49 protein-coding genes (1 of these 49 running past the window's edge) are annotated in these 57,671 nt (G+C 72.6%); 16 read left to right on the top strand and 33 right to left on the bottom strand.

Going from position 1 to position 57,671, the window contains the following annotated elements; all coding sequences use genetic code 11:
• Positions 1-357 precede the first annotated feature (357 nt).
• A complete protein-coding gene (locus tag ADL22_RS08650) occupies positions 358-1,638 on the top strand; it encodes an amino acid deaminase/aldolase (protein ID WP_234430603.1) in 1,281 nt (426 codons plus the stop codon).
• Between the two features lie 40 nt (positions 1,639-1,678).
• On the opposite strand, the gene ADL22_RS08655 is transcribed toward ADL22_RS08650, so the two are convergent.
• The 4 genes from ADL22_RS08655 to ADL22_RS08670 form a co-directional block, all read right to left on the bottom strand.
• Positions 1,679-2,962 carry a haloacid dehalogenase-like hydrolase gene (locus tag ADL22_RS08655; protein WP_066975424.1) on the bottom strand — a complete coding sequence of 428 codons (1,284 nt, stop codon included), beginning with the start codon at positions 2,960-2,962 and terminating at the stop codon, positions 1,679-1,681.
• A 98-nt stretch (positions 2,963-3,060) separates the two neighbouring features.
• Positions 3,061-3,861 (bottom strand): 3-oxoacyl-ACP reductase, encoded by an 801-nt coding sequence (locus ADL22_RS08660; protein WP_066975425.1) that lies wholly within the window; start codon positions 3,859-3,861, stop codon positions 3,061-3,063.
• Between the two features lie 32 nt (positions 3,862-3,893).
• On the bottom strand, positions 3,894-5,267 hold the full coding sequence (locus ADL22_RS08665; protein WP_066975427.1) for an aldehyde dehydrogenase family protein: 1,374 nt from the start codon (positions 5,265-5,267) through the stop codon (positions 3,894-3,896).
• A gap of 8 nt (positions 5,268-5,275) precedes the next feature.
• Positions 5,276-6,643 carry a glutamine synthetase family protein gene (locus ADL22_RS08670; protein WP_066975429.1) on the bottom strand — a complete coding sequence of 456 codons (1,368 nt, stop codon included), beginning with the start codon at positions 6,641-6,643 and terminating at the stop codon, positions 5,276-5,278.
• Positions 6,644-6,716: 73 nt separating this feature from the next.
• On the opposite strand from ADL22_RS08670, the gene ADL22_RS08675 reads away from it, so the two are divergent.
• From ADL22_RS08675 to ADL22_RS08685, 3 genes are all read left to right on the top strand, one after another.
• Positions 6,717-7,478, top strand: a complete 762-nt coding sequence (locus tag ADL22_RS08675; protein WP_066975431.1) for a FadR/GntR family transcriptional regulator — start codon at positions 6,717-6,719, stop codon at positions 7,476-7,478.
• A gap of 132 nt (positions 7,479-7,610) precedes the next feature.
• Positions 7,611-9,089 (top strand): ethanolamine permease, encoded by a 1,479-nt coding sequence (gene eat, locus ADL22_RS08680; protein ID WP_066975433.1) that lies wholly within the window; start codon positions 7,611-7,613, stop codon positions 9,087-9,089.
• Between the two features lie 101 nt (positions 9,090-9,190).
• The gene (locus ADL22_RS08685) at positions 9,191-9,889 is read left to right on the top strand and encodes a gamma-glutamyl-gamma-aminobutyrate hydrolase family protein (RefSeq protein WP_066975435.1); all 699 of its coding nucleotides are present in this window, start codon (positions 9,191-9,193) and stop codon (positions 9,887-9,889) included.
• A 450-nt stretch (positions 9,890-10,339) separates the two neighbouring features.
• Here ADL22_RS08685 and ADL22_RS08690 read toward each other — a convergent pair whose 3' ends face one another.
• The gene (locus tag ADL22_RS08690; protein ID WP_066975437.1) at positions 10,340-10,897 is read right to left on the bottom strand and encodes a helix-turn-helix domain-containing protein; all 558 of its coding nucleotides are present in this window, start codon (positions 10,895-10,897) and stop codon (positions 10,340-10,342) included.
• Between the two features lie 128 nt (positions 10,898-11,025).
• On the opposite strand from ADL22_RS08690, the gene ADL22_RS08695 reads away from it, so the two are divergent.
• Together ADL22_RS08695 and ADL22_RS08700 are read left to right on the top strand one after the other, a co-directional pair.
• Positions 11,026-12,159 (top strand): arylsulfotransferase family protein, encoded by a 1,134-nt coding sequence (locus ADL22_RS08695; RefSeq protein ID WP_066975439.1) that lies wholly within the window; start codon positions 11,026-11,028, stop codon positions 12,157-12,159.
• Positions 12,160-12,162: 3 nt separating this feature from the next.
• Complete coding sequence (locus ADL22_RS08700) at positions 12,163-13,467, top strand: uracil-xanthine permease family protein (RefSeq protein ID WP_066975441.1); 1,305 nt, start codon at positions 12,163-12,165, stop codon at positions 13,465-13,467.
• Positions 13,468-13,482: 15 nt separating this feature from the next.
• Here ADL22_RS08700 and ADL22_RS08705 read toward each other — a convergent pair whose 3' ends face one another.
• The gene (locus ADL22_RS08705; RefSeq protein ID WP_079063956.1) at positions 13,483-14,427 is read right to left on the bottom strand and encodes a LysR family transcriptional regulator; all 945 of its coding nucleotides are present in this window, start codon (positions 14,425-14,427) and stop codon (positions 13,483-13,485) included.
• 100 nt (positions 14,428-14,527) lie between these two features.
• Here ADL22_RS08705 and ADL22_RS08710 point away from each other — a divergent pair, with 100 nt between their 5' ends.
• Positions 14,528-15,634: a TDT family transporter gene (locus tag ADL22_RS08710; RefSeq protein WP_066975443.1), complete on the top strand. Its 1,107-nt coding sequence runs from the start codon at positions 14,528-14,530 to the stop codon at positions 15,632-15,634.
• A 552-nt stretch (positions 15,635-16,186) separates the two neighbouring features.
• Here ADL22_RS08710 and ADL22_RS08715 read toward each other — a convergent pair.
• The 3 genes from ADL22_RS08715 to ADL22_RS08725 all read right to left on the bottom strand — a co-directional run bounded on the left by ADL22_RS08715 (position 16,187) and on the right by ADL22_RS08725 (position 20,687).
• Positions 16,187-16,681, bottom strand: coding sequence for a hypothetical protein (locus tag ADL22_RS08715; protein WP_234430604.1), 495 nt, complete (start codon positions 16,679-16,681; stop codon positions 16,187-16,189).
• A gap of 216 nt (positions 16,682-16,897) precedes the next feature.
• A complete protein-coding gene (locus tag ADL22_RS08720; RefSeq protein ID WP_066975445.1) occupies positions 16,898-19,501 on the bottom strand; it encodes an ABC transporter permease/substrate binding protein in 2,604 nt (867 codons plus the stop codon).
• Positions 19,494-20,687 (bottom strand): quaternary amine ABC transporter ATP-binding protein, encoded by a 1,194-nt coding sequence (locus ADL22_RS08725; RefSeq protein ID WP_066975446.1) that lies wholly within the window; start codon positions 20,685-20,687, stop codon positions 19,494-19,496. The genes ADL22_RS08720 and ADL22_RS08725 overlap by 8 nt, the downstream gene beginning before the upstream one ends.
• A gap of 246 nt (positions 20,688-20,933) precedes the next feature.
• On the opposite strand from ADL22_RS08725, the gene ADL22_RS08730 reads away from it, so the two are divergent.
• Together ADL22_RS08730 and ADL22_RS08735 are read left to right on the top strand one after the other, a co-directional pair.
• Positions 20,934-21,848, top strand: coding sequence for a 5'-3' exonuclease (locus ADL22_RS08730; RefSeq protein ID WP_066975448.1), 915 nt, complete (start codon positions 20,934-20,936; stop codon positions 21,846-21,848).
• 81 nt (positions 21,849-21,929) lie between these two features.
• A complete protein-coding gene (locus ADL22_RS08735) occupies positions 21,930-22,781 on the top strand; it encodes a siderophore-interacting protein (RefSeq protein WP_066975450.1) in 852 nt (283 codons plus the stop codon).
• 28 nt (positions 22,782-22,809) lie between these two features.
• Here ADL22_RS08735 and ADL22_RS08740 read toward each other — a convergent pair whose 3' ends face one another.
• Positions 22,810-23,505: a MerR family transcriptional regulator gene (locus tag ADL22_RS08740; protein ID WP_066975451.1), complete on the bottom strand. Its 696-nt coding sequence runs from the start codon at positions 23,503-23,505 to the stop codon at positions 22,810-22,812.
• 159 nt (positions 23,506-23,664) lie between these two features.
• Between ADL22_RS08740 and ADL22_RS08745 the strand changes: the two genes are divergently transcribed.
• From ADL22_RS08745 to ADL22_RS08755, 3 genes are all read left to right on the top strand, one after another.
• Positions 23,665-24,579 (top strand): hypothetical protein, encoded by a 915-nt coding sequence (locus ADL22_RS08745; RefSeq protein ID WP_107116256.1) that lies wholly within the window; start codon positions 23,665-23,667, stop codon positions 24,577-24,579.
• Positions 24,576-25,037, top strand: a complete 462-nt coding sequence (locus tag ADL22_RS08750; protein WP_066975455.1) for an ABA4-like family protein — start codon at positions 24,576-24,578, stop codon at positions 25,035-25,037. The genes ADL22_RS08745 and ADL22_RS08750 overlap by 4 nt, the downstream gene beginning before the upstream one ends.
• 329 nt (positions 25,038-25,366) lie before the next feature.
• A complete protein-coding gene (locus ADL22_RS08755) occupies positions 25,367-26,485 on the top strand; it encodes an LLM class flavin-dependent oxidoreductase (RefSeq protein ID WP_066975457.1) in 1,119 nt (372 codons plus the stop codon).
• Between the two features lie 46 nt (positions 26,486-26,531).
• On the opposite strand, the gene ADL22_RS08760 is transcribed toward ADL22_RS08755, so the two are convergent.
• The 11 genes from ADL22_RS08760 to ADL22_RS08810 form a co-directional block, all read right to left on the bottom strand.
• Positions 26,532-29,348: a DEAD/DEAH box helicase gene (locus tag ADL22_RS08760; protein WP_066975459.1), complete on the bottom strand. Its 2,817-nt coding sequence runs from the start codon at positions 29,346-29,348 to the stop codon at positions 26,532-26,534.
• Positions 29,349-29,564: 216 nt separating this feature from the next.
• Positions 29,565-30,521 (bottom strand): twin-arginine translocase subunit TatC, encoded by a 957-nt coding sequence (tatC, locus tag ADL22_RS08765; RefSeq protein WP_066975461.1) that lies wholly within the window; start codon positions 30,519-30,521, stop codon positions 29,565-29,567.
• Between the two features lie 63 nt (positions 30,522-30,584).
• Positions 30,585-30,884 carry a Sec-independent protein translocase subunit TatA gene (gene tatA / locus ADL22_RS08770; RefSeq protein WP_066975462.1) on the bottom strand — a complete coding sequence of 100 codons (300 nt, stop codon included), beginning with the start codon at positions 30,882-30,884 and terminating at the stop codon, positions 30,585-30,587.
• 208 nt (positions 30,885-31,092) lie between these two features.
• Complete coding sequence (locus ADL22_RS08775; protein ID WP_066975464.1) at positions 31,093-31,302, bottom strand: hypothetical protein; 210 nt, start codon at positions 31,300-31,302, stop codon at positions 31,093-31,095.
• Between the two features lie 35 nt (positions 31,303-31,337).
• A complete protein-coding gene (locus ADL22_RS08780; RefSeq protein WP_066975467.1) occupies positions 31,338-31,598 on the bottom strand; it encodes a hypothetical protein in 261 nt (86 codons plus the stop codon).
• Between the two features lie 33 nt (positions 31,599-31,631).
• A complete protein-coding gene (locus tag ADL22_RS08785; RefSeq protein ID WP_066975469.1) occupies positions 31,632-32,582 on the bottom strand; it encodes a helix-turn-helix transcriptional regulator in 951 nt (316 codons plus the stop codon).
• Between the two features lie 14 nt (positions 32,583-32,596).
• Positions 32,597-33,586 (bottom strand): helix-turn-helix transcriptional regulator, encoded by a 990-nt coding sequence (locus ADL22_RS08790; protein WP_066975471.1) that lies wholly within the window; start codon positions 33,584-33,586, stop codon positions 32,597-32,599.
• A gap of 116 nt (positions 33,587-33,702) precedes the next feature.
• Positions 33,703-34,077: an FKBP-type peptidyl-prolyl cis-trans isomerase gene (locus ADL22_RS08795; protein WP_066975473.1), complete on the bottom strand. Its 375-nt coding sequence runs from the start codon at positions 34,075-34,077 to the stop codon at positions 33,703-33,705.
• Between the two features lie 68 nt (positions 34,078-34,145).
• Positions 34,146-35,162, bottom strand: coding sequence for an FKBP-type peptidyl-prolyl cis-trans isomerase (locus ADL22_RS08800; protein WP_079063957.1), 1,017 nt, complete (start codon positions 35,160-35,162; stop codon positions 34,146-34,148).
• A 180-nt stretch (positions 35,163-35,342) separates the two neighbouring features.
• Positions 35,343-36,704, bottom strand: coding sequence for a Pup--protein ligase (pafA, locus tag ADL22_RS08805; RefSeq protein WP_066975475.1), 1,362 nt, complete (start codon positions 36,702-36,704; stop codon positions 35,343-35,345).
• 9 nt (positions 36,705-36,713) lie between these two features.
• Complete coding sequence (locus tag ADL22_RS08810; protein ID WP_066975477.1) at positions 36,714-37,985, bottom strand: MFS transporter; 1,272 nt, start codon at positions 37,983-37,985, stop codon at positions 36,714-36,716.
• Positions 37,986-38,106: 121 nt separating this feature from the next.
• On the opposite strand from ADL22_RS08810, the gene ADL22_RS08815 reads away from it, so the two are divergent.
• Complete coding sequence (locus ADL22_RS08815) at positions 38,107-39,159, top strand: LacI family DNA-binding transcriptional regulator (RefSeq protein WP_066975479.1); 1,053 nt, start codon at positions 38,107-38,109, stop codon at positions 39,157-39,159.
• A gap of 61 nt (positions 39,160-39,220) precedes the next feature.
• Here the strand turns inward: ADL22_RS08815 and prcA are convergent, their stop codons facing one another.
• The 5 genes from prcA to arc all read right to left on the bottom strand — a co-directional run bounded on the left by prcA (position 39,221) and on the right by arc (position 45,252).
• Positions 39,221-40,087 carry a proteasome subunit alpha gene (prcA, locus tag ADL22_RS08820; RefSeq protein ID WP_066975481.1) on the bottom strand — a complete coding sequence of 289 codons (867 nt, stop codon included), beginning with the start codon at positions 40,085-40,087 and terminating at the stop codon, positions 39,221-39,223.
• Between the two features lie 69 nt (positions 40,088-40,156).
• Positions 40,157-41,002 (bottom strand): proteasome subunit beta, encoded by an 846-nt coding sequence (gene prcB / locus ADL22_RS08825; protein WP_066975483.1) that lies wholly within the window; start codon positions 41,000-41,002, stop codon positions 40,157-40,159.
• 274 nt (positions 41,003-41,276) lie between these two features.
• The gene (locus ADL22_RS08830; RefSeq protein WP_066975554.1) at positions 41,277-41,495 is read right to left on the bottom strand and encodes a ubiquitin-like protein Pup; all 219 of its coding nucleotides are present in this window, start codon (positions 41,493-41,495) and stop codon (positions 41,277-41,279) included.
• 203 nt (positions 41,496-41,698) lie between these two features.
• Positions 41,699-43,210 carry a depupylase/deamidase Dop gene (gene dop, locus ADL22_RS08835; protein ID WP_079063958.1) on the bottom strand — a complete coding sequence of 504 codons (1,512 nt, stop codon included), beginning with the start codon at positions 43,208-43,210 and terminating at the stop codon, positions 41,699-41,701.
• A gap of 275 nt (positions 43,211-43,485) precedes the next feature.
• Positions 43,486-45,252 carry a proteasome ATPase gene (gene arc / locus ADL22_RS08840; protein WP_066975487.1) on the bottom strand — a complete coding sequence of 589 codons (1,767 nt, stop codon included), beginning with the start codon at positions 45,250-45,252 and terminating at the stop codon, positions 43,486-43,488.
• A gap of 249 nt (positions 45,253-45,501) precedes the next feature.
• On the opposite strand from arc, the gene ADL22_RS08845 reads away from it, so the two are divergent.
• Positions 45,502-45,795, top strand: a complete 294-nt coding sequence (locus ADL22_RS08845) for a ferredoxin (protein ID WP_066975489.1) — start codon at positions 45,502-45,504, stop codon at positions 45,793-45,795.
• 90 nt (positions 45,796-45,885) lie between these two features.
• On the opposite strand, the gene ADL22_RS08850 is transcribed toward ADL22_RS08845, so the two are convergent.
• From ADL22_RS08850 to ADL22_RS08860, 3 genes are all read right to left on the bottom strand, one after another.
• Entirely contained in the window at positions 45,886-46,479 is a 594-nt protein-coding gene (locus ADL22_RS08850) for a hypothetical protein (RefSeq protein ID WP_066975491.1), read from the bottom strand.
• A 205-nt stretch (positions 46,480-46,684) separates the two neighbouring features.
• Entirely contained in the window at positions 46,685-47,635 is a 951-nt protein-coding gene (locus tag ADL22_RS08855) for a tRNA (adenine-N1)-methyltransferase (RefSeq protein ID WP_066975492.1), read from the bottom strand.
• A 55-nt stretch (positions 47,636-47,690) separates the two neighbouring features.
• The gene (locus ADL22_RS08860; RefSeq protein ID WP_066975494.1) at positions 47,691-49,061 is read right to left on the bottom strand and encodes a site-2 protease family protein; all 1,371 of its coding nucleotides are present in this window, start codon (positions 49,059-49,061) and stop codon (positions 47,691-47,693) included.
• Positions 49,062-49,277: 216 nt separating this feature from the next.
• Here ADL22_RS08860 and ADL22_RS08865 point away from each other — a divergent pair, with 216 nt between their 5' ends.
• On the top strand, positions 49,278-50,249 hold the full coding sequence (locus tag ADL22_RS08865; protein ID WP_066975496.1) for a RecB family exonuclease: 972 nt from the start codon (positions 49,278-49,280) through the stop codon (positions 50,247-50,249).
• Positions 50,250-50,453: 204 nt separating this feature from the next.
• On the top strand, positions 50,454-51,125 hold the full coding sequence (locus ADL22_RS08870) for a response regulator (RefSeq protein WP_066975498.1): 672 nt from the start codon (positions 50,454-50,456) through the stop codon (positions 51,123-51,125).
• 117 nt (positions 51,126-51,242) lie between these two features.
• On the opposite strand, the gene ADL22_RS08875 is transcribed toward ADL22_RS08870, so the two are convergent.
• From ADL22_RS08875 to metH, 4 genes are all read right to left on the bottom strand, one after another.
• Positions 51,243-52,838, bottom strand: coding sequence for an ABC transporter substrate-binding protein (locus tag ADL22_RS08875; RefSeq protein ID WP_066975500.1), 1,596 nt, complete (start codon positions 52,836-52,838; stop codon positions 51,243-51,245).
• Between the two features lie 86 nt (positions 52,839-52,924).
• Entirely contained in the window at positions 52,925-54,532 is a 1,608-nt protein-coding gene (locus tag ADL22_RS08880) for an ABC transporter substrate-binding protein (protein WP_066975502.1), read from the bottom strand.
• Between the two features lie 361 nt (positions 54,533-54,893).
• Positions 54,894-55,607 (bottom strand): HAD family hydrolase, encoded by a 714-nt coding sequence (locus ADL22_RS08885; protein ID WP_066975504.1) that lies wholly within the window; start codon positions 55,605-55,607, stop codon positions 54,894-54,896.
• Between the two features lie 183 nt (positions 55,608-55,790).
• A protein-coding gene (gene metH, locus ADL22_RS08890; protein WP_066975506.1) for a methionine synthase crosses the window boundary here: on the bottom strand, positions 55,791-57,671 show its 3' portion. 1,629 nt of this gene lie beyond the right edge of the window; 1,881 of the gene's 3,510 nt are visible here — the last part of the coding sequence; its start codon lies beyond the right edge, outside the window; the stop codon is at positions 55,791-55,793.

Raw genomic sequence — 57,671 nt, forward strand, 5'->3', positions numbered from 1 at the left:
CGGTCGGCGGGGTCGGCGGGGACCGGGCGGAGGACGGTGGTGTTGGGGTCCTCGTCGGTCGGGGGGTCGGCGGGGCGGTGCGGTGGCCGCGGGGGTATCGGTGGGATGCGCGGAGCATCGGCGTAATCGGCGTCGGCGCTCACCAGCGCTCCCCCTCGCACGGTGTGCCCCGGACCCGACGACAATCGGGGCAGGGTGGCTCGTATCCGGACATCACGCCGCTGACCTGCTGGTTGCGGTGTCGAGCCACTGTAAGGGCTGGCCCGGCCGGCGCTCCAACCCCGGGCGGGTGGCCGCCGGTTCCGGTGCGGTTCGTCCCCCTACCCAGCGGTAGAGGTGTCTGGCAGGCTGCGGGCCATGTCCCTGAAACCCCCCATGGCGGTGTCCGCGAGTGCCGAGCGTCCCCGGGTCCTCGGACCGGATGCCGCGGCCCCGGTCCCCCCGGGCCGTACCGCGCTCGACCGGGCCACCGCGCACCTCGACGCGCCGCTGGCGGTCGTCGACCTGGCCGCGTTCGACGCCAACGCCGACGACCTGGTGCGCCGGGCGAAGGGCAAGCCGATCCGGGTGGCGAGCAAGTCGGTGCGCTGCCGGGCGCTGCTGGAGCGGGTGCTGGCGCGGGACGGCTTCGCGGGGATCATGAGCTTCACGCTGGCCGAGTCGCTGTGGCTGGCCCGGTCGGGCTTCGAGGACGTGCTGCTGGCGTATCCGTCGGCGGACCGGGCCGGGTTCGCGGAGCTGGCGGGCGATCCGGGGCTCGCGGCGGCGGTGACGGTGATGGCCGACGACCCGGCGCAGCTGGACCTGATCGACGCCGCGCGCCCCGGCGGACCGGGCAGCGGCGCGGAGATACGGATCTGCCTGGAGCTGGACACCTCGCTGCGGGCGGGCGGCGGCCGGGTGCGGATCGGGGCCCGGCGGTCGCCGCTGCGGGACCCGGAGGCGCTGGCCGCGCTGGCCCGGACGGTGGTGCGGCGCCGCGGGTTCCGGCTGGTGGGGCTGATGGCGTACGAGGGGCATGTGGCGGGGGTGGGCGACGAGGTCGCCGGGCGGCCGGTGCGGTCGCGGGCGATCCGGATGATGCAGGCGGCGGCGCGGAAGGAGCTGGCGCGGCGGCGCTGGGAGGCGGTGCGGGCGGTGCGCGCGGTCGCGCCGCGGCTGGCGTTCGTCAACGGCGGCGGCACGGGCAGTGTGCAGCACACCGCGGCGGAGGCGGCGGTCACCGAGGTCGCGGCCGGTTCGGGGCTGTACGTACCGCGGCTGTTCGACAACTTCCGGTCGTTCAGCGGGCGGCCGGCGGCGCTGTTCGCGCAGCCGGTGGTGCGGCGGCCGGGGCCCGGGGTGGTGACGGTCCTGGGCGGCGGCTATCCGGCGTCGGGGGTGGCGGGCGCGGACCGGCTGCCGGAGCCGTATCTGCCGGCCGGGCTGCGCTACGACCCGCAGGAGGGGCCGGGCGAGGTGCAGACGCCGCTGCTGGGGGCGGCGGCGGACGGGCTGGCGATCGGCGACAAGGTGTGGTTCCGGCACGCCAAGGCCGGGGAGCTGTGCGAGCGGTTCGCACGGCTGCATCTGGTCGAGGGGGAACGGGTGGTGGCGACGGTGCCGACGTACCGGGGCGAGGGCCGCACCTTCCTGTAAGGAGTGCGCGACCCCCACCCCGGGACCGGCCGAGGACGCCTCAGCCGTGGACGCGGTCCCGCTGGTCGGGGACGACGGTGCCGTCCGGGCGGCGGACCGGGCCGAGGGTGCCGTCGGTGTTGGTGTAGCCCTTGGTGGCGCAGGGGTAGGCGCCGGACTTGCGGGGCAGCGGGTCGATGAACATCGGGTTGACCACCCAGCGGCCGTCGGCGTTGTCGTAGCCGCGGCACATCAGCTCGTCCTTGTTGCGGTTGATGGCCAGGTGGGCGCCGGTGGCGTCGCCGACGAAGGTGACGTCGGTGGTGGCGTCGCCGCCGCCGAGCGCGATGCGGTGCGCGGGGTCCTGCTTGCGCCACGCCTCGGCGCCCTTGATGCCGTAGATCTCCTGGTTGATCCAGCAGCGCTTGCCGTCGATGTACGGGATCACCGCGCCCTGGCCGTCCTTGACGTCGCCGCAGCCGGCGATGGTGGTGGTGAGCCGGCCGTGCCGGACGCGGTTGCGGATGCCGAGGGTGTGCGCGGCGTCCAGGCCGACGCCGCCGGACCACGCCTCGGCGACGGTCTCGGAGGACGCGGAGACGATGTAGACGTCGAAGCCGGCCGCCTTCAGGGTGCGGATCAGGTCCTTCTGCTGGGGGTAGTAGCGGATGTAGCCGGCCAGCTTGTGGGTGCCGACGGTCTGCACGGCGCCGACCGGCGCGGCGAGGTTCTCGGCACGGGCGGCCTTGGCGTACGCGGTGAGGGTGGCGGGCTTCAGACCGGCGAACAGCTGGGGCACCCAGGCGTATTCGGGGACGGTGCGGCGGTGGTTCCAGTCGCCGGCGAAGGCTTCGGCGCCGCTCATCGTCCGGGCGTTGCCGCGGATCTCCATGAGTTCGTCGGCGCAGGCGGTGTTGGTGGACGTGGGCAGCGGGCGGCCGGCCGGGCCGGTGCCGCAGGCGCGGGTCAGCGCGCGGTCGGCGGCGGGGGTCAGCCAGGGGCTGGTGTCGCGCCAGCTCGCGGGCCGGGGCAGCTTGTCGTTCCGGAGCATCCAGGCCAGCGTGGCGTCGGAGATGTCGTTCTTGACGACGGTGTTGTCCCAGTCGAAGGCGGCGACCGGGCGGGGGCCGCCGTGTCGTCCGGAACAGCTGCCGCGCTCGTCGATCATCTTCTGGAGTCTGGCGCGGTTGTCGCCGTACCAGGGCAGGTCCTTGGAGAGCTGCGGGCAGTGGGCGCGGGCCGGGGCCGGGGTGGCGGCAGTGGCGGGCGCGGTGGCCGTGAGGGCGGCGAGGGCGGCGGCGCCGGCGAGGCCGAGGGCGAGCAGCCGCCGGGTGGGTGCGGTCATGGATTCCTCCGTGGTCAGGGGGGAAGCACGCCGGGACCGGCACGCGGTGGTGCCGGTCCCGATGTTGATCTTGGAGCCTACAGGGGGCCCGCCGGGGCTTACACGGGGGTGACGTAGGCTCCGGCGATGCCGCCGTCGACCAGGAATTCGGCGGCGTTGACGAACGAGGAGTCGTCGCTGGCGAGGAAGGCGACCGCGGCGGCGATCTCCTCCGGCTCGGCGAACCGCCCGGCCGGGACGTGCACCAGGCGGCGCGCGGCCCGCTCGGGGTCCTTGGCGAACAGCTCCTTCAGCAGCGGGGTGTTGACCGGGCCGGGGCACAGCGCGTTGACCCGGATGCCCTCGCGGGCGAACTGCACGCCCAGTTCGCGGGACATCGCCAGTACGCCGCCCTTGGAGGCGGTGTAGCTGATCTGCGAGGTGGCGGCGCCCATCACGGCGACGAAGGAGGCGGTGTTGATGATCGAGCCGCCGCGCCCGGTCTGCTCGAACTGCCGCCGCATGTAGGGCAGCGCGTGCTTGCAGCAGAGGTAGACCGAGGTGAGGTTGACCTCCTGGACGCGCTTCCAGGCGTCCAGGCCGGTGGTGAGGATGGAGTCGTCGTCGGGCGGGGAGATCCCGGCGTTGTTGAACGCGATGTCCACCGAGCCGTAGGTCTCGAAGGCGGTGCGGTACAGCGCCTCGACCTGCTCGGCGTCGGTGACGTCGACCTGGACGAAGGTGCCGCCGACCTCTTCCGCGGCGGCCTTGCCGGCGCTCTCGTCGATATCGGCGCAGACGACGTTGGCGCCTTCGGAGGCCAGCCGGCGGGCGGTGGCCAGGCCGATGCCGCTGCCGGCACCGGTGATCACGGCGGTACGGCCGGCGAGGCGGCGGCAGACGGCGGTCTGGTCGGTCACGTGCTCTCCTCGGTGCGGGGTGCGGTGCGGGTTCACGAGCCGGACGGCTCGGTGGCGATGAAGATGTTCTTGGTCTCGGTGAAGGCCCTCAGCGCGTCCGGGCCCAGTTCGCGGCCCAGTCCGGACTGCTTGAAGCCGCCGAACGGGGTCCAGTAGCGGACGCTGCTGTGGGAGTTGACCGAGAGGTTGCCGGCCGCGACGGCCCGCGAGACGCGCAGCGCGCGGCCCACGTCGCGGGTCCACAGCGAGCCGGACAGGCCGTAGTCGGTGGCGTTGGCGAGCCGGACGGCGTCGGCCTCGTCCTCGAAGGGGAGGACGACGGCGACCGGGCCGAAGATCTCCTCGACGGCGGTGCGGTCGCCGGGGCGGCCCTCCAGGACGGTGGCCGGGTACCAGAAGCCCTTGCCGGCCGGGGCGTCGCCGCGGATGGCGGCCGGGGCGTCCTCGGTGACGTAGGAGCGGACCCGGTCGCGCTGGGCGGCGGAGATCAGCGGGCCCATCCGCGTGGCGGGGTCGGCGGGGTCGCCGGCGGTGAACGCCTTGACCGCGGGCTCCAGCAGCTCCAGGAAGCGGTCGTAGACGGTGCGCTGGACGAGGATGCGGCTGCGGGCGCAGCAGTCCTGGCCGGTGTTGTCGAGGAACGAGCCGGGGGCGGCGGCCGCGGCGGCCTCGAGGTCGGCGTCGGCGAAGACGATGTTCGGGCTCTTGCCGCCGAGTTCGAGGGTGAGCCGCTTCGTTTGCGCCGCGCACTGGGCGGCGATCCGGCGGCCGGTGGCGGTGGAGCCGGTGAAGACGACCTTGGCGACGCCGGGGTGGTCGACCAGGGCGCTGCCGGTGACCGGGCCCTCGCCGGGCAGCACCTGGAACAGGCCCTCGGGCAGCCCGGCCTCCAGGGCGAGTTCGGCCAGGCGCAGGGCGGTGAGCGGGGTGGTCTCGGCGGGTTTGAGCAGGACGGCGTTGCCGGCCGCGAGGGCGGGGGCGGTGCCCCAGGCGGCGATCGGCATCGGGAAGTTCCAGGGGGCGATGACGGCGACCACGCCGAGCGGTTCCTGGACGGTGAGGTTCAGACCGCCCGCGACCGGGATCTGGGTGCCGGTCAGGCGCTCCACTCCCCCGGCGGCGTAGTGCAGCAGATCGCGGACGTTGCCGGCCTCCCAGCGGGCGTTGCCGATCGGGTGCCCGGCCTCCCGCAGCTCCAGCTGGGCGAGCGGTTCGATCCGCTCGTCCACGGCGTCGGCGAAGCGACGCAGCAGCCGGGCCCGGTCGCCGGGCGCCACCGCGGCCCACGCCTGCTGGGCGGCGGCGGCCCGGCGGACGGCCGCGTCGACCGCGTCGGGCGGGGTGGTGGGGACGGTGGCCACCACCTCCTCGGTCGCCGGGTTGAGGATGGTCAGCTCTTGCAGCACGGCGTTCCTCACATGCGCTCGAAGGAGCGGAAGCGCTCCCAGTCCGTGACGGCCGCGTCGTAGGCGTCCTGTTCGACGCGGGCCATGTGGCGGTAGTGGTCGACGACCTCGTCGCCGAAGGCGGCGCGGGCGATCTCGCTGCGCTCCCACAGCTCGGCGGCCTCGCGGAGGGTGGTGGGGACGTGCGCGGCGCCGGCGGTGTAGGCGTTGCCGGTGGTGGCGTCCGGGAGCTCCAGCTCGTGTTCTATGCCGTACAGCCCGGCCGCGACCATCCCGGCGACCGCGAGGTAGGGGTTCACATCGCCGCCGGGGAGGCGGTTCTCCAGGCGGTGGGCGGGTCCGCGGCCGACCACCCGCAGGGCGCAGGTGCGGTTGTCCGGGCCCCAGGCGACCGCGGTGGGCGCGAACGAGCCGGGGCGGAACCGCTTGTAGGAGTTGATGTTGGGCGCGTAGAGCAGGGTGAACTCGCGCAGCGCGGCGAGCTGCCCGGCGAGGAAGTGCCGCATGGTCCGGGACATGCCGTACGGGTCGTCGTCGCCGGCCAGGACCGGGCGGCCCTGCTCATCGCGGAGCGAGAGGTGGATATGACAGGAATTGCCCTCGCGCTCGTCGTACTTGGCCATGAAGGTGAGCGCCATGCCCTCCTGGGCGGCGATCTCCTTGGCGCCGGTCTTGTAGACGCTGTGCTGGTCGCAGGTGGTGAGCGCCTCGTCGTAGACGAACACGATCTCGTGCTGGCCGAGGTTGCACTCGCCCTTGGCGGACTCCACGGTCATCCCGGCCGCGCCCATCTCGTTGCGGATCCGGCGCAGCAGCGGTTCGACGCGGCCGGTGCCCAGGACGGAGTAGTCGCCGTTCCACTGGTTGGCCGGCGTCATCTGCCGGTAGCCGCGGGACCAGGCGTCCTCGTAGCTGTCCTTGAAGACCATGAACTCCAGCTCGGTGCCGGCGTACGCGGTCCAGCCGTGCTCGGCGAGCCGGTCGAGCTGGCGGCGCAGGATCTGCCGGGGGGAGGCGGCGACCGGGGTGCCGTCGTGCCAGGCGAGATCGGCGGTGATCAGCGCGGTGCCGGGGTTCCAGGGGGTGCGGCGGAGGGTGGCGGGATCGCCGTGCAGGGCGAAGTCGCCGTAGCCGCGCTCCCAGGAGGCCATCGCGTAGCCGTCGACGGTGTTGAGGTCCACATCGACGGCGAGGAGGTAGTTGCAGCCCTCCGTGCCGTGGTCGAGGACGGTGTCGAGGAAGTAGCGGGCGGCGAACCGCTTGCCCTGGAGCCTGCCTTGCATATCGGTGAAGGCGAGGACGACAGTGTCGATCTCCCCGCGGTCGACGAGGGCGGTGAGCTCCTCGACGGCGAGCGGGGGCGTGCGGTCTGCCACGGTGGTGCCTCCTGTCGCTGCATCCGGAGGCCATAAGGTAGCCACACGGACCATTGATTGGGAAGGGGTTCCGATGGACGGTGCGGCCGACCGGCTGGCTCCGGTGCTGCGGCCGGTCCGCGCGGGCAACGGCTTCGAGGAGGCGCTGGAGCAGATACTCCAGGTCGTCCGGCTCGGACTCGTACCGCAGGGCGAACGGCTGCCCGCCGAGCGGGAGTTGGCGGAACGGCTCCAGATCAGCCGGGTCACGCTGCGCGAGGTGCTCAAGGTCCTCCAGGACGAGGGCCTGGTGGAGAGCCGGCGCGGCCGCTACGGCGGCACGTTCGTCCGGGTGCGCACCGACAGCCCGGACGAGGCGGAGCTGCGGCGCCGGGTCGGGCGGACCGACGTGGAGGACATCCTGCGCTTCCGGGAGGTGCTGGAGGTCGGTGCGGCCGGACTGTGCGCGGCGCACGGGCTCACCGATGACCAGGCGGAACGGCTGCGGGCCGCGCTGGCCGCGACCCAGGACGCGCCGCTGGCCGACTACCGGCGGCGCGACACGCTGCTGCACCTGACGCTGGCCGAGCTGTCCGGGTCGCCGTCGCTGGCCGCCCAGTACGCCGCGGTCCGGGCGCGCGTCAACGACCTGCTGGACTGCATCCCGCTGCTGGTGCGCAATCTGGAGCACTCGCAGACCCAGCACGGCGCGCTGGTGGAGGCGGTACTGGAGGGCGACGCGGACGGGGCGCGCGAGGTGATGCGGGAGCACTGCTGCGGCACCGCGGCGCTGCTGCGCGGCTTCCTGTCCGGACCGGCGGAGCCGGCCGCCCGGCGCGGCGACGGCGCCCGGTAGGCGGGACCCGTCCCGCGCCGCCCGCCCCCGTAACGAGTGTTTTACGCACGGGTCTTGCGCTGAGCGCCCCGGCCAGCAAAGGTGTGCGGCTAAACCTTTACTCCGGTTGTCCCCGCGAGGCAGGAGCGGCTCATGGCCGACAGCACCCGTGCGCAGACCGCATCGACCGCCGCGTCCCCGGACGGCGGCCCGCCGGACGGCACCGGCGACGCCTACCTGGAGCGGCGGACGCTGCGCCGCGGCAGCGCCGGCCCGCTGCTGCTGACCGGCCTGGGTGTCGCCTACGTCGTCTCCGGCGACTTCTCCGGCTGGAACAACGGCCTGGCGCACGGCGGCTTCGGCGGCCTGGCCATCGCCGCGGTCCTCATGGGACTCATGTACACCTGCCTGGTCTTCGCACTGGCCGAACTGGCCTCGATCCTGCCCACCGCGGGCGGCGGCTACGGCTTCGCCCGGCGCGCGCTGGGCACCTGGGGCGGCTTCCTGACCGGCACCGCGATCCTGATCGAGTACGTCCTGGCGCCGGCCGCGATCTCCATCTTCATCGGCGATTACGTGCAGTCGCTCGGGCTGTTCGGTCTGCACTCCGGCTGGCCCGTCTACCTCGCCTGCTTCGTGATCTTCATCGGGATCCACCTGTGGGGCGTGGGCGAGGCGCTGCGGTTCAGCCTGGCCGTCACCGCCGTGGCGGTCGCCGCACTGCTGGTCTTCGCCGCCGCCGCGCTCACCGACTTCCACGTGGACGCCCTCAACGACATCCCGGTCAAGTCCGGTGCCTTCGGGGCGAATTCCTGGCTGCCGTTCGGCGTGCTGGGCATCTGGGCGGCGTTCCCCTTCGGCATGTGGTTCTTCCTGGGCGTCGAGGGCGTCCCGCTGGCGGCCGAGGAGACCAAGGACCCGGCCCGCTCGCTGCCCCGCGCGATGGCCGCCGCGATGGGCGTCCTGCTGCTGCTCGCGCTGGTCACCTTCATCACCGCCACCGGGGCGCGCGGCTCGGCCGCGATCCAGTCCGCCGGCGACCCGCTCGTCCAGGCGCTCCAGCCGCACGGCACCCCGACCACCGTCAGCCGGATCGTCAACTACGCCGGCCTGGCCGGTCTCGTCGCCTCCTTCTTCTCCCTCATCTTCGCCGGCTCCCGGCAGCTCTTCGCGCTCTCCCGGGCCGGCTACCTCCCCCGCTTCCTCTCCCTGACCAGCCGCCGCAAGGCGCCCTACCTGGGGCTGCTGGTCCCCGGCGCGCTCGGCTTCGGACTCGCCGCGGCCACCGGCGACGGCGCCCGCATGCTCAACACCGCCGTCTTCGGCGCCACCATCTCCTACGCCCTGATGGCCCTCTCCCACCTGGTCCTGCGCCGCCGCGAACCCGCCCTCCACCGCCCGTACCGCACCCCCGGCGGCATGCTGACCTCGGCCACCGCCTTCGTCCTGGCCTGCTCGGCGCTGGTGGCGACGTTCCTGGTGGACGTCACCGCCGCGTGCATCGCGCTCGGCGTCTACGCGCTGGCCCTGGCCTACTTCGCCTGCTACTCCCGCCACCGGCTGGTGGCCGCCGCACCGGAGGAGGAGTTCGCGGCGCTGGCCGCCGCGGAGGCCGAGCTCGAACGCGGCTGAGCCGGGGCGGCGTGCCGCCGCGTCTTTGCGCCGCACCGCCCGTACGCCCCGGCCCGTAAGGCCGCACCCCTCACCCACCGCACCTCAGGAGGTCCCCCGCCATGTCCCGCTCCACCCCGCCGCCGCTGATCGGCATCAGCACCTACCAGGAGGAGGCCCGGTGGGGCGTGTGGACGCTGCCCGCCGCGCTGGTGCCGGCCGGCTACCCGCGGCTGGTGCGCCGGGCGGGCGGCCTGCCCGCGCTGCTGCCGCCCGGCGACCCGGACACCGCCGCGGCGACCGTCGCCCGGCTGGACGGCCTGGTGATCGCCGGCGGCGCGGACATCGCCCCCGAGCGCTACGGCGCCGAGCCGGACCCCCGCACCGGGCCGCCCGCCCCGGACCGGGACGCCTGGGAACTCGCCCTGATCGAGGCCGCGTTGACGGCCCGGGTCCCGCTGCTGGGCATCTGCCGCGGCCTCCAGCTGCTGAACGTCGCCCTCGGCGGCACGCTCGTCCAGCACGTGGAGGGCCATTCCGGCCCGCCCGGCGCCTTCGCCCGCCACGAGATCACGCCCGTGCCGGGCACGCTGCTGGCCTCGGCGCTGCCGGGGCCGGTGTCGGTGCCGACGTACCACCATCAGGCGGTGGATCGCCTCGGGCGGGGGCTGGTCGCCTCGGCGCATGCGGCGGACGGCACGGTCGAGGCCGTCGAGTTGCCGGGGGCCCCGGCGTTTGCCGTGCAGTGGCATCCCGAGGCGGGGGAGGACACCAGGGTCATGGACGCGCTCGTGTCGGCGGCCCGTACGACGCCGGCGTAGCGCCGTCCCCTCCCACGTTGGCGGGTGCCCCGCCGCGGGGTGCGTTTCGTGTGCGCCTTGCGGCGCATCGCTTGATTCCGCTGCGCGGGGCGTTTCGGCCGCGGTGCCGGGCCTGCGGGGTGGGGGTATGCCGGACTGCTTCGCTTTACGTCCGGCATACCCCCACCCCGCAGACCCGTCCCCTCCCGAGGGGGGTCAATTAAACGGTCAGTTGGGCCTGGTCCCGGTGGGCCCCTGCGGGCCGTGGTCGGTCGGCGGGCGCTCACCCGCAACACACGACTCGCACCGACCCACCCACGCCAGCCCCCACCGGCCTGGAAACTCACCCACCCCCGGAGACCCGGCACCGCACCCCGAAAAGCCCCGCGCAGCGGAATACAAGCAATGCGCCGCAGGCGCACACGAAACGACCCCCGCGGCGGGAAAGCCAACAACGTGGGAGGCCAGGCGTCAGCCATCGGCAACGCCGACCAACAAAACCCGGCTCCCCGGCGCCACCGCGCGCCAGCGATGCGTGACCCCGCCGGCGCAATACAACGTATCGCCGGGCCCGAGCTCATAGCGGCAGCCATCCGCTTCCGCCTCCACCGCACCCGCGACGACGTACATCAACTCGTCGTGCGGATGGCGGAATTGCCGCTGCCAGTCATGGCGGCCGGTGAACTCCAGGGCGTGCAACTGCCGCTGCCCGCGGACCAGCGGGCGGACCCGGCCGCCGGCGTCGTCCTCGGGGACCGCCGCGGAGTCGGCCCGCACCACATCGACCGCGCGGCGCGAGCCATCGGCGGCGGCGAGCAGCCGCACGGCGGTGGTCTCCAGGGCGTCCGCGATCAGCTGGAGCGACCGCATGCTGGGCCGCGCGCGGTCGTTCTCGATCTGGCTGAGGAACGGCGCGGACAGCCCGGTGGCGCGGGCCAGTTCGGCCAGTGTCAGTTCCCGGGCGCGGCGCCGCCGCCGGACCGCCGCCCCCACCCGCGGCGCCTCCGCCGCGCCCTCGGACCCGCTCATCCCGTCTCCTCCCCGCGCTGGTTTATCGCGCCGTTCACAGCCCCGCAACACACCGGCCCTAGCGTCTACGCTGTTTGATCCCATCAAACAAAGTTTGACAACACCCGTTTGACGAGGGGAAATCCGGTATGGCCTCCGGCACGTACGCAGTCGATCAAAACACACGCCGCCGCCGCGGCACCGGGCTGATCGCGCTCGATCCCGCCGCCGCCTTCGACGGCTACACGCTCTACGCCCCGCTGACCGGCGGCGGCCGGGTCCTGCTGGTGGATCTGCACGGCACCGTCGTCCACCGCTGGGACCTGCCGCACCGCCCCGGGCGGCACGCCCGGATCCTGCCCAACGGGAACCTCGCCTACAACGCCACCCTGCCGGACCAGGACGCGCTCTTCCCGATGTGGCACAAGTACCGCGGCGGGCTGATGCAGGAGATCGCCCCGGACGGCACGGTGCTGCGCTCGTTCACCGATCCGCTCCAGCACCACGACGCCCATCACTACGGCGACGGGCGGATCCTGTACACCGCGCTGGAGCCGCTGACCGGCGCCCGGGCGGCGGCGGTGCGCGGCGGCGTCCCCGGGTCCGAGCCGGACGGCACGGTCTACGCGGACACCATCCGCGAGGTCGGCCCGGACGGCGAGGTGCTGTGGTCCTGGAACGCCGCCGACCACCTCGACCCGGACGCCTACGCGCTGCACCCCGCGTACTCCCGCGAGCACTGGCCGCTGATCAACTCCGTGCTGCCGCTGGCCGACGGCAACGTCCTGGCCAGTCTGCGCAGCGCCTCCGCGGTGCTCGTCATCAGCCGGGCGACCGGCGAGGTGCTCTGGCGCACCGAGCCGGGCCTGGTCTCCCAGCAGCACCACCCCACCGAGCTGGCCAACGGCAACTTCCTGATCTTCGACAACGGCGTCTTCCGGCCCGGCTGCGACGTCCCCTACTCCCGCGTCATCGAGGTGGACCGGGCCACCGGCGCGGTGGTCTGGGAGTACCACGACCCGGCGCGGGAGGCGTTCTTCGCGCCGTTCATGGGCAGCGCCCAGCGGCTGCCGAACGGCAACACCCTGGTCACCGACTCCCCCGCCGGCCGGATCTTCGAGGTGACCGCCGAGGGCCTGCTGTGCTGGGAGTACGTCGTGCCGGAGTTCGGCGGCTACCGCGAGGCGGAGGTCGGCGAGCTGTTCCCGAGTCAGAACAACGCGGTGTTCCGGGCGTACCGCTACAGCGCCGGGGAACTGCCCTGGCTGAAGCGGCAGGGGTGACCGGTGGCCGCCCCCGGGCCCGTACCCGCCGTGGCGCCGGTGGACGAACGGCTGCCGCTGCCCCGCCTGCTGCCGTTCGCCGCCCAGCACGTTCTGGCCATGATCGCCGCGCCGGTCTCGACCGTCTTCCTGCTGGCCGGCGGGCTGCACCTGCCGCCCGGCCGCACCGCCGCCCTGCTCAGCGCCACCCTCGTCCTGTGCGGGGCCGGGGCGCTGCTGCAGTCCTTCGGCGTGCTGCGGATCGGCGCCCGGCTGCCGTTCATGATGCTGCCCGGCGGTGCGGCCGCCGCCCTCTTCCTCCAGATCGCCCGGGAGCACGGCCCGGCCACCGCCTCCGGCGCGGTGCTGCTCGCCGGCGCCCTGCTGCTCGCGGTGGTGCCGCTGTACGGGCGGATCGTGCGCTTCTTCCCGCCGCTGGTGATGGGCGCGACGGTGCTGGTGATCGGCGTGAACATGATCGCGGTGGCGGCCCCGATGGCGGCCGCCGGCACCGGCCCGGCGCTGGCCACCATCGCGGCCACAGCCCTGGGACTGGTACTGCTGCGCGGCGTCTGGCGCCAGCTCTCCGTCCTGCTGGGCATGGCCGTGGGCACCGCCGCAGCGGCGCTGCTCGGCACCCCGTTCCGCGCCGTACCGGGTGACGCGGTGCTCGCCCTGCCGCACCTCCTGCCGTACGGCGCCCCGCACTTCGACCTGGTGGCCTCGCTGCCGCTGCTGGTCTTCGCGCTCGCCTCGCTCGCCGAGGCCACCGGTCAGACGGTGCTCAACAGCGAGGCGGTGGGCCGTACGCCGGACCCGGCCCGGGACGTGCCGCGGACCGCGCGGGCGGACGCGGTGGCCTCGCTCGCGGCCGGGCTGTTCGGCGGCGCGACGATGGTGACCAGCGCCGAGAACATCGGCATCGTCCGGCTCACCGGCGTCCGCAGCCGGTACGTGACCGCGGCCGCCGGGGCGCTGCTGGTGCTGTGCGGCCTGCTGGCGCCGGTCACCCGGCTGCTGGCCGCGCTGCCCGTCCCGGTCGTCGGCGGCGCCGCGCTGGTGATCTACGCGGTGATCGCCTCGATGGGCATCGACATGCTGCGCCGCACCGACCTCGCCGACCGCGCCGCCTCCACCGTCATCGCCCTCACCCTCCTCGCCGGCCTGCTGCCCATCCTGGCGCCGCGGCTCTACGCGCCGCTGCCCGGCTGGGCGCACACCCTCTTCGGCAGCGGTGTGCCGGCCGCCGCGCTGACCGCCGCGGTACTGTCCGCGCTGGTCAGCCGCCTGGACCCGGCCCGCCGTACGGCCCCCGCCGGCGCGGGCTGACGCCCCGGCGCCCGCTCACTCCGCGCGGCGGGTCAGCCCCAGCAGATCGCGCGCCGGACCGGCCGGGCGCTGGCCGGCCGGCCACACCGCGCGCAGTTCGCGGCCCAGCCGCAGCCCGCGCAGCGGGACCTCCACCAGCCGGCGGGCGGCCAGCTCCTCGCGGACCGCCAGTTCGCTCAGGACGGACGGGGCGGCCTCGCTGACCACCGCGGACTTCACCGCCGTGGTCGAGGACAGCTCCAGCAGCGGCGCGGCGAGCCCGCCGGCCCCGGCCAGCGCCGCGTCCAGCACCTGGCGCGTTCCCGACCCCCGCTCCCGCAGGATCAGCGGTGTCCCCGCCAGCTCGTCGGCGGTCACCCCGCTGCGCCGCCGGGCCCACGGGTGGGCGGGGGCGGCCACCACGACCAGCCGGTCATGGCCGATCACCGCGGTGTCCAGCCCGGCCGGGATGTCCAGCCCCTCCACGAAGCCGAGGTCCGCCTCGCCCGCCAGCAGCCGTTCGGCGACCGCCCGGGAATTCCCGGCCAGCAGCGACACCGCCGTCCCCGGGCGCTGGGCGCGCAGCGCCACCAGCCAGCCCGGCAGCAGATACTCGGCGATCGTCATACTGGCCGCCACCCGCAGCCGGGAGTCGCGCCGGCCGCGCAGCGCCTGGGTGCCCGCGTCGAACGCCTCGGCGGCCTCCACCACCTGCCGCGCCCAGTCCGTCACCAGCGCCCCGGCGCCGGTCAGCCGCGAACCGCGCGGCGACCGCTCCACCAGCGCCACCCCCAACTGCCGCTCCATGGCCCGGATCCGGCTGCTGGCGGCGGGCTGGCTGATGCCCTGCGCGCGGGCGGCCCGGCCCAGGCTGCCGAGCCGGGCCACCGCGAGCAGCAGCTCCAGCGCGCCGAGGTCCGGCACCCGGTGGTGCAACGGCGTCCCGCCCGCGCCCTCGGCGTCCGCCTGGGGCGTTCCCATCGGGCCGCCCTTCCCCTCACCCTGACTCATAACCCCACCTTATGCCCCCATAGACATAACGTCCCTGGTGAGAGCGGCTGGGCCCGGCGACGCTGGGGCCATGTCCACCCTCACGCACGCACCTTCCCGGCCCCCCGCCGCCCCCGGCGGCACCGCCCCCGGCCTCCGCCTCACGCTCCGCGACCTCGGCCCGAACTGGTACGCCACCGTCATGGGCACCGCGATCGTCGCCAACGCCGGCGCCGCGCTGCCGCTCACCGCCCCCGGCCTCCGGGTGGCCTGCCGGGTGGTCTGGGCCCTGTCCGCGGTCCTCCTGCTGACCCTGCTCACCGCCCGCGCCCTGCACTGGGCCCGCCACCGCGACCAGGCCCGCCGCCACCTCCTCGACCCGGCCGTCGCCCCGTTCTACGGCTGCCTGGCCATGGCCCTGCTCGCGGTCGGCGGCGGCACCCTCGCGGTCGGCCGGGACGTCATCGGCGCACCCGCCGCGGTGGCCGCCGACGCCGTGCTGTGGACCGCCGGCACCCTGACCGGCCTGGCCGCCGCGGCCGGCATCCCGTACCTGATGGTCACCCGGCACCGGATCCCCGAGGGCAGCGCCTCCCCCGTCTGGCTGCTGCCCCTCGTCCCGCCGATGGTCTCCGCGGCCCTCGGCCCCGCGCTCATCCCGCACCTGCCGGCCGGCCAGCCGCGCGAGGCCATGCTGCTGGGCTGCTACGCCCTGTTCGGCATCTCGCTCCTTCTGACCCTCGCGGTCCTCCCGCTGGTCCTCCACCGCCTCTTCCACCACGGCCCGCTGCCGCTCGCCCTCACCCCGACGCTCTTCCTCGTCCTCGGCCCGCTGGGCCAGTCCACCACCGCCGTCCAGAACCTCGCCGACGCGGCGCCGGGCGTCGTCACGCCCGTCTACGCCCACGCGATGTCCGCCTTCGCGGTCCTGTACGGCGTGCCGGTGCTCGGCTTCGCGCTGCTGTGGCTCGTGCTGGCCTCGGCCATGGTCGTCCGCGCCGCCCGCCGCGGGATGGGCTTCGCCATGACCTGGTGGGGCTTCACGTTCCCCCTCGGTACGTGCGTCACCGGCGCGGCCGGGCTCGCCCACCACACGGGGCTGACGGCCCTGAGCGTGTTGGCCGTTGGCCTGTATGTGGGCCTGGTCGGGGCCGTCGCTACAACGGCCTCCCGCACGGTTGGCGCTTTGCGCGCCTAGGTTCACCCCACGTTGCTGTCTTTCCCGCCGTGCGGGTGGCTGTTGCTTGCGCCTTCGGCGCCTTTTGGGTCCGCTGCGCGGGGCTGTTCGGCAGCGGTGCCGGGCCTGCGGGGCGGGGAGTGTCCGGACTGCTGTCGCTTTACGTCCGGACACTCCCCGCCCCGCAGACCCGTCCCCTCCCGACGGGGGTCAATTCTCCTGTCCGTTGGGGCCGTTCACGGTGGGCCGGTGCGGCCAGTGGTCATTCACGGGCGCTCGCCCTCAACGAGACAAGCCGCACCGACCCACTCACGCCAGCCCCCGCCGGCCTGGAAACTCACCCCCCACGGGAGGGGACGGGTCTGCGGGGTGGGGGTATGCCGGACGTAAAGCGACAGCAGTCCGGCATACCCCCACCCCGCAGACCCGGCACCGCACCCGAAAAGCCCCGCGCAGCGGAATACAAGCGATGCGCCGCAAGGCGCACACGAAACGCCCCCCGCGGCGGGAAAGCCAACAACGTGGGAAGCCAGCCAAGCGCAGCGGACCGGCGGGAAACCCAACAACGTGGGGTTACCCCACAGACGTGGACCCCCTCCGGAGGAGATACGCCAAGGCGGCCAACGCCAACAGGGCCGCGCCCCCGGCCGCCTGCGCCATGCCGACGCCTTCGGCTCGGCCCTCGGCGACCGTGACGACGTCCTGGTGGCGCGTACCGCCACGTCCGCACTCGATCGTGACGCGATACCGCCCCGGCTCGACCGCCTCGCCGAGCGGGACCTCGGCGGCCATCCCCCGCGCGCCGGGCCGCAACGCAACGGTGCCGAACAGTTCCGAGACCGCGGTGGCCCCGGGCACGGCCCCGCAGCGCCCGCCATCGGTGATGCTGACCCGCTCACCGGGCACGACCGGATCGGGCGAGGCGCCGCCCCGGGCGGCAGGCGCGGCCACGGCGGGCGCGGCCCCCACGGCCGCGGCAGGCGCGGCCACGGCGGGGGCGCCCCCCAGGACCGCGACGGGCGCGAGGAGGCCGAACAGCGCGGCGGCACCCGCACGCACACGTTTCACGGTCAGCTCCCGGGCCGGCCGCGGCCACCGCTGGCCGCCGGGGACGGACGCCGGCCCAAGGGCGAGCGAACCACCGGGCGCCGCGCGCGGCCAGCCAGGCGCGCCCGGTCAGGTGGCCGCAGGGGGCGCGGGCCACGGCGGGGGGACGAAACGGCGGCGCCCCGCCGCCGGCCGAAACCGGGGCGGGGCGCGGAGCGCAGACGCAGGGAGGGGCGCCTACTTGACGGGGGCCATCTTGTCGACGATCCCCGGGTGGTCGTCGATCCACTTCTCGACGCCCTTGTCCTCGTTCCCCTTGCCCGCGTCCTGGATGGCCTTCTCCAGGCTGCCCAGTTCGTCGGGCGTCATCTTCCAGTTCTTCAGCCAGCCGTGGAACTCGGGGAACTTCTTCGGGAAGTCCTTGTTGCCGAGTGTCTTGATCTGGTTGTTGGCGCCCCAGGTGCCCTTGGGGTCGGCGAGCTTGGTGAGCTGGTACTTGCTGTACGCCCAGTGCGGGGACCACAGGACGACCGCGATCGGCTCGTGATTGTGGTACGCGCGGTCCAGTTCGGCGAGCATCGCGCTGGTGCCGGCCGAGGTGACCTCGAAGTCCGACAGGCCGTAGGCGGGCAGCACGGTGCTCTTCAGGCGCTGCATCTCACCGGTGCCCGGCTCGATGCCGATGATCTTGCCCTTGAACTCGTCCTTGTGCGTCCGCAGGTCGTCCATGGTCTTGACGTCCTTGACATAGGACGGGACGGCGATTTCGAGGGAGGTTTTGTCGTACCAGGCGCCGACGTCGGTCAGATCGTTTTTGTATTTGTCCCAGTACTGCTTCTGGGCCACCGGGAGCCAGCCGTCGGTTTCGACGTCGATCTGGCCGGTGGACAGGCCGGTCCACATCGGGCCGACGTCGAGGTTGCGCAGGTTGGGGTGGTAGCCGCGCTTCTCCAGAACGTTCTTCCAGAGGTAGGCGGTGGCGATGCCCTCGTCCCAGGCCGGGTAGCCGATGTTGGGGGCCTTGCCGGCGTCCTGGCCCTTGGCGTAGGTGGCGTGCGCGGAGGGGGCGATCTTCTCGACGAGGCCGGGGTTCTTCTTCAGCCAGGTGCGGACACCGTCCTGCTCATGGCCCTCACCGGCCGACTTGAGGGCATTCTCCAGGCTGGTGAGCTGCTTCTCGTCGAGGTGGAAGTTCTTCATCCACTTAGCCACCTCGGGCATGTCCTTGCCGAAGCCCTTGCGGCCGAGCATGTGCAGCCCGTCGCCGGAGCCGAACGCGCCCTTGGGGTCGGCGAGCTTGGTGAGCTGGTACTTGTCGTACGCCCAGTGCGGCGACCACAGGGTGACGGCGATCGGCTTCTTGTTGTGGATGGCGCGGTCCAGCTCGCTCAGCATGGAGGCGGTGCTGGACTCCTGGACCTTGTACTCGCCGGAGAGGCCGTACGCCGGGAGGACGTTCTCCTTGAGGCGCTTCATCTCGCCGGCGCCGGGCTCGATACCGGTGATCTTCCCGCCGAACTCGGCGCTCTTCCCCTTGAGGTCGTCGAGGGTCTTGACGTCCTTGACGTAGGACGGGACGGCGATCTCCAGGGAGGTCTTGTCGTACCAGGTGCCGAGGTCCTCCAGCTTGTCCTTGTACTTGTTCCAGTACTCGGCGTGGGTGGTCGGCAGCCAGGCGTTGGTCTGCACGTCGATATCGCCGCGGGCCTGGCCGGCGAAGAGCGGGCCGGCCTCCAGCGCCTGGACCTTGGGCTTGTAGCCGCGCTCCTCCAGGATCTCCTTCCAGAGGTACGTGGTGGCCTTGCCCTCGTCCCAGTTGACGTAGCCGAGGGTGATCGGCTTGCCGTTGCCGCCGCCGGCGTCGGCGCCGCCGTTGCGGTCCAGGTAGCTCATCCCGCCGGCCAGCAGCGCCAGGACGACGACACCGACCATGGCGACCGAGGTCGCGGGCCGCCACTGGAGGAACTTCCAGTGGCCGAGCGCCGCCTGGGCCTTGGCCAGCGCCCGCCGGCCGAGCGGCGAGACGCGCTGGTTGAGCGCGCCGGTCATCCGGTCCAGGTACATGGCGAGGATGACGACGGCGAGGCCGGCCTCGGCGCCGAGCGCGACGTTGACCGAGCTGATGGCGTTGTAGACGGACGCGCCGAGGCCGCCGCCGCCGACCATGCCGGCGATCACGACCATGGACAGCGCGAGCATGATGACCTGGTTGATACCGGCCATGATCGTCGGCAGCGCCAGCGGCAGCTGCACCCGGAAGAGGGTGCGCCGCGGCGGCGTACCGAACGCCTCGGCCGCCTCGACCAGTTCCTGGTCGACCTGGCGGATGCCCAGTTCGGTCATCCGGACCGCGGGCGGCATGGAGAAGACGATGGTGGCGACGATGCCGGGGACGACACCGAGGCCGAAGAAGAGGATGCCGGGGATGAGGTAGACCATCGCCGGCATGGTCTGCATCAGGTCCAGGACCGGGCGCAGCACACCGCCGACGACCCGGCTGCGGGCCGCCCAGATGCCCAGCGGCACCGCGACCACCACGGTGATCAGGCAGGCCACCAGGACGAGGGAGAGCGACTCGATGGTCGGTCCCCACTGCTGGATGGAGTCGATCAGCGCGAAGCCGAGGAAGGTGAGCACCGCGGCCGGCAGTCCGCGCAGCCACCAGGCGAGCACCGCGAGGATGCCGGCCAGGACCAGCGGCTCGGGGGCCGCGAGGACGGTGTGGATGGCGTTGTAGAGGCCGTTGAGGACGGTGGTGATGAGGCTGAACAGCCAGTCGAGGTTGTCGCGCAGCCAGTTGACGGCGTCGTTCGCCCAGCTGCCTATCTGGATCCTAGGCACCGGCGGCCACCGTCCCCTCGGTCCCGGAGGCGGGCGCGGACGCGTCGGACGGGCGGGTCGCGTCGGCCGGGTCGGCAGGTCCCGGCTGGGCCGGCACCCCGGCGGCGGGCTGCGGACGGCCGGGCTCGCCGAGGACGGCCAGCAGCCGCTCGGCGGTGACCGCGCCGGCCAGTTCGCCGTGCTCGTCGATGACCGCGACCGGTACGCCGCCGGCCGCCGAGCAGGCGGTGAACAGGTCGGCGAGCGGGGTGCCGGTGCCGACGGTGGCGGGCGCGGCGGCCCGGAAGTCGGCGGCGGTGGCCAGCGTGGTGCCGTCCGGGGCCGTCATGCCCAGGACGGTGCCGACCTCGGCCATCACCGCGCCGGCGGTCAGCACCCGGCTGCGGTCGACGTCCTGGATGAAGGAGGCGACGTAGTCGTTGGCGGGCCGGACGAGGATGTCCTCGGCGCTGCCGGTCTGCACGATCCGGCCGTCGCGCATCACCGCGATCCGGTCGCCGAGCCGCATCGCCTCGTTGAGGTCATGGGTGATGAAGACGATGGTCTTCTTCAGCGTCTTCTGGAGTTCGAGGAGCTGGTCCTGCATATCGCGCCGGATCAGCGGGTCCAGCGCGCTGAAGGACTCGTCCATCAGCAGCAGGTCGGCGTCGGTGGCCAGCGCGCGGGCCAGGCCGACCCGCTGCTGCATCCCGCCGGACAGCTCGTCCGGCCAGGACTTCTCCCAGCCCTTGAGGCCGGCGAGCTCCAGGGCCTCGGTCGCGCGCCGCTCCCGCTCGGCGCGCGCGACGCCCTGGACCTCCAGACCGTAGGCGGCGTTCTCCAGCACGCTGCGGTGCGGGAAGAGCGCGAAGTGCTGGAAGACCATGGAGATCTTCCGGGAGCGGACGGCGCGCAGCTCCTTGGCGCTGAGCGAGGTGAGGTCCTGGCCGTCGAAGCGGACGGCGCCCGAGGTCGGCTCCAGCAGCCCGTTGAGCATGCGCAGCAGCGTGGACTTGCCGGATCCGGACAGCCCCATGACGACGAAGATCTGGCCTTCGTCCACCTCGATGGAGGCGTCGATCACGGCGGCGGTGGTGCCTTCGGACCGCAGCTCGTCGCGGCCGGCGCCGGCCTGGAGTCTGCGGACCGCGTCCTCGGGTCGTCTGCCGAACACCTTGTAGAGGTGCTCGGCTTGCAGCCTGGACACATATACCTCTCTTGTCGCACGAGAAACGACCTGCCGCCCCCGCGGGGCCTGACCGGCGGGGGCGGCAGGTCGTGGTGCGGGACGAGTTCCGCTCGTCTTCACCGGTGAAAAGTTGAAAAGTCATCGGAGTCCGCTCCGGCTGCGCGCCTGCCCGGCTTCACCGGACTCAAACGGAACGGTGAGTTACCTCACACCGGCGGCGCGTTTGGGGCATACGGCATCATGCGGGGTGTGACTCGACGCCTGATGCTCCTCGACACCGCCTCCCTCTACTTCCGCGCCTATTTCGGCGTACCGGAATCGGTCAGGGCGCCGGACGGCACGCCGGTGAACGCGGTGCGCGGCCTGCTGGACTTCATCGCCCGGCTCGTCCAGGACCACCACCCCGACGACCTGGCCGCGTGCATGGACTTCGACTGGCGCCCCCAGTGGCGGGTCGATCTGATCCCGTCCTACAAGGCGCACCGGGTCGCCGAGGAGGCCCCCGCCGGCTCGGCCGAGCCGGACGCGGAGGAGATCCCGGACACCCTCTCCCCGCAGGTCCCGGTGATCGAGGAGGTGCTGGACGCGCTGGGCATCGCCCGGATCGGCGCCCCCGGCTACGAGGCCGACGACGTCATCGGCACCCTGACCGCGCGGGCGGCGGGCCCGGTCGACATCGTCACCGGCGACCGCGACCTCTTCCAGCTCGTCGACGACGCCCGCGCCATCCGCGTCCTGTATCCGCTCAAGGGCGTCGGCACCCTCCAGCTCACCGACGGGGCGCTGCTGCGCGAGAAGTACGGGGTGGACGGCCCCGGTTACGCGGATCTGGCGCTGCTGCGCGGCGACCCCAGCGACGGGCTGCCGGGCGTCCCGGGCATCGGCGAGAAGACCGCCGCGAAGCTGCTGGACGCCTACGGCAGCCTGGCCGGCGTCATCGCCGCGGCCGAGGACCCGGCGTCCAGGCTCACCCCGGCGCAGCGCCGGCGGATCACCGAGGCGCTGCCCTACCTGGCGGTCGCCCCCAAGGTGGTCCGGGTGGCGGACGACGTCCCGCTCCCGGAGACCGCCCTCGCCCTGCCCGCCGAGCCGGCCGATCCGGAGCGGCTGGCGGCGCTGGCCGAGCGGTGGGGCCTGGGTGGCGCGTTGCAGCGCTTGCTGGGCGCGCTCCAGCGGTGAACTGTTAGGTTAGGTAAACCTAACAGGCGGGGTCCGCCCCCAGGGGCGCCCCGCTCCCGCCCGCGTCAGGGGAGAGAAGCCGTGGCAGCAGAGCGACCGGCCCGCAGAACGCAGACACCGCACCGCGCCCAGGTGCGGCGCACCGAGCGGCTCTCACCGCACATGGTCCGCGTCGTCCTCGGCGGCGACGGACTGGCGGCGTTCGAGGCGGGCCAGTACACCGACCACTACGTCAAACTGGTCTTCCCGCTGCCGGACGTCCGCTATCCCGAACCGTTCGACATGGGCCGGATCCGGGCCGAGATGCCCCGCGACCAGTGGCCGCGCACCCGTACGTACACCGTCCGCGCCTGGGACGCCGAGGCCCGCGAGCTGACCGTGGACTTCGTCGTGCACGGCGACGAGGGGCTGGCCGGGCCGTGGGCGGCGGCCGCCCGGCCGGGCGACGAGATCATGTTCCTCGGCCCCGGCGGCGCCTACGCCCCGGACCCGGCGGCCGACTGGCATCTGCTCGCCGGCGACGAGAGCGCGCTGCCGGCCATCGCCGCCGCCCTGGAGCGGCTGCCGGAGGATGCCGTGGCGCACGCCTTCATCGAGGTCGCCGGCCCCGAGGAGCGCCAGGAGCTGACCGCGCCGCCCGGCGCCCGGATCACCTGGCTGCACCGCGGCACCGCCCCGGTCGGCCGCGAACTGGTCGCCGCCGTACGGGCGCTCACGTTCCCGGCGGGCCGGGTCCAGGCGTTCGTGCACGGCGAGGCCGGCAGCGTGAAGGAGCTGCGCCGGCTGCTCCGCGTCGAGCACGCCGTCCCGCGCGAGGCGCTGTCGATCTCCGGCTACTGGCGCGCCGGCCACGACGAGGACGGCTGGCAGGCCGGCAAGCGCGCCTGGAACGAGCAGGTCGAGGCGGAGCAGGAGCCCGCCGCGGCCGCCTGACCCACCACCGCACCCGGGGCGGCGCGGCTCATGGCGAGCCGGCGCCGCCCCGCGCCGTCTCCGGCCCGGCGCCGTCCGCCGCGCCCTCGTCCCCGTCACCGTCCCGCTCGTAGCGCCGCGCCGAGCGGTCGACGTGCGCCAGCCGCCGCATCGCGGTGAGCACCGCGTCCCCGAGCACGGTCCCCACCACCACGCTCTCCACCAGCGCGTCCACCTCCGCATGGCGCCCCACGTACGCCAGATCGGCACCGGCGATCCGCTCGCACGCCGCCGCGTAGTCGTCGAAGACCTCCACGAACGCGCCCTGCCCGAGGTCCCGGAAGGCGGCCAGCGCCACCGCCATCGCCTCCGCCGCCGGATGGTCCGGGCCGACCCGCCAGCCGCGCCGGGCGATCAGCTCGGCGACCGCCTGCCGGGCCTCCGGCAGCCCCTCGGGGCGGGTGGCGGGCACCGGCGTGATCGCGTCATGCGCCGCGCCGAGCACCTTGTGCACCGGCACCCCGGGGGCGTCCACGGCGGACAGCACCTCGCGGACGGCCGCCACCGACAGCCCGCCGACGTCGATCAGCCCGCGGATCAGCCGCAGCCGGCGGACATGGTCCTGGTCGTAACTGGCCTGGTTGGGGCTGGTGAGCCGGCCGGGCGGCAGCAGCCCCTCGCGGACGTAGAACTTGATCGTGGGCACCGCCACGCCGGTTTCGCGGCTCAGCTCGCCGATGCGCATCTGACGCCCTTCCCTCCTCGCCCGCCCCGTCTTGCCAATCCGCTCCCCATCATAGATAGTCCCGCTATCAGATAGCGGCAAGCGCCACTATCCATTCTGCCCATGGGGGGTTCCTTCCGCATGTCCCGATACCGTTCCCTGCTCGCCTTCTCCTGGGCGATGGCCGCGCTGGCCGCCGTCTCGGCGGCCGGGATGCTCCTCGACGACCGGGTGCTGGTCGGCGCGCCGATCTGGTTCAAGCCGTTCAAGTTCTCGGTCTCGTTCGCGGCCTACGGGCTGACGCTGGCCTGGATGCTGTCGCGACGCCCCGCCCGCAGCCGGGCCGGCGAGTGGGCGGCCCACACCATCGTGGTCGCCGGGCTCATCGAGATGGCGATCATCGTGGGGCAGACGCTGCGCGGCCGACGCAGCCACTTCAACATCGAAACCCCGCTGGACCGCGCCCTGTTCATGGCCATGGGTGCCACCATCGCGATCCTCTGGACCGCCACCCTGGTGATCGCGGTGGTGCTGTTCCGGGCCCGGCTCGGCGACCGCGCCACGGCCTGGGCGATCCGACTCGGCGCGCTGATCGCCCTGGCCGGACTGCTGCTCGGCGGGCTGATGCTGATGCCGACACCGGAGCAGCAGGCCCAGCAGGCCGCCGGAATCGTCCCCACCGTGCTCGGCGCCCACAGCGTCGGCGTCCCCGACGGCGGCCCCGCCCTGCCCCTGACCGGCTGGAACGCCACCGGCGGCGACCTGCGCATCCCGCACTTCGTCGGGATGCACGCCCTCCAGGCGCTCCCGCTCTTCCTCTACGGGATCGAGGCGCTGGCCCGCCGCCGGAGCCGGCTGCGCGACGAGCGCGTACGGCTGCGGCTGGTCGCCACCGCGGCCGGCTTCCTCGCCGGGCTGCTCGCCCTGGTCACCTGGCAGGCGCTGCGCGGCCAGGCCCTGCTCCGCCCCGACGCGGCCACCCTCACCGCGCTGGCCGTCCTCGTCACCGCCACCGCGGCCGGCACCCTCGCCGCGCTGCGCGCACCCCGCGCCGACCGCACCCGCCCCACCCCCACCCCGGAGCCCGTCGCATGACCGACCGCACCCTCTTCAGCCTGGCGTTCGCCCTCGCCGCCCCCTTCTGGGCGCTGCTGATCCTCGCCCCCGGCCGGCGCTGGACCGACCGGATCGCCGCCTCCCCCCTGCCGATGGTCCCCGTCATCGGCGTCTACCTCGCGCTCGCGATACCGGTCTTCCCGCAGCTGTGGGCGGCGGTGAGCCGTCCGGACCTGGCCGGATTCCAGCGGCTGCTGGCGCTCGGCGGCGGGGCCGGCGCGATCTGGGCGCAGCTGATCGCCTGGGACCTCTTCCTCGGCCAGTGGATGTACCGCGAGGCGCGGACCCTGGGCATCCACCCGCTGGTGATGGCCCCGCTGCTGGTCCTGACCATCCTGCTCTCCCCGATCGGCGTCCTGCTCTTCCTCCTCCTGCGCGCCGCGGTACGCCTCCGGGCCCGGCGGAACGGAACGGCAACACCGGCCCGGCACCCGTAACCGCATCCCACGACAGGGACGGGCCAGTACGGGTAGCAACTCCCGGGCGCTCCAACTGATTTGACGGTCAGTCAGCACACGCGCTCCGGCCCCCGGCCCGCCCCTCCCCCACCCCCTCCTCCCCAAATTCCTTGACTCCGCATGGACTTCCCTGTTCCACTGGCTCCATGCGACCTCGGCAACGGCTGGTCACCCGCGACCACATCGACTTCGGTCGAGTGTGGTCCGCGTCCTGTTGCCGCTGACTTCTCGTCCGCGCCCCTCCACCCCCATCGGGACATCCCTGGGGACACCCCTGAGCACCTTCACGAGAAGACGAGGCCGCACCCATGCCTGTCGAGTTCCTCGGCATAGCCGCCACCCACGACGGCTCCGAAGTAAGCCCGCGCTCCGGCGCCTCCTTCGACAAGGACTACACCCTCAAGCTGGCCCGCGCCCACGAGGAGTACGGCTGGGACCGGGTCCTGTTCGCCTACGGCTCCGGCTCCCCCGACCCCTCCCCCGCCGCCGCCTACGTCGCGGCCCGCACCGAGAAGCTCCAGCTCCTGGTGGCCCACCGGCCCAACGTCTCGTACCCGACGTTCGCCGCCAAGACCTTCGCCACCCTGGACCGGATCAGCGACGGCCGGCTCGCGGTGCACTTCATCACCGGCGGCAACGACCACGAGCAGCGCCGCGAGGGCGACACCCTCACCAAGGACGAGCGCTACGACCGCACCCGCGAGTACATCCGGATCGTCAAGAAGGTCTGGACCCGCCACGAGCCCTTCGACCACGAGGGCACCCACTACCGCTTCCACGACTTCGTCTCCGACACCTTCCCCGTCCAGCAGCCGCATCCCCAGGTGTCGTTCGGCGGCTCCTCCCCGGCGGCGTACGCGGCGGGCGGCGCCGAGGCGGACATCTACTGCCTGTGGGGCGAGCCGCTGGCGCAGACCGCCGAGCAGATCGCCTCGGTCAAGGCGGCCGCCGCCGCGGCCGGCCGCACCGACGTGCCCCGGATCCAGGTGGCGTTCCGCCCGATCATCGCGCCCACCGAGGAGCTGGCCTGGGAGAAGGCGCACCGCACCCTGGAGCGGATCCGGGCCCGCAAGGCGGGCGGTGTGCTCAGCCGCCGCCATCCGCTGACGAACCCTCAGAACGCGGGCTCCCAGCGGCTGTTGGCGGTGGCCGCGCAGGGTGAGCGGCACGACCGGGCGCTGTGGACGCCGACCGCCGCGGAGACCGGCGGGGCGGGCAACTCCACGGCTCTGGTCGGCACGCCGGAGACCGTCGCCCAGGCGCTGCTGGACTACTACGACCTGGGCGTGGACATCCTCTCCGCGCGCGGCTACGACCTGCTGGACGACGCCATCGACTTCGGGCGGTACGTCATCCCGCTGGTCCGCGAGGAGGTCGCCAAGCGCGACGCGGAACGGGCCGGCGCCTCGGCGCGCGCCGCGTCGTAGCGGCGGGGCCGGCCGCCGGGCGGGCACCCGGCGGCCGGACTCCCGGTCAGCCCACCGAGGAGTACGCCACGACCCCGCGCAGCACCCCGTCCATCGCCTTGCGCGCCGCTCGGGCCACCGTGCCCTCGGGCGGGGCCGCCGCGGCGATCTGGCCGAGGACGTCCACCAGCTGCTTGCACCAGCGGACGAAGTCGCCGGCCGGCATGTCCGCCTCGCCCAGCACCTCGTCCAGGCCGAAGCCGGAGGCCCAGCGGTAGGCGGCCCAGGCGAAGCCCAGATCCGGCTCGCGCTGGCCGACGCCCTCGGCCTGATTGATCCGGTGCTGCTCCTCCAGGGCGTCCAGCCGGCCCCAGATGTGCACCATCTCGGCGAGCGCGTCCCGGGCCTTGCCGGCCGGCAGCTTGGGCGCCACCGCGTCGTCGGCCTGGCGCGCCTCGTAGACCAGCGCCGAGGCGCAGGCCGCCAGCTCGGCGGGGCTCAAACCCTCCCAGACGCCCTCCCGCAGGCACTCGCTGGCCAGCAGGTCCAGCTCGCCGTAGAGGCGGGCCAGCCGGCGGCCCTCGTCGGTGACGGTGTCGCCTTCGAGGTAGTCCAGCTCGGTCAGCAGCGCGCAGATCCGGTCGAAGGTGCGGGCGATGGTGTTCGTCCGGCCCTCGATGCGGCGCTCCAGCTGGCGGGTGTCCCGCATCAGCCGCTGGTAGCGCTCCGCCCAGCGGGCGTGGTCCTCCCGCTCGTCGCAGCCGTGGCAGGGATGGGCGCGGATGGCCTTGCGCAGCCGGGCGATCTCGCGGTCGTCGGCCGCCTCCGCCCGGGGCCGGCGGTGCCGGTCGGGCACCAGATGGCCGGCCTTGGTGCGCAGCGCGGACGCCAGATCGCGGCGGGACTGCGGGCTGCGGGCGTTGAAGCTGCGCGGGATCCGCATCCGGTCCAGGGCCTCCACCGGCACCGGGAAGTCCATCGACGCCAGCCGCTTGACCTGCCGCTCGGCGGTGAGCACCAGCGGGCGGGGGCCGTCGTGGGCGTCCAGACCGCGGTGGCCGTTGGTCCGGCCCGACGGCATGCCCGGGTCGAGCACCAGCGCCAGCCCGGCGTACTTGCCGGTCGGCACGTGGATGACGTCGCCGGGGCGGAGCTTCTCCAGCGCCGCGGCGGCCGCCACCCGGCGCTGGGCCGCGCCCTGCCGGGCCAGCTCGGTCTCCCGGTCCTTCAGCTCACGCCGCAGCCGGGCGTACTCCTCGAAGTCGCCGAGGTGGCAGACCATCGCCTCGCGGTAGCCGGCCAGGCCCTCTTCGTTGCGCTGCACCTGGCGGGTGATGCCGACCACCGACTTGTCGGCCTGGAACTGCGCGAACGACATCTCCAGCAGCTCGCGCGAGCGGTGCCGCCCGAACTGCGAGACCAGATTGACCGCCATGTTGTACGACGGCTTGAAGGAGGACCGCAGCGGATACGTCCGCGTCCCGGCGAGGCCGGCCAGCGCGGCGGGGTTCATCCCGCGCTGCCACAGCACCACCGCGTGGCCCTCGATGTCGATCCCGCGCCGCCCGGCCCGGCCGGTCAGCTGGGTGTACTCGCCGGGGGTGATGTCGGCGTGCTGCTCGCCGTTCCACTTGACGAGCTTCTCCAGGACGACCGAGCGGGCGGGCATGTTGATGCCCAGCGCCAGCGTCTCGGTGGCGAAGACCGCCTTGACCAGGCCCTTGACGAACAGCTCCTCGACGACCTCCTTGAACGTCGGCAGCATCCCGGCGTGGTGTGCCGCGATGCCCCGCTCCAGGCCCTCCAGCCACTCGAAGTAGCCGAGGACGTGCAGATCGTCGTCGGGGATGCCGGCCGTGCGGGCCTCGACTATCCGGCGGACCTGCTCGCGGGCCTCGGTGTCGTTGAGCCGCAGGCCGGAGTGGAGGCACTGCTGGACGGCGGCCTCGCAGCCGGCCCGGCTGAAGATGAAGGTGATGGCCGGCAGCAGCCCCTCGCTGTCCAGCCGGTCGATCACCTCGGGGCGGCTCGGCGTCCAGATCCGGGCGCGCTGCCGCCGCTCGCGCTCGCGGTCCGCCTCCCGCAGATTGCGGCCGCGGCGCTTGTCCCGGCCGAAGGTGGGGCGGCTGTTCTCCATCCGGGCCAGCCGCTCGAGATCGGGGTTGACCTCGCGGCGGGTGCCGGCGGCGCCGTCCCGCTCCTCGAAGAGGTCGTAGATCCGGCGGCCGGCGAGCACGTGCTGCCACAGCGGGACCGGGCGGTGCTCGGAGACGATCACCTCGGTGTCGCCGCGGACGGTGTCGAGCCAGTCGCCGAACTCCTCGGCGTTGGAGACCGTCGCGGAGAGCGAGACCAGCGTCACCGACTCGGGGAGGTGGATGATCACCTCTTCCCAGACCGCGCCGCGGAAGCGGTCGGAGAGGTAGTGCACCTCGTCCATGACCACATAGCCCAGGCCGGCCAGCGACTGCGAGCCGGCGTAGAGCATGTTGCGCAGCACCTCGGTGGTCATCACGATCACCGGGGCGTCGCCGTTGACGCTGTTGTCGCCGGTCAGCAGGCCGACCTTCTCGGGGCCGTAGCGCGCGACGAGATCCTGGAACTTCTGGTTGGAGAGCGCCTTGATCGGCGTGGTGTAGAAGCATTTGCGGCCCTGCGCCAGGGCCAGGTGGACGGCGAATTCGCCGACGATCGTCTTGCCGGATCCGGTGGGAGCGGCGACCAGCACACCCTTTCCGGCCTCCAGGGCCTGGCACGCCTCGATCTGGTACGGATCCAGCTCGAAGTCGTACAGCTCCCGGAACGGCGCGAGTGCGGTGGCCTGCTCGGCCGCGCGGAGCTTGGCGGCGGCATAGCGCTCAGCAGGGGACATGTCCTCGGTCATCGTGCTTACGAGCCTACCGGCCGCCTCTGACATCGACCGGATCTTTATGGCGGCCCTTTACCCGGCCCGGCGCCGGGGCCGACCGCCCGGGACCCGGCCCAGAGCGCCGGCACCGGCCCCGGACACGGCGGCGGCCCCCGGCGCGTCAGCGCGCGGGGGCCGCGAAGTCCGGTGCGTGGCGGGTCACTTCCCGTGACGCCGCCGCCACTCGCCCCGTCAGGTCACGTCGTCGTACCCGCGGCGCTCGCCGTCCGTCCGCTCCCCGCCGGCCTGCTCCGGCAGCATCCGGCCGGACGCGACCGGCTCGATCTCGCCGATCTCGGCCGGGGTCAGATCGAGTTCGGACGCCTCGTCGTCGGCCAGGTCCCGGTCGGGGTTGGCGAGCCGGCGCCGGCGGTCGTTGAAGAGGCAGATGCCCACCGCGCCGAAGTACAGCAGCACGATCGGGGCGGCCAGCAGGGACATGGTCAGCGGGTCGCCGGTCGGGGTGGCGACCGCCGAGAAGATCGTGATGCCCAGCACCATGAACCGCCACCAGCTCAGCACCCGCTTGCCGGTGAGCACCCCGCCGAGGTTGAGCAGCACCAGCAGCAGCGGCAGCTCGAAGGAGAAGCCGAAGACCAGCACCATGCGCGTGACGACGTCGAGGAAGTCGTCGGCCGGGAAGAGGTTGGCCCAGTTCTCCGGGGTCAGGCCCACCAGCGCCCCGGCGGTGGTGGGCAGGACCGCGTACGCGAGGTAGGCGCCGCCGAGGAAGAGCGGGACGCCGGCGCCCACGAACGTCAGCGCGTACTTCTTCTCGTGCTTGTGGAGACCGGGCGCGAGGAAGGCCCAGAGCTGGTAGAGCCACAGCGGGCTGGCCGCGACCAGGCCGACCGTCAGCGACAGCTTCAGCATGATCGTGAACGGACCCAGCAGGCCGTTCACGGTGATCTCCGCACACGGGTGGGGGTGCCCGCCGGCCGGCGCGCCGTTCTTCGGGCAGCCGACGGCGTCGATGACCGGCCCGGTGATGAAGTGCGCGACGTGGTCGTACTGCCACATCGCGATCGCGGTGACCACGAGGATGGCCAGCACCGATTTCAGCAGCCGGTTGCGCAGCTCACGCAGATGTGCCGCGAGGGGCATCCGCCCCTCGGGGTCCTTCTGCTGCTTGCGGGCAGACTTGAGCAACCCACTTCCTCGTCTCATGCGTCAGCCGCACCGGCGTGGGCCGGTACGGCCGGATCGGCTCGGTCAGCTCTGGTTGGTGCGGTTCGGCTCGGCCACGGGGCGCGAGCTGGCCACGTCACCGGGGGCGGCCTGAATCGTACGGGGCGCCTGCTGGGCCGCGTCGGCGGGCGTCTGCGCCGCGGTGCCGCCCTCGGCCGCCTTCTCCGCCTCGCTCTCCTTCTTCATCGCCTTGGCCTCGCTCTTGAGGATGCGGGCCGACTTGCCGAGCGAACGCGCCATGTCCGGGAGCTTCTTCGCGCCGAACAGCAGAAAGATCACGGCGATGATCAGCAGAATCTCGGGGAGCCTCAGGTTGGCTAGCATGTGCGACTACCTTCTCGCCGGGGCGGCGTCTCCTGTGGTGCCTGCCGATGGGGTCGGACTGGCGTCCTGGTGGTGCCTCGATCGTAACGTTCGGCGGTGAACGTCCGGCAATCCCCGTGCATACCGCGGATTGCCCGCACCGCCGCACCGTCTGAACCGCTTCGCAGCCTACCCGCCGGACGTGCGCGGGAGCAGGCCGCCCGGCGCGTCAGCCGCGCTCGCGGCCGAGGTCGTGCATCCGCGAGGCCAGCGGCACCGCGGCCCGCTCCAGGTCGCTCGCGGCCCGCTGGATCCGCTCGCTGGCCGTGCCGACCTCCCGGGCCAGCCGCCGCACCTGGGCGAAGACGCGGACGGCGAGGACGCCGAGCACGGCGATCCCCAGGAAACCGAGGGCGACAGCGATCATGGGCCACAGCATGCACCGAGCCTATCGGGCCGTCCGGCGGCGGGCGGTCAGCCGGTGTGCAGCCGCAGCGTGCGCACCCCGCCGCCGGTGAGCAGCGCCACGATCCGCTCCCCGGCCGGTTTGCGCACCGCGCGGCCGCAGCCGGGGCAGGTGAAGGCGTAGAAGGTGGTGCGCCGGCTGGCGCCGATGGCCAGCCGGAAGGCGTCCGAGGCCAGCTCGAACCGGCCCCGGCACTCCGGGCAGGCCGCCTTGAAGCGCACCGGCGCGGCTCTGCCCGCCGGCGCGGCCGCCGCGCTCGTCGTCGTCATCCCGTCCGCCTCTCCTCCGGTCCGCGGGTCCGTTCAGCCGCCGTACGCCGCGAGCGCCTGCCGGGCCGCCTCGCGGGCGCTGTCCGCCAGCTCCGGCGGCGAGACGATCCGGCCGTCCCGGCCCAGCCGCAGCGCCAGCCGCCGCAGCGACGCCGGGTCGGGGGTGCGCAGGGTGATCCGCAGCCCGCCGCCGGGCAGCTCCTCGGCGCTGTCGTGCGGGTAGTACTCGGCGACCCAGCGGCCGCCGGGCCCCACCTCGATGGCGACCTCGGGGTCCTCGGCGGAGGGCTGCACCAGCCCCTCGGAGAGGTCCCGCAGCTCGACCGGCGGCGGGTCGGCGGGCGCGTCCAGCAGCCGGATCTCGGCGACCCGGTCGAGCCGGAAGGTGCGCCGGGCCTCGGAGAGCCGGCACCACGCCTCCATGTACGTGTGGCCGACCGCGAACAGCCGGATCGGGTCCACCTCGCGCTCGGTCAGCTCGTCGCGGGCCGGGGAGTAGTAGCGCAGCCACAGCCGGCGCCGCTCGGCGATGGCGCGGTCCACGTCGGCGAAGACGCCGCCCTCGGACTCGAAGGTCACCGACAGCCGGGAGCTGGCCCCGGCCGCCTCGCCGGCCGCCGCCTCCAGCTTGGCGGTGGCCCGCAGCAGCGCCTGCCGGTCGCCCTCGCGCAGCCCCGGCAGGGTGGCCACCGCGCGGGCCGCGACCAGCAGCGCGGTGGCCTCGTCGGCGGCCAGCCGCAGCGGTTCGGCGACGTCGTCGGGGTTGTGCCACCAGATGCGGTCGCCGTCGGTGTCGATGTCCATCAGGTCGCCGCCGCGGAAGCTCGTCCCGCACATCGGCAGCACGTCGAGGTCGGCGATCAGCTCGTCCTCGGTGATGCCGAAGGCGCGCGCCACATCGCTGACCCGGGCGCCGGGGCGCTCGCGCAGATAGGTCACCAGCGACAGCATCCGGCGGGTCTGGTCGATCGCGTTCGCAGCCATGGTCCGTCCCCCTCTCAGCCCTTGGCCACCGCGCGCAGCCGGTCGATGACCCCGTCGCGCAGCTCCGCCGGTTCCAGTACGACCACGTCCGGCCCGAACTCCACCAGCCAGGCGTCGAGCCCGTGCCCGTTGGGGATCTCCAACTCGTCCCAGCCGCCGTCCAGTTCCCGGACGGACAGCGCGCGGGCGCGCAGCGGATAGCCGTGCCCGGCGCGGAGCCGGATCCGGGCGGTGCCGGTGGCGGTCTCGCCCGCCCAGCGCTCGACGGTCTCGCGGACGGTGACGTGGTCGGGCACCGGCGCGGTGAACTTCCCCTGCCGGGAGCGGACCCGGCCGGTGATGCGGGAGAGCCGGAAGACCCGCTCGGCGCCGCGGTCGCGGTCCCAGCCGGCGACGTACCAGTGGCCGCGCCAGCACTCCAGGATCCACGGCTCGATGTGCCGCTGCTCGGGGCGGGCGGCGTTGGACTTGCGGTAGTCGAAGACGACCGGGCGGCGGTCGCGGCAGGCCAGCATCAGCGGTTCGAAGGCCGCCTCGTGGGTGGGGATGCGGGGCTCCAGCGCGCTGTGCGGCTGCCCGGCGTCCAGGTCGGCCTCGGCGCCGGCCAGCGGCATCCCGGCCGCGCGCAGCTTCTGGAGCGCGCCGCTGGCGGCGCCGGCCAGCCGGGCCTGCTGCCAGACCTTGGCGGCCAGGCCGAGGGCGGCGGCCTCCTCGGCGTCCAGGGTGATCGCAGGGAGGCGGTTGCTGTCGCGGCGGGCGAGGTAGCCGGTCTCGCCGTCGATGCCGTCGACGGTCTCGATGACCAGGCCCAGCTCGCGCAGGTCGTCCTTGTCCCGCTCGAACATGCGGTTGAAGGCGTCGTCGGGGCCGGCCGGGGCGCCCGGGCCGAACGCCTCGCGGTACGCCTCGATCGAGGACCGCAGCTCGTGCTTGGTCAGCGGGCGTCGCGTCCCCAGCAGGCACAGCGCCAGATTCATCAGCCGCTCGGCCTTGGCAATCGCCATCGGCGCCCTCTCTCCTCAAGTCCCAACGGGTGACCGTACCGCCCGGTGCCCGTCCGGCAAAAGCGGGAGGGCCCGCACCGGCCGGCGCGGGCCCTCCGGGGGCGTCGTCGCTGGTCTCAGACGGCGACCAGGTCGCAGACGAAGATCAGGGTCTCGTTGGGGGCGATGGTGCCGCCGCCCGCGCCGCGCTCGCCGTAGGCAAGGTGCGGCGGGATGGTCAGCCGGCGCCGGCCGCCCACCTTCATGCCCGCGACGCCCTTGTCCCAGCCCGGGATGACCTGGCCGGCACCCAGCTGGAACTGGAGCGGCTTGCCGCGGTTCCAGCTCGCGTCGAACTCCTCGCCGGTGCTGAAGGAGACGCCGACGTAGTGCACGGAGACCATGTCCCCGGCCTTGGCGACCGGCCCGTCACCCTCCCAGAGGTCCACGATCTCCAGGTCGGTGGGGACCGGGCCTTCGGGGAAGTCGATTTCGGGCTTGTCGATGCTCACGAATGTGCTCCTACTTGCGGATCTTTTCGATGACCGGGTCAGTCTCGCAGATCCCGCGGTCCGGCCGGTCAGACCGTCCCGACGATGTCGACCACGAAGACCAGCGTGTTCTTGGCCAGCGCGTGCTGCGGGCTGGCGGCGTAGCCCAGCTTCGGCGGGATCACGATCTCCACCCGGTCGCCGACGTGCTTGCCGACCAGGGCCTGGTCCCAGCCCTGGACGACCTGCCCGGTGCCGATCTGGAACGCGGTCGCGCCCCCGTGGTCCCAGGACGAGTCGAACTTCTTGCCGTCCTCCCACTTCACACCGGTGTACTGGGCGATCAGCCCGTCGCCGGCCTTGACCTCCGGGCCCTTGCCCTTGATCAGCACCTGCTGCTTGAGGTCGGTGGGCGCCTTCTCGCCCTTGGGGACGGTGATCTGCGCGGCCTTGTCACCCTCCGCCTTGACCTCCGGCATACCGTCCTCCGGCGCCGCCTGGTCGCCCTCGGCCTTGGCCTTCTTGTCCACCTTCTTGGCGCCGACCACGTCGACGACCCACACCAGGCCGTCCTCCGGCTTGACGCCCGACTGCGGGTTCAGGCCCTCGCCGATCAGCGCCTTGGCGGTGCCCTCGACCTCGTAGCGGCTGCCGACCTTCTGGCCGGCCGCGGCGGTCAGCACCTTCGGCGGCAGCATCTGCTGCGTCATCTCGTCGGTGACCTCGGTGACGACCTGGGTACGGGCCGCGCCCGGCTTGGCGCCCGGCTGCGGCGTCCAGCTGCTGCCGAGGTCCTGGCCCTTCATGGTCTGCGCGGAGAAGTCCAGCCGGACCAGGTCCCCCTTGCTGACGGTCGCGCCCTTGCCCTCGATCAGGGTCTTGGTGACGGCCTTGTCGGCCGGCTTGGCGTCCTTGGGCACGGAGATCGTGGGCTTGGCGCCGGCACTGCCCGTCACCTTGACCACCGCCGCGCCGGAGCCGGAGCCGTCGTCGTTCCCGCACGCGGCGGCGAGGAGCAGCACGGGCACCGCCAGCGCGGCGGCGGCGGCGCGGCGGGTGTGCGTGGCGAACGGGCGGGGGGAGCGCCCCGCGGGAGAATTCAGCATCTGTCCAACCGGGATCGTGGGGTCGATGGGCACAATGCCCGCCACTCTACGACCTGTCGCTGTGGCCGCTTCGGCTTAACACAGGGCCCCGCGGCGGCACGGCGATGCGCCGGGAGCATTCACCCTCCCGGCGCACCGCCGCGTTGTCCGCCGCCGCCGTCTCCGGCCGGCCGCGGGCCGTCACATTCCGGCGATCAGCTTCTCCACCCGGTCGTCGACCGAACGGAACGGGTCCTTGCACAGGACCGTCCGCTGGGCCTGGTCATTGAGCTTGAGGTGCACCCAGTCCACGGTGAAATCGCGGCGCTGCTCCTGGGCGCGGCGGATGAAGTCGCCGCGCAGCCGCGCGCGGGTGGTCTGCGGCGGGACGGACTTGCCCTCGAAGATCTTCACATCGTTGCAGATCCGTTTCGCCTGCCCCTTGCGTTCGAGGAGGTAGTACAGCCCGCGGCGCCGGTGGATGTCGTGGTACGCGAGGTCTATCTGGGCCACCCGGGGGTGGGACATGCTGATGTTGTGCTTGGTGCGGTACCGCTCGATGAGCTGATGCTTCATCACCCAGTCGATTTCGGTGGCGATGCGGTCCAGCTCCTGGTCGCGGACGGCTTCGAGGGTGCGGCCCCACAGCTCCAGGACCCGTTCGACCAGACCCGTGCGGATACCGCGGCGGTCGCAGAAGTCCACGGCCTTCTCGTAGTACTCCTGCTGCACCTCCAGGGCGGACGCCTCGCGCCCGCTGGCCAGCCGCACCTTGCGCTGGCCGGTGGTGTCGTGGCTCACCTCGCGGATCGCGCGGATGGGGTTCTCCAGCGTCAGATCGCGCATGACGGTGCCCGCCTCGATCATCCGCAGCACCAGGTCGGTGGCCCCGACCTTCAGCATCATCGTGGTCTCCGACATGTTGGAGTCGCCGACGATGACGTGGAGCCGGCGGTAGCGCTCGGCGTCCGCGTGCGGTTCGTCCCGGGTGTTGATGATCGGGCGGGAGCGGGTGGTCGCCGAGGAGACGCCCTCCCAGATGTGCTCGGCGCGCTGGCTGACGCAGTAGACCGCGCCGCGCGGCGTCTGGAGCACCTTGCCGGCGCCGCACAGCAGCTGCCGGGTGACCAGGAACGGAATGAGGATGTCCGCGAGCCGGGAGAACTCGCCGTGCCGGGCCACGAGATAGTTCTCGTGGCAGCCGTAGGAGTTTCCCGCCGAATCGGTGTTGTTCTTGAAGAGATAGACGTCGCCCGCGATTCCCTCCTCGTGCAGGCGGCGTTCGGCGTCGACGAGCAGACCTTCGAGAATGCGCTCGCCGGCCTTGTCGTGGGTGACCAGCTCGGTCACGTTGTCGCACTCGGGAGTTGCGTATTCCGGGTGCGAGCCCACGTCCAAGTACAGGCGGGCGCCGTTCCGCAGGAAGACGTTGCTGCTGCGGCCCCATGACACGACACGGCGGAAGAGGTAGCGCGCCACTTCGTCAGGCGACAGTCGGCGCTGTCCCCTGAACGTGCACGTGACGCCGTACTCGTTCTCCAGCCCGAAAATGCGGCGGTCCATGACTGAACATTACGCCTGACGGCCTGCTCTGAAACCGGGTTCGACGGCACCGTTCCGATCATTTTCCGCCCGGACCGGCGCGTCGGCGCAGGACACGGCGGATGGGACCGGATCCCCGAGGAATCGCTTCGTCGACAAAAGGACCAGCAGCGCGACGATTCCGGAGGCGCCCGCGACGGCGAATCCGGCGCCCGGGCCGCCGCGCTCCAGCACCGGCCCGGCCACCGAGGCGCCCGCCGCCGAGCCGACCCCGAACGTGGTCACCAGCCAGGAGAACGCCTCGGTCACCGTCCCCGTGGGCGCGTGCCGGTCCACCACCACGAACGCGCAGGCCAGCGACGGCGCCAGGAACACCCCGGACAGCCCCGCCAGCGCCGTCATCCCGGCCACCCCGGGCGCCAGGGCCAGCGGCAGGTAGCCCAGCGCCAGCAGCGCCACCAGCAGCCGCAGCCTCCCCTCCGGGCGGCCCGGCCACTGCCGGGCCCCGTAGACCAGCCCGCCGGCCAGCGCGCCCGCGCCGAGCGCGGAGAGCAGATAGCTGGAGACCATCCCGCCGCCGTGCCGGTCGGCGTACGCGACCGCGGCCACCGCGATCGACCCCAGCGCCAGCCCGACGAAGAAGAACGCGCCGATCAGCACCAGCATCCCGGCCGAGCGCAGCGCGCCCAGCCAGTGCGCCTCGCGGGGCGCGCTGCGCCACTGCCGGGACGGCGCGGAGACCACGACGGAGAGCGCGCCGAGCACCCCGATGGCGTTGATCACCAGCAGCGCCGCACCGGCCGACCACAGCTCCACGCAGAGGGTGACCAGCAACGGGCCGAGGGCGAACAGGATTTCCTGCGCCACCGCGTCCAGCGCGTACGCGGCGTGCACCCGGTCGGCCCGCTGGAGCACCCCCGGCCACAGCGCCCGCAGCCCGCCTTCCAGCGGCGGGGTGAAGAAGCCGGCGAGCACCATGGCCGCGCAGGCGGGCCACAGCGGCCGCACCCCGACGGCGGCCAGCAGCGCCATGCCGAGCGCGGAGAGCACCGAGGCGGGCAGCATCACCCGGGGCTGGCCGTAGAGGTCCACGGCCCGGCCGAGCAGCGGCTGGCCGAGGGCGTTGCAGACCGCGTAGACCGCGGAGAGCGCGCCGGCCAGCGCGTAGCTGCCGCCCTGGGCCCGGACGAAGAGCACCACGGCGAGCGCCGCGGTGGCGTTCGGCAGCCGCCCGACCAGGGTCCCGGCCAGCAGCCGGGCGGCATACCGGGTGGAGAGCAATTCCGCATATCCCGCGGCCACGCCTGCCCCTTTCCGTCCGGATCCACGCCGGACGTGTTACGTATAACGTCTGGGGTCATACGTACCATGGCGGCAGCCGCGGGTCCACCCCGCGGACCGTGCGCAAGGAGAGACGCCCCCGGTGACCAGCCATGAGGCCACGACGCCCGCCCGCGCCACCAGCCGCGATGTCGCCCGCGCCGCCGGCGTCTCGCAGGCCGCGGTCTCGCTGGTCCTGGGCGGCAAATGGCGCGGCCGGGTCTCCCCCGCCAAGGCCGAGGCGGTCCGGACCGCCGCCCGCGAGCTGGGCTACCGCCCCAATCTCGCCGCGCGCAGCCTGCGCACCGGCCGCACCCGCACCGCACTGCTCGTGGTGCCCGCGCTGACCAGCGAGTTCTTCGCCCGGGTGTACACCGGCGCGACGCGGATCGCCGCCGACCACGACTTCGGCGTGGTCCTCTACCCCTCCCCCGAGGGCACCGGCCCGGCCCGCGACCCGTTCGCCTCCGCCTCCGCGGCGCTGGACGGCGTCATCGCCTCCTCGATGGCGGCCGGCGCGCTCACCGCGCTGCGCGCCGCCGGACTGCCGCTGGTGATGCTGGACAGCGACCCCGGCGACCCCACCGCCTCGGCCGCCGTCAACCTCGACATCGCCGACGGCGTACGGCAGTTGGCGGCCCATCTCACCGGCCTCGGCCACCGCCGGATCGCCCACCTCGCGGCCGATGTCGACTCCTGGACGTTCGCCGTCCGGGCCCGGGCGCTGCGCGCGGCGCTGGCCGGCGTGCCCGGCGCCGAACTGCGCCGCCACCCCGCCGCGCTGAGCGTCGAGGCCGGGCTGCGCGCCGCGCACACCGCGCTGACCGCGCCCGGCCCGCGCCCCACCGCGCTGCTCTGCGACGACGACCTCGTGGCCGCCGGGGCGTGCAAGGCGGTCCGCCGCCTGGGCCTGCGGATCCCCGAGGACGTCTCGGTCACCGGCTTCGACGACCTGGCCCTGGCGGTCGCGGTCGAGCCGGAGCTGACGACCGTACGGCTGCCGGCCGAGGAGTTCGGCGCGGCCGGGATGCGGGCGCTGCTGGCCGTCCTGGACGGCACCCCGGCCGACGCCCCGACGCTCCCCGTCACGCTCGTCCCGCGCGGCTCCACGGCCCCGCCGCCGGACCCCAACGCCGCGCGCCCCGGCGGGCGTTGACCCACCGGGGCGCGCGGTCCGGGCGGCCGGCCCGGAAGCGGTGTACGGCGCCGCGCGGCGCTCAGTCCTCGGCGCCGGGGCTCTCCGGGCCCGCGTCGGCGTCCTTGCCGGAACCCTTCGCCGAGTCCTTCCCACCGGCCTTGCCGGTCTCCTCGCCGCTCGCGGACGCGCCGCCCGAGGACTCCCCCGCGCCCTCCCCGGACTCGCCGTCCGCCTTTCCGTCAGCGGCCCGCTCATCCAGCAGCCGGGACAGCTGCCGCCCCAGGATCCGCTTGAACTTCCGCTTCTGCGGCCGCGTCCGGTCCAGCACCGCGACCTCGAGGTGCTCGGCGGTCAGCGTGCGCTCGCCGCCGTTGGTGTCCCGGGAGAGCGACTCCACCGCCAGCCGCAGCGCCTCGGCCAGCGTCATACCGTCCCGGTGGCGCTGGTCCAGATAGCTGCTGATCTGGTCGGCGTTGCCGCCCACCGCGACCGAGCCGTGCTCGTCCACGATGGAGCCGTCGTGCGGCAGCCGGTAGATCTGGTCGTCCTCGGGGCCGGTGCCCACCTCGGCGACGATCAGCTCGACCTCGTAGGGCTTCTCGGCCGCGCTGGAGAAGATGGTGCCGAGCGTCTGGGCGTAGACGTTGGCCAGCCCGCGGGCGGTCACGTCCTCGCGGTCGTAGGTGTAGCCGCGCAGATCGGCGTAGCGCACGCCGCCGATGCGCAGATTCTCGAACTCGTTGTACTTGCCGACCGCCGCGAAGGCGATCCGGTCGTAGATCTCGCTGACCTTGTGCAGGGCGCGGGAGGGATTCTCGGCGACGAAGAGCACGCCGTCGGTGTATTGCAGCACCACGACGCTGCGGCCGCGCGCGATGCCCTTGCGGGCGTACTCGGCGCGGTCGGCCATGGCCTGCTGGGGTGAGACATAGAACGGCGTCGACACCGGCTATCCGTCCCTTCCTGTCAAAAGCTCTCTCGCTGTCGGGGGGCGCACCGCGGAACTTCCGTCCCGTCAGAGCAGCGCGGCGCGCGGGCCGTCGGGCTGGTCGAGGCGGCGCTCGTGCACGGCGCGGGCGATCTCGGAGACCTCGGCCTCGGTCAGCTTCCGGAAGCCCTCTTCGGTGATCACCGTGACGATGGGGTAGATCCGCCGCGCCATGTCCGGGCCGCCGGTCGCCGAGTCGTCGTCGGCGGCGTCGTAGAGCGCCTGGACGACGGCGGTGGCGGCCTGATGCTCCGTGAAGTCCTCCCGGAAGAGCTTCTTCAGGGCGCTGCGCGCGAAGACCGAGCCGGAGCCGGTGGCCGCGAAGCCGTGCTCCTCCGACCGGCCGCCGGTGACGTCGTACGAGAAGATCCGGCCCTTCTCGCGGTCGACGTCGTAGCCGGCGAAGAGCGGGACCACGGCGAGGCCCTGCATGGCCATGCCGAGGTTGCCGCGGATCATCGTGGAGAGGCGGTTCGCCTTGCCCTCCAGGGAGAGTTGGGCCCCCTCGACCTTCTCGAAGTGCTCCAGCTCCAGCTGGAACAGCTTGACCATCTCCACCGCGAGGCCGGCGGTGCCCGCGATGCCCACCGCGGAGTACTCGTCGGCCGGGAAGACCTTCTCGATGTCGCGCTGGGCGATGACGTTGCCCATCGTGGCCCGGCGGTCGCCGGCGAGCACCACACCGCCGGGGAAGGAGGCCGCCACGATGGTGGTGCCGTGCGGCGCCTCGATGGCCCCCTGCACCGGCGGCAGCGGGCGGTTGCCCGGCAGCAGCTCGGGCGCGTGCGACCCGAGGAAATCCATGAACGACGAGGAGCCAGGCGTCAGGAAGGCAGCTGGCAGACGCCCGGTGCTTCGAGTGTTGGCTTCCACACGTTTCCTTCCGGATACTCGGCCGCCCGCCCGATTGAGGTCGTCCGGCCGATCCTTGAATTGGCCCAGGGCTGCGGCGCAGCCGGAGCGGAGTACGCCTCGGACCCTACCCGCCCCGGAGGCGTGATCCACATGCCGGGACCCGGCAGCGCGCACCGGCGTGCGGCCGGGCGCCGGGGCGCGGCGCACCGGCCGGGCGCGGGCGTGCGGAACTCCGCTGCGGACCGCACCCCGCGCCCGGCCGGCCGGCGTCAGGCAGACGCCCCCTGCGCGCTTACTGCCCGCCCTTTTGGACAAAGGACCGGACGAAATCCTCGGCGTTCTCCTCAAGGACGTCGTCGATTTCGTCCAGGACGGAATCCACGTCGTCGGACAGCTTCTCCTGCCGCTCCTTGAGGTCCTCCGAGACCTGCGCGTCCTGTGCCTGCTCCTCGACCTCTTCGGTGGACCGGGTGGCCCGCTGCTGTCCGCCGCCGCTGTCCTTGGTCGCCATATCCCTCACCCCGCTCGGTTTGCCCCGCTCGATGTGACCTTGCTCGATGTGACCTTCAAGATCCGACCCTACAAGCAGGGTCCGACATCGGCCCCGCACTTCCTGTAACGCCCGGGAGTCACCTCGATGATTCCCGCGGCGGGCCCGTTTCAGCCGTCCGCCGGCCGCCGATCATGGCGGATCCGGCGGGCGCCTGCCCTCCCTCACCGCCCGGACAGCGTCCTGACCAGCTCTTCCGCCGTACGGCAGCGGTCCAGCAGCTCCTTGACGTGCTTCCGGGTCCCGCGCAGTGGCTCCAGCGTGGGCACCCGTTGCAGAGAGTCACGGCCCGGGAGGTCGAAGATGACCGAGTCCCAGGAGGCGGCGGCCACGTCGTCGGCGTACTGCTCCAGGCAGCGGCCGCGGAAGTAGGCCCTGGTGTCCTCCGGGGGCTTCAGCTCGGCCTCCTCCACCGCCGCCTCGTCCAGCAGCCGCTTCATCTTGCCGCGGGCCACCAGGCGGTTGTACAGGCCCTTCTCGGGGCGTACGTCGGCGTACTGGAGGTCGATGAGGTGCAGCCGGGCGGCGTCCCAGTCCAGGCCGTCCCGGCGGCGGTAGCCCTCCATCAGCTCGCGCTTGGCGACCCAGTCCAGCTCGCCGGACAGGCTCATCGGATCGTTCTCCAGCCGCCCGAGCACGTCCTCCCAGCGGGTGAGCACGTCCCGGGTCTGCTCGTCCGCGTCCGCGCCGTAGCGGTCCTCCACGTACTTCCGGGCCAGCTCGAAATACTCCATCTGGAGCTGGACCGCGGTCAGTGTCCGGCCGCTGCGGAGCGTGATCAGATGCTGGAGCGATGGGTCGTGGGAGACCTGGTGGAGGGTGCGGACGGGCTGGTCGACGGCGAGGTCGACGGCGATGAAACCGTCCTCGATCATCGACAGCACCAGCGCGGTGGTGCCCAGCTTGAGGTACGTCGAGAGCTCGGAGAGGTTGGCGTCGCCGATGATCACATGGAGCCGGCGGTACTTTTCGGCGTCCGCGTGCGGTTCGTCGCGGGTGTTGATGATGGGCCGTTTGAGCGTCGTCTCCAGGCCGACCTCCACCTCGAAGTAGTCGGCGCGCTGGCTGAGCTGGAAGCCGTGCTCGTTGCCGTCCTGGCCGATGCCGACCCGTCCGGCGCCGGTGACCACCTGCCGGGAGACGAAGAACGGCGTCAGATGGCGCACGATGTCCGAGAACGGGGTCTCCCGCTTCATCAGGTAGTTCTCGTGCGTCCCGTAGGAGGCGCCCTTGTTGTCGGTGTTGTTCTTGTAGAGGTGGATCGGCTGGGCGCCGGGGACCTGGGCCGCGCGCTCGGCGGCCTCGGCCATGATCCGCTCGCCGGCCTTGTCCCAGAGGACGGCGTCCCGCGGATTGGTGACCTCCGGGGCGCTGTACTCGGGGTGCGCGTGGTCGACGTAGAGCCTGGCGCCGTTGGTGAGGATGACATTGGCCAGGCCGATGTCCTCGTCCGTGAGCTGGCTGGAGTCGGCGGCCTCGCGGGCGAGGTCGAAGCCGCGGGCGTCCCGCAGCGGATTCTCCTCCTCGAAGTCCCAGCGGGCACGTCGTGCCCGGTGCATCGCGGCCGCGTAGGCGTTGACGACCTGGGACGAGGTGAGCATGGCATTGGCGTTCGGGTGGCCGGGGACGGAGATGCCGTACTCCGTCTCGATTCCCATTACTCGCCGTACGGTCATGCGGCCCTCCTTGCCCGGCGGCGCCCCCGGATGGGGCAGGCGCTCGAAAACCGCTGCGCTTCCGGTCCGTGTGCGTTCCCCGCGTCCGCACAGCGAGACGCAGCGGTACCGAAGAGCCTAGAACGCCTTTGCGGCGCTGGGGAGATCATTACAGTCATTGCTCCAGTCCGGTTTTCCCTGGTCCGTCGCCGGACCGCCGGGCGGTCCGCGCGCCCCCTGGAAAAGCGTCCGGCTGCGGACGCCCCGTGCAGGACATCCGCAGCCGGAGAGCGGTGTTACAGGTATTGGCCGGTATTCGCCACCGTGTCGATGGAACGGCCGGTGTCGGCGCCCTGCTTTCCGGTGACCAGGGTGCGGATGTAGACGATCCGCTCGCCCTTCTTACCGGAGATCCGGGCCCAGTCGTCGGGGTTGGTGGTGTTGGGCAGGTCCTCGTTCTCCTTGAACTCGTCCACGCATGCCTGGAGGAGGTGGGAGACCCGGAGGCCCTTCTGGTTGTGCTCGAGGAAAGCCTTGATGGCCATCTTCTTCGCACGTCCGACGATGTTCTCGATCATCGCTCCGGAGTTGAAGTCCTTGAAGTAAAGGACTTCCTTGTCACCATTGGCGTAGGTGACCTCCAGGAAGCGGTTCTCCTCGGATTCCGCGTACATCTGCTCGACGACGGACTGGATCATTCCGCTGACCGCCGCCTTGCGGGAATTCCCGTGCTCGGCGAGATCGTCCGCGTGCAGCGGAAGCCTTTCCGTGAGGTACTTCGAGAAGATGTCCTTGGCGGCCTCGGCGTCCGGACGCTCGATCTTGATCTTCACATCGAGGCGGCCGGGGCGCAGGATCGCGGGGTCGATCATGTCCTCGCGGTTGGAGGCGCCGATCACGATGACGTTCTCCAGGCCCTCGACGCCGTCGATCTCGGAGAGCAGCTGGGGGACGATGGTGTTCTCCACGTCCGAGCTGACTCCGGAGCCGCGGGTCCGGAAGAGGGAGTCCATCTCGTCGAAGAAGACGATGACGGGCGTGCCCTCGCTGGCCTTCTCCCGGGCCCGCTGGAAGACCAGGCGGATGTGCCGCTCGGTCTCGCCGACGTACTTGTTCAGCAGCTCGGGGCCCTTGATGTTCAGGAAGAAGCTCTTCCCGGCGGGCTGGCCGGTGACCTCGGCGACCTTCTTGGCAAGGGAGTTGGCGACCGCCTTGGCGATGAGCGTCTTGCCGCAGCCGGGCGGGCCGTAGAGCAAGACGCCCTTGGGCGGGCGGAGTTCGTGCTCCTTGAAGAGGTCGGGGTAGAGGTAGGGGAGCTCGACCGCGTCCCGGATCTGCTCGATCTGACCGCTCAGACCGCCGATCTTGGTGTAGTCGATGTCCGGGACCTCTTCGAGGACCAGCTCCTCGACCTCGCTCTTGGGGATGACCTCGTAGACGTAGCCGGAGCGGGGCTCGAGCAGCAGGGCGTCGCCGGGGCGGATGGTGATGTCCAGCAGCGGCTCGGCGAGCCGCACCACCCGCTCCTCGTCGGTGTGCCCGATGACCAGCGCGCGCTCGCCGTCCTCCAGGACTTCCTTGAGGGTGACGATGTCGCCGGCCGACTCGAACTCCATGGCCGCGACCACGTTGAGTGCTTCGTTGAGCATCACCTCTTGGCCGCGCCGGAGGTCCTCCACCTCGACGCTGGGGCTGACGTTCACCCGGAGCTTGCGGCCCCCGGTGAAGATGTCGACGGTGCCGTCCTCGTTCGTCTGCAGGAAGACACCGAAGCCGGCCGGCGGCTGCGCGAGCCGGTCGACCTCCTCCTTGAGCGCGACGATCTGGTCGCGGGCCTCGCGGAGCGTATTGGCGAGGCGTTCGTTCTGGGCGGAAACGCCGGCCAGGTTGGTCTGCAGCTCGACGATCCGCTCTTCGAGAATCCTCGTGTGCCGCGGAGAGTCGGCGAGCTTGCGTCGCAGGACGGCGATCTCCTGCTCAAGATAGGCAACCTGACCGGCTGGATCTTCAGACCCGCGCCCCGGCCGGATGCCGCGGTTGATGTCGTCGTCGTGGGCTGCCACGGTCCTCACCTCCTCCAAGGAGCTGGACGCTTCCTGACCCTACCTGGGCCGGTGCAGGTTGAAACCCCTAGATCGAAAAGACTGTCGGGGTGTGTCCGATCTTCACCCTTGCGCACGTCCTCACCTCTGGGGAATACCCACCCAACAACATCGGAAAGCGAGCGGTTGTATCGTCGAGTCGGTCAACACCCGTCAGGGCTGGCGCCACTTAGACAAAAACGGTTCACGTACGCAGGAACGGCAGGCGAGATGACCGCGCAGGACGAAGCACCGGAGCTGGAAGTCTGGATCGACCAGGACCTGTGCACCGGGGACGGCATCTGCGCGCAGTACGCGCCGGAGGTCTTCGAGCTGGACATCGACGGCCTGGCCTATGTGAAGAGCCCCGACGACGAGCTGCTCCAGGAGAAGGGGGCGGCAACGCCCGTCCCGCTGCCGCTCCTCGCCGACGTGCGGGACTCCGCCAAGGAGTGCCCCGGCGACTGCATCCACGTGCGCCGGATCTCCGACCGCGTGGAGGTGTACGGTCCGGACGCTCCGTGACCGCGGCGGCCGTCCGCCGTGGACGCGGCGCGGACGGTGCGTAGCCGCGGCGTAGCGGAACGGCCGGACGCGCGCACCGCGGGCGACGGGTCAGGCACCCTCGGTTGCCGTAGAGGCGGGGAGTTCGCTCTGGACGAACTTCCCGCCGCGCCATTGCCACTTGAGGGTCGTGTGGACGTCCGGGAGGTAGCGCGGTACGTCCGGTGACGAGTAGCCCTGGACGGTCGCGGAGACGGTCCGGCCGTCGAGGGCCAGCTCCTGGACGGAGAGCCGCCGGTCCGGTGCGAGGAGCGTCGCCACGATGCGCGGCGCGGCCTTGGGGTCGGTCGGCTGGGCGAGGACGTAGACGGCGCTGGGCGGGGAGCCGGCCTCGGTGTGGCAGCGGACCTCGGCGACGGTCTGGGTGCCGCCGGCGCCGTCGAGGTCGCCGGAGACCGTGCGGACGACGTCCAGGCGGTTGGGGCCGCAGTCGACCGGGAAGCGGACCCGGGCCGGGTCGGGCGGCGGGGCGGCGGGCGCCGACCCGCCGGCGCCGGTGCCGGCGGCCGCAGCGGTGGCGGTGGCGCCGGCCGGCTGGAAGAAGGACGAGAGGGCGATCACCGCGGAGACGGCGGTGGCGGTGGCGAGCCAGTGCATGGGGTGGGGCCGGGTGTGCAACAGGTCCTCGCCTGCCAAGGGCTGCACGTGGGGTAACTCCTGTGAGGTGCTGTGGCGGTGGGAGTGACCGGCATCGTTCCACAGGAGAGGGCGGCAAGGAACCTGCGGGGCGCTTCTTCGCGGAGATTTCCGCGCCGGTCCGCAAGGGGGAACGAAGCGGCGCCGCCGGCGGTTCCCGCTGCGGGGAACTCGTCGGCGGCGCCGGTCCGTTCGCTGGCCTGCCGGGGCGGGGTCAGCCGCGCTCGGGCTCGCCCTCGGCGCGGTCGGCCGCGGAGGAGCCGGAGGCGGCCTTCTCGCGGCCTCCGCCGGGCCCGGTGTAGTCCTCGCCGTAGGCGCCCTTGGCGGGGCGGCGGCGGCGCAGCGGGGGCTCCACGCCGTCGGCGAGCCGGCGGGCGGTGAGCAGGAAGCCGGTGTGGCCGATCATGCGGTGGTCGGGGCGGACGGCGAGGCCCTCGACGTGCCAGGTGCGGACCATGGTCTCCCAGGCCGACGGCTCGTTGAAGGTGCCGTGCTCGCGGATCGCCTCGACGGTGCGGGCCAGCTGGGTGGTGGTGGCCACGTAGGCGCAGAGGATGCCGCCGGGCACCAGGGCCTTGGCGACGGCCTCCAGGCACTCCCAGGGGGCGAGCATGTCCAGGATGACCCGGTCGACGTCGGTGTCGGAGAGGTTGTCCTGGAGGTCGCCCACGGTGAGCGTCCAGGCGGGGTGGGGGCCGCCGAAGTAGCGCTCGACGTTCTGGGTGGCGATCTCGGCGAAGTCGGCGCGGCGCTCGTAGGAGTGCAGCATGCCGTCGTCGCCGATGGCGCGCAGCAGGAAGCTGCTGAGCGAGCCGGAGCCCACCCCCGCCTCGACCACGCGGGCGCCGGGGAAGATGTCGGCCATCGCCAGGATCTGACCCGCGTCCTTCGGGTAGACCACGGCGGCACCGCGGGGCATGGACAGGACGTAGTCGGGGAGCAGGGGACGCAGCGCGAGGTAAGCGACGTTTCCGGTGGTACGGACAACACTGCCCTCGGGCGCGCCGATCAGCTCGTCGTGGGGGAAGGCTCCCTTGTGGGTGTGGAAGCTCTTGCCCTCTTCGAGCGTGAAGGTGTAGTGGCGTCCCTTGGGGTCGGTGAGCTGGACCTGGTCCCCGACCTTGAAGGGCCCGCGACGGCGGGCGGCACCGGTCGGTTCGGACATGTGACCAGCCTACCGGCCGTTCCGCGTCTCCCGTACCACGGGCACCGGCGGCGGGTCAGGACGTACGGGCCATGGCGGCGACGAAGGCGCGTTCGACGTCGGCGGTGGACAGCACGCCGTAGATCTCGCCGGTGGGCTCGACGACGAGGTATTCGGTGGCGGGGGTGGCCCGGAGGTATTCCAGGAGGTCCTCGCCGGCCAGTTCGGCGGCGACCCGCATACCGTCCTTGAGGTCCTGGGCGAGGGTGCCCGCCGCGACCCAGGGGCGGCGGTGCTCGGGGATGCCCACGATGGCGGCCTCGCGGACCAGGGCGGTGGGGAAGCCCTGGCGGTCGACGACGACCAGGGCACGGGCGCCGGCGTCGTTGGCGCGGCGCAGCGCCTCGGAGAGCGGGGTGTCGTGCTCCACCGGGATGGCGCGGCGGGTGAGCGTACGGGCGGTCAGGCCGGGGAGGCGTTCGCGCAGCCGGGCCATGCGGAGGCTGTTGCCGGCGCCGGTCCAGATGATGGCGGCGAGGATCGCGGCGAGCAGGGCGTCGGTGAGCGAGTCGGCGCCGCCGATCTCCTCGGGGGCGCGGCCCAGGGCGCCGGTGTGGGTGAGCAGCGGCAGGCCGATCAGGACGGTGACGGCGAGCGCGCGGCCGACCCAGGCGGCGGCGACGGTGCCGGTCATCGGCTTGCCGGTGAGCTTCCAGACCACGGCGCGCAGCATCCGGCCGCCGTCCAGGGGGAGGCCGGGGAGGAGGTTGAAGACCGCGACGATGAGGTTGGAGATCATCAGGCCGGCGAGCAGGACGCCGGGGACGGTGCCGGGCTCGACCAGGCGCATGCCCACGTAGAAGACGCCGGCCAGCACCAGGGAGAGCAGGGGGCCGACGAAGGCGAGGACGAATTCCCGGCCCGGGCTCTCGGTCTCCTTCTCTATTTCCGAGACGCCGCCGAAGAACTGGAGCTGGATGCGGCGGACCGGGAGCTTGAAGCGGAGCGCGGCGACGGTGTGGGCCAGCTCGTGGATGAGCACCGAGGCGTAGAAGGCGACGGCGAAGAAGAGGGAGACGAGGTAGCGGGCGGCGCCCAGCTCGGGCAGCACGCGCTCCAGCTGGCCGCCGAAGACCCAGGTGATCAGGGCGGCGACGAGGAACCAGCTGGGGGCGACGTAGACGGGGACGCCGAAGGGGCGGCCCATGAGGATGCCGCCGCCGGGGGCCTTGGGGGCGGCGGGCTTGGGGGCGGGCGTCTGGGGGCCGGTGCCCTGGGGGCCGGGGGTCTCGGGGGCCGTGCCGTCCGGGCCGGGGTCCTGCGTGTCCGGGGTGACCTGGGTGCCCTGGGACGGCGCCCGGTGGCCGTCGGGTGTGCGCTCGGGCGGCTGGGGCGGCCGGTCGGGCCCGGACTCCTGGGGGTCCTGCGGCTTCCCGCTCTCGTCCACGGCGTCCCCTCGTCGAATACGGCTTCAGCACCTGCTCTGCCTGACACGCGCTGGCTGACAACTCGATCATGCAGGGCAAAGGTGCCCGACGTCGATGGTATGCGGAGGTTCCCACCGTGATCCGCCGCGGGGCGGGCCGGGGCGCGGGGCGGCCGCGGGCGGTGCCGTTCGTGCGCCGTCGGCGATTGTCAGTGGCGGGCCGTAGGGTTTGGTCGCATGGGACGGAGCACGGAGACGAGCGGGGCGGACACGCCGGGTGCGGTGGCGGCCGCGGGCGCGGCGGCGGGGACGGCCGAGGCCGCGGTGATCGACGCCGCGGTGGTCGGGGCCGGAGCGGCGGCGGTGCCGGCGCAGGGCGGGCCGCGGCCGCCGGAGGCGCTGTCGCCGTCGCGGGCGAGCGACTTCATGCAGTGCCCGCTGCTCTACCGCTTCCGTGTGATCGACAAGCTGCCGGAGAAGCCGAGCCCGGCGGCGACCCGGGGCACGGTGGTGCACGCGGTGCTGGAGCGGCTCTTCGACGCCCCCGCGGCGGAGCGGACGGCCGGCGGGGCCCGGGCGCTGGTGCCGGTGGAGTGGGAGAAGCTGCTCGCCCGCCGCCCCGAGCTGGCCGCGCTGTTCGAGGACGATCCGGACGGCGCGCGGCTGGGGCAGTGGCTGGCGGAGGCCGAGGCGCTGGTGGAGCGCTGGTTCACGCTGGAGGATCCGACGCGGCTGGAGCCCGCCGACCGCGAGCTGTATGTGGAGACGGTGCTGGATTCCGGGCTGCGGTTGCGCGGCTTCATCGACCGGGTCGACGTGGCCCCCACCGGCGAGGTCCGGCTGGTCGACTACAAGACCGGCAAGGCGCCGCGGCCGCAGTTCGCCGAGGGCGCGCTGTTCCAGATGAAGTTCTACGCGCTGGTGGTCTGGCGGCTGCGGGGCGTGGTGCCGCGCCGGCTCCAGCTGGTGTATCTGGGCAGCGGCGAGGTCGTGACGTACGACCCGGACGAGCGCGATCTGCGCGGTGTCGAGCGGAAGTTGCTGGCGCTGTGGGAGGCGATCCGGGAGGCGACCGAGACCGGTGACTGGCGGCCGCGCCCGACGAAGCTGTGCGGCTGGTGCGACCACCAGGCCCACTGCCCGGAATTCGGCGGCACTCCCCCGGTGTACCCGCTGCCGGTGCGGGCGGCGGCGGAGGCGGCGGGCTGACCCGGCCGGGGGTCCGGGGGTTGTCCCCCGGGAGACACAGCCCGCTGCCGGTGCGGGCGGCGGCGGAGGCGGAGGGCTGAGCCGGCCGGGTAAGGCGCGCGCCCCGCGCGTGCGCCCGGCGTCCGGCCCGGGCGCGTCCCGAGGCGGTGGCGCAGGGCAGAATGGAGCGGATCGAGTAGATCACGCCCCGTCGAAGGAGTGCTTGTGGCCATCCGCGTCCTGCTGGTCGACGACCAGCCCCTGCTGCGTACGGGCTTCCGGATGATCCTGGAGGCCGAGCAGGACCTGGCGGTCGTCGGGGAGGCGGGCGACGGTCTCCAGGCGCTGGAGCAGGTCCGGGCGCTGCAGCCGGACGTGGTGCTGATGGACATCCGGATGCCGCGGATGGACGGGGTCGAGGCGACCCGCCAGATCACCGGCCCGGCGAAGGACGGCCCGGCGAAGGTGCTGGTCCTGACCACCTTCGACCTGGACGAGTACGTGGTCGAGGCGCTGCGGGCCGGGGCCAGCGGCTTTCTGCTCAAGGACGCCCCGGCGCATGAGCTGGTGCAGGCGATCCGGGTGGTGGCGGCCGGTGAGGCGATGCTCGCGCCGAGCATCACCCGGCGGCTGCTGGACAAGTACGCCGGGCATCTGCCGTCGGGCGAGGAGCCGGTGCCGGACACCCTCCACACGCTCACCGAGCGGGAGGTGGAGGTCCTGAAGCTGGTGGCCCGCGGGCTGTCGAACGCGGAGATCGCCGCCGACCTCTTCGTCAGCGAGACCACGGTCAAGACCCACGTCGGACACGTCCTGACGAAGCTGGGGCTGCGGGACCGCGTCCAGGCGGCGGTCTACGCGTACGAGAGCGGGCTGGTCCGGCCCGGCGCGCAGTAGGGACGTACGCCCAGGAGCGGAACGCACCGCGCGTACGGCGGCGGGGCCGGCCCGGGAATCCCCCGGCCCGGCCCCGCGCCCGTACCTGCCCTGCCCTGCCGCCCGTCAGGCGTCGGCTCAGGCGTCCGCGGACTTGCTGATCTCCCAGAAGCGGAAGACCGTCGAGGAGTCCAGCGTCCACTCCAGCCCGGAGACGCCCTGGCGGGCCACCGCGTACTGCTTGCCCTGCCAGATCGGGATGACCGGGACGTCCTTGGCGACGATGTCCTGGAGCTGGCGGAAGGCGTCCTTGGTGGCGCCGCGGTTGGGCTGGTCGGCGGTCTCCGGCAGCAGCCGGCCGGTGATCTCCGGCGAGCTGTAGTGGTTGGCCAGCACGCTGTCCTTGCCGAAGAAGGGCTGGGTGAAGTTGTCCGGGTCCGGGTAGTCCGGGATCCAGCCCTTGACGTAGACGCCGAACTTGCCCGAAGCCACGCCCTGCTCGTACTCCTTCGTCGGCACGCTGCGCACGGTGGCGTTGAACAGGCCGCTGGTGTTGAGCTGTTGGGCGATCTCGCGGACGGCGGCGACGGTGCCGGGGCCGAAGCGGTCCGGGGTGGCCCACAGGGTCAGCGGGACCTTGCCCTGGACGCCGGCCTCGCGCAGCGCGGCGGCGGCCTTGGCGGGCTGCGGATGGTCCCCGTAGGTGGTGAAGAAGGCGGTGTTGTGGCCGGTGATGCCGGCCGGGACGACCGAGTAGAGCGGTTCGGCGGTGCGCTGGTAGACGTCCCGGACGAGGCCGGAGCGGTCCAGGAGGTAGGCGATGGCCTTGCGGACGCCGAGCTTGCCGGCGACCGGGTCGTCGAGGTTGAAGACCAGGTGCATGACCTCGGCGCTGCCGCCCTCGACGACCTGGGTGCCGTGCTGCTGGTTCAGCGACGCCGTGTCGAGCGCGGCGATGTCCTTCATGGCCAGACCGCGGTAGGCGACGTCCACCCCGCCGCTCTCGACGGCCTTGCGCAGCGGTGCCGGGCCGGCGAAGAACTTCAGGGTCATCCCGGAGTTCTGCACCTTGGCGGGGCCCTTGTACGAGCCGTTGACGGAGAAGACGGCCTGGTCGGGGCCGTAGGAGTCGAGGGTGTAGACGCCGGAGCCGACCGCCTTGCCGTCGGTGCGCAGCCGGTCGGCGGGGTAGGCGGCGTGGTCCACGATGGAGCCGGCGCCGGAGGCGATCTTCATGGGGAAGGTGGCGTCCGGGGACTTCAGGTGGAAGACCACCGTCCGGGCGTCCGGGGCCTCGACGCGGTCCAGGGCGGCGAACATCACCGCCGGGCCGTTCTTGTCCTTGATGCGCTTGATGCGGTCGAAGGAGAACTTGACGTCCTGCGAGGTGAGCTTGTCGCCGTTGCTGAAGGTCAGGCCGTCCTTGAGGGTGCAGCGGTAGACCTCGCTGTCGCCGCCGCTGAAGCCGCAGCTCTCGGCGGCTTCCGGTTCGGGCGTGGTGCCGCCCTTGGGGAAGCTGAGCAGTGACTGGAAGACGTTGTTGAACAGCAGCCAGGAGCCGGGGTCGTAGCCGGAGGCCGGATCGGTGGCCACGACCTTGTCGGTCGTGCCCATCACGACGGGCTCGCCGTGGCCGGACGACGCAGAGGTGTCCGTACCGCACCCGGCGACCGCGAGCAGGGCCGTCGCCAGCCCCGCTCGGATCGGGGCGGCGAGCCACTGGTCACGCTTCACTCGGTGGTTCCTCACGTTCTGGTGGTGCCGGTAGGGCCGCGGCGGGGCGCCGCGGCGGTGGGAGGTGCGGGGCGGGCGCCGGGCAGTCAGCTGGAGACGCCGCGGGCCAGCTCCCAGATCTGGAGCGCCGAGGAGGAGTTGAGGGCCCACTGGATGCCGGTGATGTTGTCGCGGGCGGCGACGTACTGCTTGCCCTGCCACAGCGGCACGTACGGCACGTCGTCGGCGAGGATGTCCTGCGCCTGCTTGAAGTCGTCCCCGGCGGCGTTGCGGTCGGTCTGCTGGCGGGTGGCCGGGATCAACTGGTTCTCGATCTTCTCGTTGCGGTAGGGCGAGTTGAGGAAGTTGCCCTTGCCGATGAACGGCGCGATGTAGTTGTCGGCGTCCGGGATGTCGGCGAACCAGCCCATGCCGTACGCGGCGTACTTGCCGCCGGAGGCGTCGGTGCGGAACTGCTGCCAGCGGTCGACGCCCTTGACGCTGACGTCGAAGAGCTTGGTGGCGTTGAGCTGCTTCTGGAGGGCGGCGAACTCCTGCGCGGTGTTCGGGCCGTAGTGGTACTTGGAGTAGGTCAGGGTGAACTTCACCGGGGTGGTGATGTTCGCCTGCTCCAGGGTCTTGCGCGCGGCGGCCGTGTTCGGGTCGCCGTACTTGGTGAAGAAGGAGTTGATGTGCCCGACCACGCCCTGGGGGACGAGGGAGTACAGCGGGTCGGCGGTGTAGCCGTAGACGTCGCGGACCAGCTGGGAGCGGTTGACGACCTGCGCCATGGCCTGCCGGACGGCCTTGTTGGAGACGGCCGGGTCCTTGGTGTTGAAGGCGATGTAGCGGATCTCCTGGCCGGGCATCGCCTGCACCATCAGGTGCTTGTCCTTGGAGTTCTCCAGGCTCTTGATCTGGGTGGGCGACAGGCCGCGGCCGAGCAGGTCGATATCGCCCTTGCGCAGCGCGGCGTCCATGTCCGCGGAGTCGTCGAAGAACCGCATCTCCACCTTGTCGTTCTTCACCGTCAGCCCGCCCTTGTAGTCGGGGTTCTTGGTGAAGACGGCCTTGGTGAGGCGGTCGCCGCTGTACTCGGCCTTGAGGGTGTACGGGCCCGAACCGACCGTCTGCCAGCCCTTGTAGAGGCTGTTCTTCGGGTACACCTGGCTGTCGACGATCGCCGCGGCGGGGGTGGCGAGCTTCTGCGGGAAGGTGGCGTCCGGCTTGGTGAGGTGGAAGACCACCTCGCGGTCGTTGGGGGTCTCCACCCGGTCGATGTCGTTGAGCAGCGACACCGGGCCGTTGGTGTAGTTGATGGTCCGCAGCCGGTCGATGGAGAACTTCACGTCCTCGGCGGTGAGCGCATGCCCGTTCGAAAACTTCAGGCCGCTGCGCAGGGTGCACCGGAACTGCTCGTTCTGGGTGTCCCGGAAGCCGCAGGACTCGGCGGCCTCGGGGACCGCCGCGGTGCCGCTGCGGGGCATCCGCATCAGCGTCTGGAACGTGCCGCGCAGGACGTTCCAGGCGTCGACGTCGTACGCCTGCGCCGGGTCCAGCGGCGCGGGGGCCGCCTTGGTGGCCTCGATCTGCGAGGCGACCCCGACGATGATCGGCGCGTCGGCCGAGCCGGCGCCGTCGGTGCTGCCGCATGCAGCGAGAGCCGGGGCGAGAAGACCGGCCAGCGCCGGCAGCACCAAGGTCTTGCGATTCATCGTCGGCAGGTTCCTTATCAGCGCAGAGGTGTTGCTCGCGTCGAGATTAGTAGGCACCGCCAGCCGGTCATCGACGCGCGGGAGTTACAGCGTTATGGCGGTGGGATAACGGGAACTGCGTGATCGATATCCGGACGGTGGAACGTTTCGCACGTTGGTCCACCAATCCGGACACTTACCCCCGTAGAAACCACCGGACGAACCCCCTGGAACACCACCTGGGCGCGGTGTCGACGGCGCGGCACGTGAGAAACGTCACGCTCCCCGGCCGCCGGACCGGGCGGAGAATTTCCCCGGGTATTCGTCACGGAAAATGAGCCGATCGCTGCCGTGAGTTCCCGGGGATTGTGTTGCGGCACGCTCAGTGCACGCTGCCCCGGCTTTCCGTGATCAGGGACCGCAGAAATGGGAGATCCACTTCTTCCAGCGAGCCGACCACGGTCCGCCCCGGCGCGGGCGGTACGGGCGCCACGGACGGCACCGCGACCACCCGGCAGCCGGCCGCCTCGCCCGCCCGCACGCCGGTCAGGGTGTCCTCGACGACGGCGCACCGGGCCGGGTTCACGCCCAGCCGGGCGGCGGCCGTCAGATACGGGTCCGGGTGCGGCTTGGTGCGCTTGAGATCGTCGCCGGCGACGGTCAGCTTGAAGTGCTCCGGGCCCAGGGAGCGCAGCATCCGCTCGATGACGGTCCGGTGCGAGGCGGTGACCAGCGCGGTCGGCACGCGGTGCGCGGCCAGCTCGGACAGCAGTCGGCGGGCGCCCGGCATCAGCGGGACGCCGCGCGCGATCCGGGCCGCGAACGCGTCGTTGAGGAGGGTGCTCAGCTCCGCCAGGCCGATGTCGGCGCCGGTCGCCCGGATGAGGTAGCCGGCGCTGCGGGTCATCGGGCCGCCGACCACCACCTCCCGGTGGCGCTCGTCCAGGGTGTGGCCGAGCGAGGCGAAGACCTCCGTCTCCGCCTCCCACCAGAAGCCCTCGGTGTCCACGAGGGTGCCGTCCAGATCGAGGAACACGGCCTGGAGGGTCGCGGCTTCGGCCGTCCGGGTGCCGACTGCGGGGATGCTGCTGGTCATCCATCCACCTCCATGAGGACGCCCCGCGAAGGGACGAAAGGGCCGGCCGCCTCCCCCGGCTGGGGGAAACGACCGGCCGCTACCGGACCGACCAGTGTACGACGGCACCCGGCGGAGCGCCCGGGGGCGCTCCGCTATCGCTGCAGCGTCGCTACCGGTCCGCTACCGGTCCGCTACCGCGCGCTACCGCGCGTTGAAGTACTTCGCCTCCGGGTGGTGGATGACGATGGCGTCGGTGGACTGCTCGGGGTGGAGCTGGAACTCCTCGGAGAGCTGGACCCCGATCCGCTCCGGGCGGAGCAGGTCGGCGATCTTGGCGCGGTCCTCCAGGTCGGGGCAGGCGCCGTAGCCGAGGGAGAAGCGCGCGCCGCGGTACTTCAGCGCGAACATGTCCTCGACGTCGGCCGGGTCCTCCCCGGCGAAGCCCAGCTCGGCGCGGACCCGGGCGTGCCAGTACTCGGCCAGCGCCTCCGCCAACTGCACGGACAGGCCGTGGAGTTCGAGGTAGTCGCGGTAGGAGTTGGCCTCGAACAGCTTGGCCGTCTCCTCGCCGATCCGCGAGCCGACGGTGACAACCTGGAGGCCGACCACATCGGTCTCGCCGGACTCCTCCGGGCGGAAGAAGTCGGCCAGGCAGAGCCGGCGGCCGCGGCGCTGGCGCGGGAAGGTGAAGCGGGTCAGCTCGGTGCCGTCCTCGCCCAGCAGGATCAGGTCGTCGCCCTTGGAGACGCACGGGAAGTAGCCGTGGACGACCGCGGCCTCCAGGAGGTTCTCGGTCTGGAGCTTGTCCAGCCAGCCCCGCAGCCGCGGCCGGCCCTCGGTCTCCACCAGCTCCTCGTACGTGGGGCCCTCGCCGGTGCGGGCCTGCTTCAGGCCCCACTGGCCCTTGAAGAGCGCGCCCTCGTCCAGCCAGGAGGCGTAGTCGGCGAGCTGGATGCCCTTGCTGACCCGGGTGCCCCAGAACGGCGGGGTGGGGACGGGGTTGTCGGTGGCCACGTCGGAGCGGACCGCGCCCTCCTCCGGCTCCGGCTCGGTGATCTGCACGTCGCGCTTGGGGACGCGGCGCTGCTTGAGCTCGGGCAGGGTCGCGCCGGGCACCCCGCGCTTGACGGCGATCAGCGCGTCCATCAGCCGCAGGCCCTCGAACGCGTCGCGGGCGTAGCGGACCTCGCCCTCGTAGATCTCGTGGAGGTCCTGTTCGACGTAGGCGCGGGTGAGGGCGGCGCCGCCGAGGATGACGGGGTAGTCGGCGGCCATCTTGCGCTGGTTGAGCTCCTCCAGGTTCTCCTTCATGATCACCGTGGACTTCACCAGCAGGCCGGACATGCCGATGACGTCGGCGCGGTGCTCCTCGGCGGCCTCCAGGATCGCCGAGACCGGCTGCTTGATGCCGAGGTTGACGACGTTGTAGCCGTTGTTCGACAGGATGATGTCGACGAGGTTCTTGCCGATGTCGTGGACGTCGCCGCGGACGGTGGCCAGCACGATGGTGCCCTTGCCCTCGTCGTCGGACTTCTCCATATGCGGTTCGAGGTAGGCCACCGCGGTCTTCATGACCTCGGCGGACTGGAGGACGAACGGCAGCTGCATCTGGCCGGAGCCGAAGAGGTCGCCGACCACCTTCATCCCGTCCAGGAGGGTGTCGTTGACGATGTCCAGGGCCGGGCGGTCCTGGAGCGCCGCGTCGAGGTCGGCCTCCAGGCCGTTGCGTTCGCCGTCGATGATGCGGCGCTTGAGCCGCTCCTCCAGCGGCAGCGCGGCCAGCTCCTCGGCCTTGCCGGCCTTGAGGGACTTGGCGGTGGCGCCCTCGAACAGCTCCATCAGCTTCTGGAGCGGGTCGTAGCCCTCGCGGCGGCGGTCGTAAATGAGGTCGAGGGCGGTCTGGACCTCTTCCTCGCTGAAGCGGGCGATCGGCAGGATCTTGCTGGCGTGGACGATCGCGGAGTCCAGGCCGGCCTTGACGCACTCGTCCAGGAAGACGGAGTTGAGGACGATCCGGGCGGCGGGGTTGAGGCCGAAGGAGATGTTGGACAGGCCCAGCGTGGTCTGGACGTCCGGGTGGCG

It is taken from the genome of Streptomyces sp. NRRL F-4489 (genome assembly GCF_001509485.1).
Lineage (GTDB): Bacteria > Actinomycetota > Actinomycetes > Streptomycetales > Streptomycetaceae > Streptomyces.

Coding starts and splice junctions, on each gene's coding strand:
- ADL22_RS08650 (WP_234430603.1), top strand. CDS start 358: ATGTCCCTGAAACCCCCCATGGCGGTGTCCGCGAGTGCCGAGCGTCCC.
- ADL22_RS08655 (WP_066975424.1), bottom strand. CDS start 2,962: ATGACCGCACCCACCCGGCGGCTGCTCGCCCTCGGCCTCGCCGGCGCC.
- ADL22_RS08675 (WP_066975431.1), top strand. CDS start 6,717: ATGGACGGTGCGGCCGACCGGCTGGCTCCGGTGCTGCGGCCGGTCCGC.
- eat (WP_066975433.1), top strand. CDS start 7,611: ATGGCCGACAGCACCCGTGCGCAGACCGCATCGACCGCCGCGTCCCCG.
- ADL22_RS08685 (WP_066975435.1), top strand. CDS start 9,191: ATGTCCCGCTCCACCCCGCCGCCGCTGATCGGCATCAGCACCTACCAG.
- ADL22_RS08690 (WP_066975437.1), bottom strand. CDS start 10,897: ATGAGCGGGTCCGAGGGCGCGGCGGAGGCGCCGCGGGTGGGGGCGGCG.
- ADL22_RS08695 (WP_066975439.1), top strand. CDS start 11,026: ATGGCCTCCGGCACGTACGCAGTCGATCAAAACACACGCCGCCGCCGC.
- ADL22_RS08705 (WP_079063956.1), bottom strand. CDS start 14,427: ATGGGAACGCCCCAGGCGGACGCCGAGGGCGCGGGCGGGACGCCGTTG.
- ADL22_RS08710 (WP_066975443.1), top strand. CDS start 14,528: ATGTCCACCCTCACGCACGCACCTTCCCGGCCCCCCGCCGCCCCCGGC.
- ADL22_RS08730 (WP_066975448.1), top strand. CDS start 20,934: ATGCTCCTCGACACCGCCTCCCTCTACTTCCGCGCCTATTTCGGCGTA.
- ADL22_RS08740 (WP_066975451.1), bottom strand. CDS start 23,505: ATGCGCATCGGCGAGCTGAGCCGCGAAACCGGCGTGGCGGTGCCCACG.
- ADL22_RS08745 (WP_107116256.1), top strand. CDS start 23,665: ATGGCCGCGCTGGCCGCCGTCTCGGCGGCCGGGATGCTCCTCGACGAC.
- ADL22_RS08750 (WP_066975455.1), top strand. CDS start 24,576: ATGACCGACCGCACCCTCTTCAGCCTGGCGTTCGCCCTCGCCGCCCCC.
- ADL22_RS08755 (WP_066975457.1), top strand. CDS start 25,367: ATGCCTGTCGAGTTCCTCGGCATAGCCGCCACCCACGACGGCTCCGAA.
- ADL22_RS08760 (WP_066975459.1), bottom strand. CDS start 29,348: ATGACCGAGGACATGTCCCCTGCTGAGCGCTATGCCGCCGCCAAGCTC.
- tatA (WP_066975462.1), bottom strand. CDS start 30,884: ATGCTAGCCAACCTGAGGCTCCCCGAGATTCTGCTGATCATCGCCGTG.
- ADL22_RS08775 (WP_066975464.1), bottom strand. CDS start 31,302: ATGCTGTGGCCCATGATCGCTGTCGCCCTCGGTTTCCTGGGGATCGCC.
- ADL22_RS08780 (WP_066975467.1), bottom strand. CDS start 31,598: ATGACGACGACGAGCGCGGCGGCCGCGCCGGCGGGCAGAGCCGCGCCG.
- ADL22_RS08785 (WP_066975469.1), bottom strand. CDS start 32,582: ATGGCTGCGAACGCGATCGACCAGACCCGCCGGATGCTGTCGCTGGTG.
- ADL22_RS08790 (WP_066975471.1), bottom strand. CDS start 33,586: ATGGCGATTGCCAAGGCCGAGCGGCTGATGAATCTGGCGCTGTGCCTG.
- ADL22_RS08800 (WP_079063957.1), bottom strand. CDS start 35,162: ATGCTGAATTCTCCCGCGGGGCGCTCCCCCCGCCCGTTCGCCACGCAC.
- pafA (WP_066975475.1), bottom strand. CDS start 36,704: ATGGACCGCCGCATTTTCGGGCTGGAGAACGAGTACGGCGTCACGTGC.
- ADL22_RS08830 (WP_066975554.1), bottom strand. CDS start 41,495: ATGGCGACCAAGGACAGCGGCGGCGGACAGCAGCGGGCCACCCGGTCC.
- dop (WP_079063958.1), bottom strand. CDS start 43,210: ATGACCGTACGGCGAGTAATGGGAATCGAGACGGAGTACGGCATCTCC.
- ADL22_RS08845 (WP_066975489.1), top strand. CDS start 45,502: ATGACCGCGCAGGACGAAGCACCGGAGCTGGAAGTCTGGATCGACCAG.
- ADL22_RS08855 (WP_066975492.1), bottom strand. CDS start 47,635: ATGTCCGAACCGACCGGTGCCGCCCGCCGTCGCGGGCCCTTCAAGGTC.
- ADL22_RS08865 (WP_066975496.1), top strand. CDS start 49,278: ATGGGACGGAGCACGGAGACGAGCGGGGCGGACACGCCGGGTGCGGTG.
- ADL22_RS08880 (WP_066975502.1), bottom strand. CDS start 54,532: ATGAATCGCAAGACCTTGGTGCTGCCGGCGCTGGCCGGTCTTCTCGCC.
- ADL22_RS08885 (WP_066975504.1), bottom strand. CDS start 55,607: ATGACCAGCAGCATCCCCGCAGTCGGCACCCGGACGGCCGAAGCCGCG.